This window comes from Pseudomonas sp. IT-P258, assembly GCF_949767825.1.
Classification (GTDB): Bacteria; Pseudomonadota; Gammaproteobacteria; order Pseudomonadales; family Pseudomonadaceae; genus Aquipseudomonas; species Aquipseudomonas monachiensis.
On record NZ_CATKPU010000017.1, the window covers coordinates 57,672 to 98,337 of the forward strand.

General features: G+C 62.3%; 30 protein-coding genes (1 of these 30 running past the window's edge). 14 read left to right on the plus strand and 16 right to left on the minus strand.

The features are described 5' to 3' along the window. From ACM6G4_RS06020 to ACM6G4_RS06030, 3 genes are all read right to left on the minus strand, one after another. Positions 1–191 carry the start of a 3-(methylthio)propionyl-CoA ligase gene (locus ACM6G4_RS06020; RefSeq protein WP_414913259.1) on the minus strand. The gene continues 1,459 nt to the left of window position 1, outside the view, so only the first 191 of its 1,650 coding nucleotides appear in the window; it begins with the start codon at positions 189–191; the stop codon falls past the left edge of the window. A 181-nt stretch (positions 192–372) separates the two neighbouring features. Further along, on the minus strand, positions 373–852 hold the full coding sequence (locus tag ACM6G4_RS06025) for a 2,4'-dihydroxyacetophenone dioxygenase family protein (protein ID WP_414913260.1): 480 nt from the start codon (positions 850–852) through the stop codon (positions 373–375). Between the two features lie 115 nt (positions 853–967). Then, the gene (locus ACM6G4_RS06030) at positions 968–1,840 is read right to left on the minus strand and encodes a TauD/TfdA dioxygenase family protein (RefSeq protein WP_201783877.1); all 873 of its coding nucleotides are present in this window, start codon (positions 1,838–1,840) and stop codon (positions 968–970) included. A gap of 787 nt (positions 1,841–2,627) precedes the next feature. Between ACM6G4_RS06030 and ACM6G4_RS06035 the strand changes: the two genes are divergently transcribed. The 5 genes from ACM6G4_RS06035 (at position 2,628) to ACM6G4_RS06055 (ending at position 8,660) form a co-directional block, all read left to right on the plus strand. Next, entirely contained in the window at positions 2,628–3,878 is a 1,251-nt protein-coding gene (locus tag ACM6G4_RS06035; protein WP_056722799.1) for an OprD family outer membrane porin, read from the plus strand. Positions 3,879–4,038: 160 nt separating this feature from the next. Further along, the gene (locus tag ACM6G4_RS06040) at positions 4,039–5,400 is read left to right on the plus strand and encodes a spinster family MFS transporter (RefSeq protein WP_056722797.1); all 1,362 of its coding nucleotides are present in this window, start codon (positions 4,039–4,041) and stop codon (positions 5,398–5,400) included. Positions 5,401–5,485: 85 nt separating this feature from the next. After that, entirely contained in the window at positions 5,486–6,460 is a 975-nt protein-coding gene (locus ACM6G4_RS06045) for an AraC family transcriptional regulator (protein ID WP_223541627.1), read from the plus strand. 95 nt (positions 6,461–6,555) lie between these two features. Further along, positions 6,556–7,662, plus strand: coding sequence for an NAD/NADP octopine/nopaline dehydrogenase family protein (locus ACM6G4_RS06050; RefSeq protein ID WP_414913261.1), 1,107 nt, complete (start codon positions 6,556–6,558; stop codon positions 7,660–7,662). Then, complete coding sequence (locus ACM6G4_RS06055; RefSeq protein ID WP_414913262.1) at positions 7,662–8,660, plus strand: 3-hydroxybutyryl-CoA dehydrogenase; 999 nt, start codon at positions 7,662–7,664, stop codon at positions 8,658–8,660. The genes ACM6G4_RS06050 and ACM6G4_RS06055 overlap by 1 nt, the downstream gene beginning before the upstream one ends. A gap of 55 nt (positions 8,661–8,715) precedes the next feature. On the opposite strand, the gene ACM6G4_RS06060 is transcribed toward ACM6G4_RS06055, so the two are convergent. Further along, complete coding sequence (locus tag ACM6G4_RS06060; protein WP_414913263.1) at positions 8,716–9,417, minus strand: EthD domain-containing protein; 702 nt, start codon at positions 9,415–9,417, stop codon at positions 8,716–8,718. 270 nt (positions 9,418–9,687) lie between these two features. On the opposite strand from ACM6G4_RS06060, the gene ACM6G4_RS06065 reads away from it, so the two are divergent. Both ACM6G4_RS06065 and ACM6G4_RS06070 read left to right on the plus strand, forming a co-directional pair. Continuing rightward, the gene (locus ACM6G4_RS06065) at positions 9,688–10,845 is read left to right on the plus strand and encodes an HD-GYP domain-containing protein (protein ID WP_414913264.1); all 1,158 of its coding nucleotides are present in this window, start codon (positions 9,688–9,690) and stop codon (positions 10,843–10,845) included. Between the two features lie 51 nt (positions 10,846–10,896). Next, entirely contained in the window at positions 10,897–15,306 is a 4,410-nt protein-coding gene (locus ACM6G4_RS06070; RefSeq protein ID WP_414913265.1) for a response regulator, read from the plus strand. A 4-nt stretch (positions 15,307–15,310) separates the two neighbouring features. On the opposite strand, the gene ACM6G4_RS06075 is transcribed toward ACM6G4_RS06070, so the two are convergent. Then, complete coding sequence (locus tag ACM6G4_RS06075; RefSeq protein ID WP_414913266.1) at positions 15,311–15,946, minus strand: response regulator transcription factor; 636 nt, start codon at positions 15,944–15,946, stop codon at positions 15,311–15,313. A 10-nt stretch (positions 15,947–15,956) separates the two neighbouring features. After that, the gene (locus ACM6G4_RS06080; protein WP_223541624.1) at positions 15,957–18,227 is read right to left on the minus strand and encodes a PAS domain S-box protein; all 2,271 of its coding nucleotides are present in this window, start codon (positions 18,225–18,227) and stop codon (positions 15,957–15,959) included. Positions 18,228–18,448: 221 nt separating this feature from the next. On the opposite strand from ACM6G4_RS06080, the gene ACM6G4_RS06085 reads away from it, so the two are divergent. The 3 genes from ACM6G4_RS06085 (at position 18,449) to ACM6G4_RS06095 (ending at position 23,003) form a co-directional block, all read left to right on the plus strand. After that, positions 18,449–20,071: an acyl-CoA synthetase gene (locus tag ACM6G4_RS06085; RefSeq protein ID WP_409079395.1), complete on the plus strand. Its 1,623-nt coding sequence runs from the start codon at positions 18,449–18,451 to the stop codon at positions 20,069–20,071. 117 nt (positions 20,072–20,188) lie between these two features. Continuing rightward, on the plus strand, positions 20,189–21,961 hold the full coding sequence (locus ACM6G4_RS06090; protein WP_414913267.1) for an acyl-CoA dehydrogenase C-terminal domain-containing protein: 1,773 nt from the start codon (positions 20,189–20,191) through the stop codon (positions 21,959–21,961). An 85-nt stretch (positions 21,962–22,046) separates the two neighbouring features. After that, positions 22,047–23,003 (plus strand): LysR family transcriptional regulator, encoded by a 957-nt coding sequence (locus ACM6G4_RS06095; RefSeq protein ID WP_156385727.1) that lies wholly within the window; start codon positions 22,047–22,049, stop codon positions 23,001–23,003. Here the strand turns inward: ACM6G4_RS06095 and ACM6G4_RS06100 are convergent. From ACM6G4_RS06100 to ACM6G4_RS06145, 10 genes are all read right to left on the minus strand, one after another. After that, a complete protein-coding gene (locus ACM6G4_RS06100; protein WP_056722775.1) occupies positions 22,985–23,662 on the minus strand; it encodes a TetR/AcrR family transcriptional regulator in 678 nt (225 codons plus the stop codon). The two genes, ACM6G4_RS06095 and ACM6G4_RS06100, sit on opposite strands and share 19 nt — an antisense overlap. Then, positions 23,659–25,287 (minus strand): methyl-accepting chemotaxis protein, encoded by a 1,629-nt coding sequence (locus ACM6G4_RS06105; protein WP_056722773.1) that lies wholly within the window; start codon positions 25,285–25,287, stop codon positions 23,659–23,661. Before ACM6G4_RS06105 ends, ACM6G4_RS06100 begins: the two co-directional genes overlap by 4 nt. A 66-nt stretch (positions 25,288–25,353) precedes the next feature. Further along, the gene (locus ACM6G4_RS06110) at positions 25,354–26,505 is read right to left on the minus strand and encodes an acyl-CoA dehydrogenase family protein (protein WP_223541622.1); all 1,152 of its coding nucleotides are present in this window, start codon (positions 26,503–26,505) and stop codon (positions 25,354–25,356) included. Positions 26,506–26,523: 18 nt separating this feature from the next. Next, positions 26,524–27,612, minus strand: coding sequence for an enoyl-CoA hydratase/isomerase family protein (locus ACM6G4_RS06115; protein WP_414913268.1), 1,089 nt, complete (start codon positions 27,610–27,612; stop codon positions 26,524–26,526). Between the two features lie 2 nt (positions 27,613–27,614). After that, positions 27,615–28,505 (minus strand): 3-hydroxyisobutyrate dehydrogenase, encoded by an 891-nt coding sequence (gene mmsB / locus ACM6G4_RS06120; RefSeq protein ID WP_223541620.1) that lies wholly within the window; start codon positions 28,503–28,505, stop codon positions 27,615–27,617. A gap of 88 nt (positions 28,506–28,593) precedes the next feature. After that, positions 28,594–30,102 (minus strand): CoA-acylating methylmalonate-semialdehyde dehydrogenase, encoded by a 1,509-nt coding sequence (locus ACM6G4_RS06125; RefSeq protein WP_414913269.1) that lies wholly within the window; start codon positions 30,100–30,102, stop codon positions 28,594–28,596. A 103-nt stretch (positions 30,103–30,205) separates the two neighbouring features. Beyond that, on the minus strand, positions 30,206–31,909 hold the full coding sequence (locus ACM6G4_RS06130; protein ID WP_414913270.1) for an AMP-binding protein: 1,704 nt from the start codon (positions 31,907–31,909) through the stop codon (positions 30,206–30,208). Positions 31,910–32,197: 288 nt separating this feature from the next. Continuing rightward, complete coding sequence (locus tag ACM6G4_RS06135) at positions 32,198–33,448, minus strand: OprD family porin (RefSeq protein WP_056722763.1); 1,251 nt, start codon at positions 33,446–33,448, stop codon at positions 32,198–32,200. Between the two features lie 173 nt (positions 33,449–33,621). Continuing rightward, positions 33,622–35,271 carry a cation acetate symporter gene (locus tag ACM6G4_RS06140; RefSeq protein WP_056722761.1) on the minus strand — a complete coding sequence of 550 codons (1,650 nt, stop codon included), beginning with the start codon at positions 35,269–35,271 and terminating at the stop codon, positions 33,622–33,624. Beyond that, positions 35,268–35,597: a DUF485 domain-containing protein gene (locus tag ACM6G4_RS06145; RefSeq protein WP_056722759.1), complete on the minus strand. Its 330-nt coding sequence runs from the start codon at positions 35,595–35,597 to the stop codon at positions 35,268–35,270. The genes ACM6G4_RS06140 and ACM6G4_RS06145 overlap by 4 nt, the downstream gene beginning before the upstream one ends. Positions 35,598–35,985: 388 nt before the next feature. On the opposite strand from ACM6G4_RS06145, the gene ACM6G4_RS06150 reads away from it, so the two are divergent. The 4 genes from ACM6G4_RS06150 to ACM6G4_RS06165 form a co-directional block, all read left to right on the plus strand. Further along, entirely contained in the window at positions 35,986–36,936 is a 951-nt protein-coding gene (locus tag ACM6G4_RS06150) for a LysR family transcriptional regulator (protein ID WP_201783876.1), read from the plus strand. A 399-nt stretch (positions 36,937–37,335) separates the two neighbouring features. Further along, entirely contained in the window at positions 37,336–38,673 is a 1,338-nt protein-coding gene (locus ACM6G4_RS06155) for an MFS transporter (protein ID WP_414913271.1), read from the plus strand. Positions 38,674–38,698: 25 nt separating this feature from the next. Then, on the plus strand, positions 38,699–39,961 hold the full coding sequence (locus tag ACM6G4_RS06160; RefSeq protein WP_414913272.1) for a gallate dioxygenase: 1,263 nt from the start codon (positions 38,699–38,701) through the stop codon (positions 39,959–39,961). A gap of 126 nt (positions 39,962–40,087) precedes the next feature. Next, positions 40,088–40,666: OprD family outer membrane porin (locus tag ACM6G4_RS06165; RefSeq protein ID WP_414913273.1), on the plus strand; the 579-nt coding region annotated here is incomplete at its 3' end.

Genomic DNA, 40,666 nt, shown 5'->3' on the forward strand with positions numbered 1-40,666 from the left:
GAAGGCTTGACGCCCAGGCGGGTCAGCGCGCTGGCCAGCTGGCGCGCGCGGCGGTGGCAGTCACGGAAGGTGTAGCGATGGATATCGCCCTCCACCCGACGGGATACGATCTGCGTATCGCCGTGATGGCGGTCGGCATGTTCAATGAGTGAGGAAATCAAAAGCTGCTTTTGCATCATCAGGCCTTTCATGGCATCGCTCCGTTCGCTTGTCTGTGATCGGGGAGCGAGCAGGCGGCCAGGCCCGGGTCAGATGTCGCGTCAAGACCGCGACCCGACACAGCCTGTTTCCCTCCCCTGAATGATTGCCAACCGGCAACTGGCCCGGTCGCCCCTTGAACCAGAGGCGCCGGGTTTTCCCGTGAAATCCGGGTCAGTTGAATGCCGTCAGGTCCTTCGGCGCGATGTCATGTTGCTCGCAATAAGCCAGATAGCGTTGCAACCCGGTCTTCCAGTTCTCCAGCGCGACGATGTTGTCGTTGCCGTCCAGGAACGCGAGATCGCCATTAACCTGAACCAGTGTGAGCACATACCCGTCTGTGCTTGCCGTGCTGACGACTTCCGGCGTGTGAGTCGATCCGGCCGTCTCATAGACGATGCTGCCAGGGCCGGCGATCCAGTCATGCTCCTTGTATTTCCATTGGCCTTCGAACGTGTAGACCATCACCGTACCCGTGTGGTGATGCTTGGGCAGTTGCATGTCGATCGGCGACTTCATCATGACGATCCATTCACCACGGATGGGATCAAGCTTGAAGTACTTGAGCAGGATGTTTTCGGCATAGGGCGTAAAGGGAATCCACGGCAGCGATTCGCCATCGATGACGGCAGTGTCGATGTGTTCGTAGAGCATAGGTATCTCCATTGTTTTTGTTTGAGGTCGAGCATTTGTGAGCGGCCAGGGCTGCCCGACTGACTCGGATGGTCGGTCGGGTGCCCTAAATTCTCCCGGAGGGAACCCGTTTGGATTAGGCGAGCGGGGTGCCCGCAAGGGTTGCGCGCAGCATCTTTCTGGGTGCATTGCCGTAGTCCGCCACCGCGTAGTGCTGGACTTGCAGGTTGTCCCACATGGCAATCGTGTTGGTTCGCCACTTCAGGCGTACCTGGTACTCCGGAATGGCAGCCTGGGACATCAGGTAGTTCATCAGGTGATGAGCCTCTGGCATGAAGTCCTGGCCGTAGCGGATATCCTCGAAGTTGAAGAAGTTCGAGAAGTGGGTCGTGAACGCGGAGTTGACGAACAAGACCTTTTCGCCGGTCTCCGGATGGGTCAGCACCACCGGGTGTTCAACGGCGGGGTTCTTCGCGGCCATCCCATGACGCTCTTCGCGTGGCAACTGGGCGCCGAAAGTCTGCTCGGCGCCATGCTTTGCATACAGACCGTCGATTCGTTGCTTGATGGCCTGCGGCAGTTTTTCGTAAGCCATCACCATGTTGGAAAACAAGGTATCGCCGCCGGCCTCCGGCCCCATCTCGCAGCGCAAAACCGCACCGCGGGGCGGCGCCGGCTTGTAGGTGACATCGGCATGCCAGAGGTTTTCGCGGCTGGCCTTTTCGACATAGCTCTTGGGTTTACCCGGATCGAGATTGCGATACAGCATCAGCAGCTTGTCCGCCTCCGGATGGCTCGGTGCCAGGGGGTGGGCTTCCAGTTCGCCGAATTGCGCGGCGAAGTGCTGTTGCTCCAGGGGGGTGATGTCCTGGTCGCGGAAGAACAGCACTTTGTGCTTCAACCACAGTGCCCTGATTTCTGCGATCAGTTCGGGGTCCTGGGCCGCGTCGGCCAGGTTGACGTTGCTGAGCTCGGCACCGATGGCGGGGGAGCAAATCTGCACCTTGATCGAATGCTGGCGCACTGACGAGCGGATAATGGCGGGTGCCGAGGCGGGAAGAGGTGAAGGAGCGTCTTGGGGTGCGGCGACTGTTGTCATTGTTGTCTCCAATCCGTGCTTGTCCGGGTGCGCTGTGCACATCCGGTATAGGTAGCGGGTCCCTGCCAGTGGGGCAGGGATGCAGGTCCAATAGTAGGTGTCCAGGGCGCAATGTCATGGGCATGGCGGGACAGTTTCTTCGCATATTGGGACGCTGGAGAGGAGGAGAACGAACAACGTTGCTCGCGGGCTGCAGTACCCGGCCGGTCTGCATCTGACTGCGCAATTGGAGAGTCGCTTGCGCAATCGGGGAGGTTGGCGGGCAGTGCAATCGCTAGTTTAGGGTCCATCCAGCAACAAGACCTCGCTAAAGGAAGGCTTATGCAATACAGGCTTGCCATCGCCCACTGTGGGCCCTGCGCTTTTGAGTCGACTAAGGGAAACCTTTAGCCGGGTTGAAGATTTCCCCCCAGAGGATGCTGTTCATCTCGATATCGGCGCGGCGCCTGCTGACTTACCTTGGTTAGACAAGAGGCGTGTCGTCGTGGCGGACTGTTCCATTGAGCCCGCCTGGCGTTTTACCCCCATAACAACAATAGGCCTGACAATGCTCGAACCCATCGTTCTCTATATCCCTGATGCAATCCGCCTTCCTGCGCAAGAAGGCTCGGTGTTCGGCTGCCGGCATTTTTAATTTTCAGTTCGAATCTGCTCCTATAAATACAGTGCCCAGCACATACAAGTGTGGAGAAGTTAGATGTATCAGGTAAAACAATCTTGCCGTGGGCTCGGTATTGCCGGCGTATTGGGAATGATCTGTTCACCATTGGCAGTCTATGCCGATGTTGTCGATGACAGTCACTTGAAAGTGGATACGCGCAACTTCTACTTGCACCGTAACTACACCAATAACAACGCGCCGGTTTCTGAAGTGCATAGTTGGTCTCAGGGTTTCGATGCGCAGTTTACGTCCGGTTATACCGACACGGCCCTGGCCATCGGCCTTGATGTGGATGCGCAGTACGCCGTGCGCCTGGATTCGTCGGGCAACGACGGTTCGCTGCCCTACAGCGTCCGTGACCAGCAGACGGCCGATGACTACAGTCGCGCCGGTGCAACCTTCAAGATGCGCTACAGCAAGACCGAGCTGAAGGTGGGTGACCTTCGCCCACAATTGCCGGTGGCGTACGATGACACCAGCCGGCAACTGGATACGATCTATCAAGGGGCTGTGGTCGAGTCCAGGGAAGTCGACGGGTTGACGATGACCGGTGGCCGGTTCTGGTCTGCCGTGACGCGGGAATCTTCCAACCACGAGAAACTGTACAAGTTTGGCTCCACCGATAATCTCGACAGTGACGGCCTGGATTTCGGCGGCGCAACTTACGACATTACCAAGAACCTGCAAGCCAGTTATTTCTACGGCGTGTTGCACGATATTTATCAGCAACACTATTTCGGCCTGATGCATATGGCTGACCTGGGTAATGGCTACAAACTTAAAACCGACTTGCGCTACTTCAATAACAATGAAGATGGCAATGCCTTGAACGGTGAGATCGACAACCGTTCCTACGGTGGTTTGTTCACTTTGCTCAAAGGCGCGCACATGTTTGGCCTCAGTTACCAGCGCATGCTCGGTGACAGCGTGTTCCCGACGATGAACGGTTATATCCCGCAACCTTACCTGGTGCACTGGTCGTCCCTGGGATTTGTCCGCCCGGATGAAAAGTCCTGGGGCGCGCGCTACAGCTATGACTTTGCCGGGATGGGCATGCCGGGGCTCAAGCTCTACACCCGCTACATCAAGGGTACCAACTGGGACCGAGGCAACAACCTGAGCGACAACCAGGAAAGCGAACGCTTCCTGGGTCTCAGCTACGTGGTCCAGAGCGGAGCGCTGCAAGGCTTGGGGCTGGACCTGCGCAACATCGACGTGAAACAGAAGTACGGCTACGACTACAACGAATTCCGTGTCGCCACGACCTACACCTGGAAGTTCTGGTAAGCCCGGTCCATCCGGGGTTTGACCCCATAACAATAAGAGGCGTGACCATGTTCGAACCCTTTGTCCTTTGCATCTGCCCCGCAACTTCCCAGTCGGTGTGCTGTGCACCGTCACCCGGCGCGCTGCGCGCATGAGCGGATTCCAAGAGGAGCAAACACTAGTGAATATCCAGGTCGATAACGCGGTCCTGCAGCAGCAGAAGAAGAAAACCTACATTTACGAGTGGTACGTGGTCGGCTTGTGCATGATCGCCTACATCTTTTCATTTGTGGATCGGCAGATCCTGGCGCTGATGATCGAGCCGATCAAAGCCGACCTGCAGATCAGCGACACCCAGTTCAGCTTGCTGCACGGGCTGGCCTTTTCGTTGTTCTATGCGTTCATGGGCATGCCCATCGCCTATCTGGCCGATCGCTTCTCCCGGCCGAAGATCATCGCCGTCGGCGTGGTGTTCTGGAGCCTGGCGACGGCTGCCTGCGGCCTGAGCAAGAACTTCCTGCACATGTTCCTCGCCCGCATTGGCGTTGGCGTCGGCGAAGCGGCCCTGTCGCCCTCGGCCTATTCGATGTTCAGCGACATGTTCCCCAAGGAGAAACTCGGCCGCGCCGTGGGCATCTACTCGATCGGCTCGTTCGTCGGTGGTGGCCTGGCCTTCCTGGTGGGCGGCTATGTGATCGCGATGCTCAAGGACATGAACACCATTGAGGTCGCCGTTCTCGGCGCGATGAAGGCCTGGCAGCTGGCGTTCTTCATTGTCGGGCTGCCCGGCATCGTGGTCGGCCTGTTGATCTGGCTCACCGTGCGCGATCCGGCGCGCAAAGGCCTGCAGGTCGATGCGCAGGGTCGGGCGAAGAAGGTCGCGATGAGCGATGGCTTGCGCTTCCTTGGCCGCCACCGTGCCACTTTCACCTGCCATTACCTGGGCTTTTCGTTCTACGCCATGGCCCTGTTCTGCTTGATGAGCTGGAGCCCGGCGCTGTACATCCGCAAGTTTGGCCTGTCGCCGATGGAGGCCGGCTACATGCTCGGCACCGTGCTGTTGGTGGCCAACACCGCCGGGGTACTGTTCGGTGGATGGCTCACCGATTATCTGGCGAAGAAAGGTCATCAGGACGCTGCCATGCGCACTGGCGTCATCGGTGCCCTCGGCATGGCGGTGCCGGCCGTGCTGTTCTCGCAAGTCGATCAACTTTGGCTGTCGGTGACCCTGTTGGTGCCGGCGATGTTCTTCGCTTCGTTCCCGATGCCGGCGTCCACGGCAGCGATGCAGATCCTCGCGCCGAACCAGGTACGTGCGCAGGTATCGGCGGTGTTCCTGCTGATCAGCAACCTGCTGGGGTTGGGCCTGGGCACCACGCTGGTGGCGCTGTTGACCGACCGCTACTTCGGATCGCCTGCGGCAGTCGGCTCGTCGATGTCGCTGGTGATCGCCGGCGCCTCGGCATTGACCGTACTTCTACTGTGGCGTGGTTGCCGTCATTTCCGCGAAAGCTATGCCCGTGAGCACCCGACCCGGGCCTGATTGGTCATAGTCCACGATCGGCGCCCCGGCCTCGCTCCTGTTAAAGGGAGCGGGGCCGAGGTGCTCCAGGTCAGGAGAACCCTTGATGTTGAATGACGTACACCTGCTTGAACGGCACAGCCTGCTCAGCTCGGCCGATTACCGCGAGATCAAGGACAAGGTCAGCCAATACCTGTGCCCCCACAGCTTCAACGTGCTGTGTGACGAGCCGATCCACACCCGGCTCAACGGCGTATTCTTCGGCGATTCGGCACTGCTCGACCTGCGCTATGGCGCGCCGGTGGAGATCACCATCGGCGACATTGCCGATCAGTACCTGTTTCGCATCACCTTGCAGGGGCATTGCGAAGTGGCCCACGGGCGGCGCAGCGCGGCGATGCAGTCGGGCTACCTGAGCGTTTCCTCGCCGTTCGCGCAAAGCCGCATCGTCACCGATGGCGAGTGCCGCAACCTGATCCTGCGCGTCGACCGTGATGCCCTGGAGACGCAACTGCAACGCCTGCTTGGCCGCAGCCTGCGACAGTCGGTGATCTTTGATGTCAGCGTCGACCACCTGGGCGTCGGGGTCGTCAGCCTCTATCACACCCTGGACTACATTTGCCGGCTGTACGGCAGCGGCGTTGACGGTTCGCGCCTGGCCAGCGGCCTGTCCGAATACCTGATGCAGTTGCTGCTCACTCAGCTGCCGCACAACTACTCGGCGGATCTGTTGATCGACTCGCGCGCGCCGCTGCCGCACCACGTGAAAAAGGCCCGTGACTACATCGAGGAACACCTCGACGAACCGATCAGCCTGACGACCCTGAGCGAACTGTGTGGCGTCTCGGTGCGCACCTTGCAGAACGGCTTCAACCAGTTCCTCCAGCAGGCGCCGGTCGAATACATCCGCGACCGGCGCCTGGCGGTGATCCACGAATCGCTCAAACAGGGCAGGGCCGGCGAGACCGTCACCGATATCCTGTTGCGCCATGGCATCAACAGCTTCGGGCATTTTTCCAGCGCCTATCGGCAGCGCTATGGTTGCCTGCCGTCGGACACCCTGCGGCGGCAGAAGCATTGAGACTCCTGCGCAATCCGTCATTCGGCTGCGCAATCGGATGAGTCCGTGGCGGTGCGGCTCGATAGGATCGAGTCTCTGACAAAAGGAGTATCTGCATGAATATTACTGTGCTGGGTGGTGGTCACGGCTGTTACGCCGCTGCTGTCGAAATGGCTGAAAAGGGCCACCAGACCCGCCTCTGGCGTCGAGACGGCGCCGCGCTCAAGGAACTGCTGGCCATCGGCAGCCTGACCATCAAGGACTACAAGGGCACTCGCAAATTGTCCGTCGGCCAGCAGGGCGACAAGCTCTCGTTCAGCGACGACCTGGCCGAAGCCCTGGCCGACGCACAATTGGTGATCATCCCGCTGCCGTCGACCTCCCACGAAGACCTGGCCAAACATGTTGCGCCGCACCTGCACGACGGTCAGGTGGTGTTCCTGCCGCCGGGCACCTTCGGCAGCTTCGTGTTCGCCAAGGCCATGGCCGATGCGGGCAACCGCAGCAAGGTCGCCTTCGCAGAAACCGGTACGCTGCCGTACCTGGTACGCAAACACGGCGCCAGCGACCTGGTGATCAGCGGCTATGCCACCCGCCTGCCGACCGGGGTATTGCCCAGCAACCTGTCCGAGCATGCTTTCGCGGTGCTGCGTGAAGCCTACCCGAGCGTCGAGCCGATTGAAGACGCCCTGAGCGGTGCGTTGATGAACGCAGGTCCCATCATCCACCCGCCGCTGATCATGATGAACGCAGGTCCACTGGAGCATTTCGAGGCCTGGGACATTCACAACGAAGGCACCCAACCGTCAATTCGCCGCGTGACCAACCAGCTCGATGCCGAGCGCATGGCCGTGCGCGAAGCACTGACCTACGGCGCGCCGCATTTCCCGCTGGCCGACCACTACAACACCACCGAAGGTGACGAGTGGATGTACGGTCGCGGTGCCCATGGCAAGCTGACCGACAGCGGCGACTGGCGCGAAGACATCGACCTGCAGAAGCATCGCTACATGCTCGAAGACACCCGCCTGGGCCTGTCCTTCCTGGTGTCCGTCGGTCGCTGGGCCGGTGTGCCGACTCCGGTTGCGCAAGGCCTGCTGAGCATTGCCTCGGTCGTCGCTGCGCGTGATCTCTACGCCGAAGGCCGCACCCTGGAAAACCTCGGTCTGGCCACGCTGAGTCGGGCGCAGATGACCGAGCTGCTGACCAAGGGCTACAACTGATGAACGCCGCGCTGCCCCAAGTCAGCGTGGTCGGTGCCGGGCGGATGGGCGAGGGCATTGCCCTGGCATTCATCCATGCGGGCCTGCCGGTGACCCTGATCGATATCAAGGATCGCGCCGAGGATGAGCGGCACGGCTATTTCGAGCGTGTGCGCAACAACATCCACAACGAATTGCAGATGCTGGTACGCCTTGGTGTGCTCGAAGGGCATCAGGCGGACATCGCGCTAGCCCGGTTGACGCTGCAATCCAGATCCCAAGCCGCAGAGGTTTTGCGCCAGTGCGACCTGGTGTTCGAAGCGGTGCCGGAAGTCATCGCAGTCAAGCAGGAGACCTTCGCCTGGGTCAGCGAGCATGTCCCGGCCTCGACCATCATCGCCTCGACCACTTCGACTTTCCTGGTCACCGAACTGAGCGAAATGGTCAGTGAGCCCCAGCGCTTCGTGAACGCGCACTGGCTAAATCCCGCGTACCTGATGCCGTTGGTGGAAGTCAGCCGCAGTGATGCGACCTGCCCGCAGGTGGTCCAGAGGCTGCTGCAACTGCTCAAGCGCATCGGCAAGGTGCCCGTGGTGTGCAACCCGGTGGCTGGCTACATCGTGCCGCGCATCCAGGCATTGGTCATGAACGAAGCGGCACGGATGGTGGAAGAGGGCGTGGCCAGTGCAGAGGATATCGACACGGCGGTACGCGTCGGCTTTGGTTTACGTTTCTCGGTGCTGGGCTTGCTTGAGTTCATCGACTGGGGCGGCGGCGACATCCTCTACTACGCCTCGCGCTACCTGAGTGGTGCGCTGTCACCGCGCTTCGAATCGCCGCAGGTCATCGCCGACAACATGCAAAACGGCCGCAATGGCTTGCGCGATGGCCAGGGTTTCTACGACTACCGCGACATGGACGTAGACGCCTACAAGCAGCAGCGCCTTGGCGACTTTGTTCGCAAGCTGGAGTTGTCGGGGCTGACGCCTGCGTTCGATGGCGCCTTGAAACAGGCCTGAGCATCAGGGCCTGGAGGCCGGGCCCTGACACGCTTCACGCTACGATTTCCCGGTCCTACAGGCAGTACTGGCTGGTGGGCAGCACGTCGATCTTGTCGAAATCGATGAAGTGGCTGCAACTGTCCATCATCGCCGCCAGGTTGCGCTGGAATTTCGCGTCGTCGCCCGCCGCATCGAAAAAGGCCATGGGATCGGTCATGGCCGCTGGCGGAAAACATTCCTCGACGATGGCGTCGATCCGTGGGGCGCCGTGGGTCAGTGCCGACACCACCAGGTTTTGCACGTACTGGAAGTTGGCTTGCGTGTCCACGGCCACGGCCGTGTGATGGTTGCGCCAGATGTCCAGCCAGGCCTCGGGGGTCAGCCGTGGAGGGCGGGTCAGCAGGGCCAGTTGGGCAAATCCGTGGGTACGCTCACCGGGCGTTGCCGGGAACCGGGTATTGGCGATGGCGACCGACTCGCAGACCAGGTAGGCGGCCATGCGCGCGGTTGCCGCGCTGATCAATTGGTCGAACGGGCGACGGGCCGGGCCGTTGGCACTGTCCAGCCACAGCGACAGGCTGCCATCGGGCAACGGTCGGTTGTTTTCCTGGCGCAGGCCGCTGGCCGGCTGGACATCGGCATCGGCCAGGTTCAATTGCACACCTCGGGCACCGAGTGCCTGCAATTGCCCGGCGACCTCGCTGCGCAGGCGATGGGCGAAGGTATCAGGACTGACTTGGGTATCACGCCACAGCAGATAGATGACTTTTTCCATAGCTATCAAGCTCCTCGTTGCGGTTGATGGATGGGGTCGCGGTCGTGCTGTCTGGCCCATCCGGATGACCGAAAATCCCTGGCGTCATAGTCAATCAAGGTCAGCCCCGGGTAATACCTCAAACAGACTATTGACTCACAATATGAGGGCAATGGCGGCGCCGCTCGACGCCGGGCAGCCATGGAAAACAGCAGCTAAGCTCTCTTGCGCCGGGGTGGCAGTGCAAGCGTTGCCCCGGGAGGTCCATTTCCGGCAAGGGAGCCACCCGCCATGAGCGCCGAACAGAGTCATTACAGCCCGCCGACCCTGCTGGTAGTCGATGACACCCCCGACAACCTGATGCTGATGACGGATCTGCTCAAGGATCGCTACCGGGTCAAGGCCGCCAATAGCGGTGAAAAGGCTTTGCGCGTACTGCAGGGCGACACCCTCCCGGACCTGATCCTGCTGGACGTGATGATGCCCGGGTTGTCCGGCCATGAAGTGGCCCGGCAGCTCAAGCGCGACCCGCGTACCCGCGACATTCCGATCATCTTCCTGACGGCCATGGCCGGCACCGAAGACGAGATCCATGGCCTGGAACTGGGGGCCGTCGACTACATCACCAAACCGATCAGGCCGGCGCTGGTCCTGGCGCGGGTGGATACCCAGCTCAAGCTCAAGGCGGCGGCAGACTTCCTGCGCGATCACAACGACTATCTGGAGAAGGAAGTGGCGCGCCGGACCCGAGAGGTGATTGCGATCCAGGATGTGGCCATCCAGGCCATGGCTTCACTGGCCGAGACTCGCGATAACGAAACCGGCAACCATATCCGGCGGACCCAGCATTACATCAAGGTGCTGGCGGAGCATCTACGCGGTCATTCGCGCTTCAGTCACTTTCTCACCGAGGCCACCATCGCGTTATTGTTCAAGTCGGCGCCGCTGCATGACATCGGCAAGATCGGCATCCCCGACCATATCCTCCTCAAGCCGGGACGCTATACCGAGGAAGAATTCGAGATCATGAAGACCCATACAACGCTGGGGCGTGACGCCATCCAGCATGCCGAGGATCAGCTCGGCATTCGCGCCGAATTCCTCAGCCTGGCCAAGGAGATTGCCTACAGTCACCAGGAAAAATGGGACGGCAGTGGCTATCCGCAAGGGCTGGCGGGTGACGACATCCCTATCAGCGCCCGGTTGATGGCGGTGGCGGACGTCTATGACGCGTTGATCAGCCGTCGGGTCTATAAAGCGGGGATGCCCCACGAGCAGGCCGTCGAGATTATTCGTCAGGGGCGCGGCACGCACTTCGACCCCGATATCTGCGATGCCTTCCTGGATTGCCTCGAACAGTTCCAGACCATTGCCGAGCGCTTCGCCGATACCGACCAGGACATGGCCGTCCAGCGGGCGGCCATGGAGCGTCTCGGCCAGACTCCGTGAACCGGCAACTGTGCCTTTGTCAGTAATTTCATCAGGTCCACGAGGATAGTCATGGCTGGTTTGCGTACCCTGCTTGAGCGCCTCGCGCTGCTTCACAAACTGATCCTGGGTTTTTCAGCGCTGCTGCTGTTGGTGCTGGTGCTCGGCGTGCAAAGCCTGCGCACCCAGCAATCGCTGAAGCAGGACATGCAGAACCTCTATCTGCAGGAACTGGTCGGCATGGAGCACTTGCAGGAAGCACGTGTGCAATTGCCCCATATGCTGCAAGCGCTGCAACGCGCGGTGGGCACCGACAGCGCACAGATTCGTGTCGAATCCCTGCAGCAACTGCAGGAAATCCGCGAAGGCCTGCAGCAGGCCGTGGCCCGCGCCAAAGTGACCTTAAAGCGTGCGGAGAATCTGGCGCGTCTCTCCGAGTTCGATCTGTTGCTGCAACAGTTGCAGCGTCTTGGCGACCAGGCCTTTGTATTGATCGACCAGGGCCAGCAGAACAAGGCGTTGGTGCTGCTCAATAGCAGTGAATTCCAGCAACTTGCCCAGCAGGCCGACGGCCTGTTGTATGCGATCGCCCAGGTCAAGGAAGCCTCGATTCGCGACACGGCCAAGGACATTGCCGAGTTTGCCGAACACAGCACCATGCTGACCTACGTCCTGTTGTTCGGCGGCTTGTCGCTGGCATTGCTGTTGTCCTGGGTCGTCAGCCAGTCGATTCGCAATCCGCTCAACCGGGTGCGGGTGGCGGTAGACCAATTGGCCGCCGGGCAGCTCGATCAACCGATTCCCCACACCGACCTTAACAACGAAACCGGCGATCTGGCGCGGGCCATCGCCAAATTGCAGACCGAGTCCCAACAACTTGAGCGTCAGCGCTGGATCAAGGCCCATACCGCTCAATTGCAGGTCGATCTGCAGCAGGCGGAAACCCCGGCCGAACTGGCGCAGGTGTTCCTGCAATGCATGGCCGGCCTGCACGGAATCTGCCAGGGGGTGCTGTACAGCGCGCAGGAGGATTCCGGCACGCTGCTGTTGATGGGGCGTTATGCCACCGATTCCGAGCGGCCACCCGAGGCGCAAGTCATGTTCGGTGATGGCCTGCTGGGGCAGTGCGCGGTGGATCGAGTGCCGCGTCAGTTTCAGTCGATGCCGGAGCAATACTGGCGTTTGCGCTCGCCCCTTGGCGAGGTCCCGGCCCGTTGCCTGCTACTGCAACCCATTGTCCGTGGCGATCGGTTGCTGGGGGTGCTCGAACTGGCCGGGCTGGAACCCTTGGGCGAGCGTGAACTATTGCTGCTGCAGGAAGCCACCCCACGTTTGGCCGCGGCCATGGCGATTCTGGAGCGTAATCAGGCGGTCAAGACCCTGTTGGCGGAGACCCGGCGCCAGGCCAATGAAATGGCCGAACAGGCACTGCAACTTGAGCAGCAGGCCCAGGCACTGGAAAGCCAGCAATCGGCGTTGCGCGCCACCGAGGCCTGGTATCGCGGGATTATCGAAGCGGCGCCGGACGGCATGTTGGTGGTGGATGCCGAAGGACAGATCCTGCGCACCAACCGCCAACTGGACCAGCTGTTCGGCTATAGCGCCGGCGAGTTGATTGGCGAAACCATCGATCGCCTGGTGCCGTTGGCCAGCAGAGGGCGCCACGAGGCGCTGCGCAAGGGCTTCATGGCCCACGGTACCACTCGCCAAATGGGGGCCAACCTGGACGATCTGCAAGGCGTGCGCAAAGACGGCAGTCTGTTCTCGGCGGAGATCAGCCTGTCGCGCTTGCCGAGCCTGGAAGGGGGCGGCGTCTGCGTGTGCGCGTCGGTGCGCGACGTGAGTGAACGGCGTCATCTGCAGGCGGCACTCAAGGCCAACGAGGCACAGTTGCGCGCGGTACTCGACAGCAGCCCGGTGGCCATGGTGATCAGGGACGTCGATGGTCGTCCGACCTACTGCAATCCGCAGTTCGACAGTTTGTTCGGGACTCGCCTGGCTGAACTCGAAGGTGCGGATCCGGCGCAGTTCTGGGTCGACCCGCAGGCACACCAGCGCTTTCTCGAAGCGGCAGCGCAAGGTGCCGTGCTGAATTTCGAGACCACCCTGCAGCGCGCCGGCGGCGAGCGCTTCGACGTACTGGTTTCGGCCGTCACGATGACGCTGGGGGAGCGGGGCATGGGGGCCAATTGGTACTTTGACATCACCGACCGCAAGACCGCCGAGGCCGAGGTGCAGCGCGCACGGGAGGCCGCCGAAGAGGCGACCCGGGCCAAGAGCAACTTCCTGGCCACCATGAGCCACGAGATCCGTACACCGATGAATGCCATCATCGGCATGAGCTACCTGGCATTGCGCACCGAGCTCAACCACCGCCAGCGCAACTACATCGAAAAAGTCCATCGCTCGGCGGAATACCTGTTGGTGATCATCAACGACATCCTCGACTTCTCCAGGATCGAGGCCGGCAAGATGCACCTGGAGCAGATTCCCTTCCACCTTGAGGCCGTGCTCGACGGCTTTGCCAGCATGATCGGCCTCAAAGCCGAGGACAAAGGCCTGGAGCTGCTGTTCAACACCGATGCCGAGCTGCCGACCGCCTTGATCGGCGATCCGCTGCGCCTTGGCCAGGTGCTGATCAACCTGGGCAACAATGCGACGAAGTTCACCGAGCAGGGCGAGATCGTGCTCGGCGTAGAGCAGCGGGGCTCGGCGGGAGAGCAGGCGCTGTTGCATTTCTGGGTACGTGACACCGGCATCGGTATGAACGCCGAACAATGCTCGCGCCTGTTTCAACCCTTCAGCCAGGCCGATAGCACCACCACCCGCAAGTACGGAGGCACAGGGTTGGGCCTGGCCATCTCCCGCCATCTGGTGGAATTGATGGGCGGGCGCATTTGGGTAGAGAGCGAGCCGGGCCTGGGTTCCACTTTCCATTTCGAGGTGAGCCTGGGGGTGCAGCGCGACAGCCATTTGCGGCGCATGGTGACCGCCGACGAATTGCTCGGCAGCCGTGTGCTGGTGGTCGATGACAACGCCAGCGCGCGCGAGATCCTCTCCAGCATGGCCCGCAGTTTTGGCGTGGAGGTGGATGTCGCGCAAAGTGGCCGGGCCGCACTGGCCATGCTGGTGGACGCCGAAGCGAAGGTGTTGCCCTATGATCTGGTGCTGATGGATTGGCGCATGCCTGGCATGGACGGCGTGGAAACGGTGCGCCAGATGCAGGCCGCCAAACTGGTGCAAACGCCAGCGGTGATCATGGTCACGGCGTTCGGGCGCGAGGAGGCCCGCGAAGAGGCTAGTCGACAGGGTATTCAATTGCCGGTGGTACTGACCAAACCGGTGACGCCGTCTACGTTGCTTGAGGCGCTGGGCAGGGTGCTCGGCAAGACTCCCCAGGCCGATACCCGGGCCAGTGAGCGATTGGGCCAGAGCACCGGCGCCATGGCCAGCCTGCATGGCGCGCGACTGCTGTTGGTCGAAGACAATGAGCTGAACCGCGAGCTGGCCTGTGAACTGCTGGAGGGTGCCGGGATCGAATTGCGCCTGGCCGTTCACGGCGCAGAAGCGCTCGACCAACTGGAGCGCGACGCAGACTTCGACGGTGTGCTGATGGACTGCCAGATGCCGGTGATGGACGGTTATACCGCGACCCGCAAGATACGTGAGCAGCCGCGCTGGGCGAATCTGCCGGTGATCGCCATGACTGCCGACGCCATGGCGGGGGACCGTGAGCGGGCGCTGGCCTGCGGCATGAACGACCACATCTCCAAACCCTTGAACGTCGACGACATGTTCGCCACGCTGGCCAGATGGATACATCCGCGAGCTGACCGTGGCACGATCCCGGCCGACGTTTCGCCGGTCACCACGGAGTCGGCGGCGAGCCTGCCAGCCAGCCTTCCCGGCATTGATTTGAAAGCGGGCCTGGGCACCTGCATGGGCAAGGTCGAGCTCTATCTGCGCCTGCTGCGCAAGTTTCGCGCCAGCCACCAGGCTTTTTGCGCCGAGTTCCTGGCTGCCCGAGGCCACGGCGATCCTTCGGCGACGGTCAGGCTGGCCCATACCCTGCGCGGGACGGCGGGCAATATTGGTGCCGTTGAAGTGGCGAATGCCGCCGCCGCACTGGAACTGGCCTGCCTGAACGATGGGGCGAGCGATGGGGCGGAGCAGGACCTGGCTGACCGGCTGGTGGAAGTCGAGCGTTGCCTGACAACCGTATTGGAAGGCTTATCGGTGCTCGGCGAGCCTACAACGTCAGCAGGCTCATCAAGCGCGCCAGCGGGTAGCGAATGGCATGCACAATTGGCCCACGTCCGGTCTCTGCTGGCCGAGAGCGACACCCAGGCGCTGACGGCCTTGCTCAAACTGCAGGGGCTGGCTTCAGACCCGATGATGACCGAGCAGTTGCTTCGGGTTGTGCGGCAAGCGGAGCGCTTCGATTTCGATCAGGCGCTGGAGCTGCTGGAAAACCTCTCCTGAGGAGTCAACGCAACTTCAGCGGGTCGACCATCCGCGCCGCGATGGCCATGCCCACCAGGTCCGGCAGTGTGTTGGCCTGCATGCGTTTCATGACGCGCGCGCGATACAGATCAATGGTTTTTGCGCTCACGCCCAGTTGCTCCGCGATTTCGCGGGTGGTGTAACCCTGCACCAGTGGTAACAGGATATCGCGCTCGCGCGGGGTCAAGGTCAGCAAGCGCGCCTGCAAGGCTTCGTGACCCTGGTTGCCCGAACGGTTGGCGGCACAGTTGCTGAGCGCCTGTTGCACGCTGTCCAGCAACAGCTGTTCGTTGTAGGGCTTCTCGATAAAGTCATGGGCGCCGGCCTTGAACGCACGCACCACGATCGGCACATCCGCGTGCCCGCTGACGAAGATGATCGGCAGGTCCAGTTGGCGCACACGCATTTCTTCCTGCACGTTCAACCCGCCCATACCGGGCATGCGCACGTCCAGCAGCACACAGGCATCGAGGCTTGCATCGCAGGCGTCGAGGAACGCGACACCACTGGTAAACGGCAAGGCCTTGAGCCCGACCGACTCCAATAACCAGACCGTTGAATCGAGCATGCCCTGGTCATCATCGACCACGTACACAACGTGCTCCGTTACACCTGCCATTACCTGATTCCTATTGTTGTTTTGTTGGGCCGGCAAGCGGCAAGCGGCAACCCATCAGCAGCCCGACAGGCTGGCGCCGGGCATTCAGTTCGCCACCGAAACCTTCGATGATGCTGCGGCTCATGGACAGACCGAGCCCCAGGCCATCGGCCTTGCTGGTGTAGAACGGGGTAAATATCTGCTCCAGCTCCGGCTCGCTGACGCCCGGCCCCTGGTCTCGCACACTGATTTCCACGCAGGCGTCACTGCCATGCTCCACGGCCATCACGATTACAGAGGGTTGCCCGGGGTGTTGCTCACGGTTGGCATCGATGGCATTGCGCAACAAATTGAGCAGCACCTGTTCCAGCAACACGCGGTCGGCATAAACGGGTGGCAGATTATCCGGCAGTCGATCCTCGATTGTCACTTGGCAATTACTCGCCTCCCAGGCACACAAGCGCACGGCTTCGCGGGCGACGTCGGTCAAGTTCAGCGCCTGCATGCGACGCTGTCCCTTGCGCAAAAAGGAGCGTAGCCGCCGGATCACTTCGGAGGCGTGGGTGGCGTGATGGGTAATGCGCTCCAGGCCCTGGGTCACTCTGGCAGCGGCCTGGGGATTGGAATCCAGTGTCTGTAGATAGCGCTGGCTTGCATTCGCATAATTGACCACGGCAGCCAGCGGCTGGTTGATTTCGTGGGCGATCCCCGAGGCCAGTTCACCGAGCGTGACCAACCGTGCGGTGTGTGCCAGTTCGTCCTGATGACGGCGCTGTTGCACTTCCCGCAATTCGCGCTCGGTCATGTCGCGCGCGACCAAAGAGTAATAACGCTCGCCGCCGGCGGAACGGTGCGCCAGCAGTACCAGCGACACTGGCACCGATGTACCGCCACCCGGTGGTTGCAACCGCGCATCGGTGCTCCAGACACCATCGCGCTCGGCGCGCCTCCAGCCATCGCGTTGCAGGCGCGCAAAGTCGCCGCTGGCGAACAACGCGGCCAGGGCCGGCATGGGTTGTTGCTCACCGATCCCGAGGATGCGTCGCGCGGCCGGATTGAGGTAAGTGACCAGGCCCTCGGGAGCGATGAACAACACCGGGTCGATGTTGGCCTCGACCACTTCGGCCAGGCGTCGCTTGTTTTCCTCGGCCTGCACCCGGGCCGTGATGTCCCGGGATATGCTGACGATTTCGACCACCGCCCCAGTGTAGGTTTCGCGGATCGCCCGGCTGGCGGTTTCGAACCACAGGTAATGGCCGTCACGATGGCGGATGCGATAGGTCATGGTGTGATAGCCATCCTGCTCCAGCGCATCGCGCGCGCGCTGCACCAGGCCGGCCAGGTCCTGGCCATGAAACAGGCCCTGGGCCATTTGCCCGCGCAACTCTTCGGGCCAGTAACCGAGCAGGGTCCAGGACGCCGGTGATGCATCGATAACGCGCCCTTCGGGGGTGTGACGGGATATCAGGTCGGTGGTGTTTTCGATGATCAGCCGGTACAGCCGTCGTGCGGTGGCCGCTTCACGCTCGGCCAGCACTTGCGCCGTGGCGTCGCGGCAACGGGCGAGCACTCGGTTGTCCTGGGGATCGGGAATGAACGTCCAGATCAGGATCTGCGTTTCGAACTGAGCCTCGACACCTTCGACGGCGCGTTGCTGGTCCAGGCAGGCACGCACCAGCACCCGATGATTGACCGGTAAAAAACCCAACACATCGGTCAGCGACTTCTCGGCGAGCAGCGCCATCAGTGCCGCGTTGAACTCCAGCGGTCGACCTTGCGCATCGAGCAACAGGCTCGGTTGCGGATCGTGGCCCAGCAGCGGCGAACCACGCAGCAGGCCGTTGACGCTGCTCAGCAGCGTCGTCAATAGATCCTGAACCCAGCCCAGCCAATCGAGACTCACACCCTCGCGCACTTCCACCAGCAACAAGCCCGGCTGCCCCGACTGCAAGGCCAGATCAAATACCTGGCCATGGCTGATCGCGGCCCGGCGCAAACGTCCGGACAACCAGCAATCGAGTTGACGGACTTGAGCCAGGTCCAGGCGGCCTGCCTCGACCAGATGCTCGAAGAGCAACTGGTCGCTGGCCAGCGCCGGGTCGCCAAGTCCCGGCGGTAAATGCTGGGCGGCGCCCTCATGGCTGTAGATTCGCGCATTGGGCTGCCAGCTCAGGTAAACCGCCCGCTGCACCTCAGGGCAATCCTGCAGCGCCCGACACAATGCATCGGCCCGGGCGGCCAGAGACACACCCTCGCGCTGCAGGCGCAACCAACTGTGCAATCGAACGGGCGTCTGGGTCATTGCGGGTCCACTTTCTCAGGGAAACCAAGCATATACCAGCCTTGGGGTGTTGACGGCATTGAATCGGAGCTTGATATAGTATATATACTATACGACATAGGTTTAACTTCCATACCGATGGCTGAATATTATATAAAGTCATCCGGACTTTGAAGGTGACCCCGGCGATTACGCTGCAAGGTCAACCATAGAGCTAACAATCAGCCATCGAGTACCCGCACATGTCTATCTATGACCAAGGCCTGGGCCCTTCGGCCGTCAACCACATTGCCTTGTCTCCGCTGAGTTTCATCGAGCGCACCGCCAGCACTTATCCCGATCACCTCGCCGTCATCCACGGTTCGATTCGCCGCACCTGGGCGCAGACCTACACCCGTTGCCGACGCCTGGCCTCGGCGCTGGCCGGTCGCGGTATCGGCAAGGACGATACGGTGGCGGTGATGTTGCCCAACATCCCCGAGATGCTCGAAGTGCATTTCGGTGTGCCGATGATCGGCGCCGTGCTCAACCCGCTCAACGTTCGTCTCGATGCCGAGGCGATCGCCTTCATGCTGCAGCATGGCGAAGCCAAGGTGTTGATCACCGACCGCGAGTTCCATGATGTGATCCAGGCGGCGCTTGGCATGCTCGATCACCCGCCTTTGGTGATCGACGTCAATGACCCGGAATACGGTGAAGGTCAGGCCGCGAGCGACCTGGACTACGAAGCGTTGTTGGCCGAAGGCGACCCGGCATTCGACTGGCAATGGCCGGGCGACGAGTGGCAGGCCATTTCGCTGAATTACACGTCAGGCACCACCGGCAACCCCAAGGGCGTGGTCTACCACCATCGCGGCGCTTATCTGAGCGCATTGGGCAACCAGATGACCTGGGCCATAGGCAACCATCCGGTGTACCTCTGGACCCTGCCGATGTTCCATTGCAATGGCTGGTGTTACCCATGGACCATCACCGCCCTGGCGGGTGTGCACGTTTTCCTGCGCCGGGTCGATCCACAGAAAATCCTCACGCTGATCCGCGAGCATCAGGTCACTCACCTGTGCGGTGCGCCGATCGTGCTCAATGCACTGGTGAACATGCCCGAATCAGCAAAGGCGGCCATCGATCATCCGGTCAATGCCCTGGTCGCGGGTGCTGCGCCACCGGCCAAAGTCATCGGTGCCGTCGAAGAGATGGGCATCAAGGTCACTCACGTGTTTGGCCTGACCGAAACCTATGGCCCGGTGACGGTCTGCGCCTGGCACGCCGAATGGGATGAGTTTTCCCTGGAGGAGAGGGCGCAGATCAAGTCGCGACAGGGTGTGCGCTACCCGACGCTGGAAGGCTTGATGGTCGGCGATTGCACGACGCTGGAGCCAACCCCGCGTGACGGCCAGACCATCGGTGAGATCTTCCTGCGCGGTAACACCGTCATGAAGGGCTACCTGAAGAACCCGAGCGCCACTGCCGAAGCGTTCGAAGGCGGCTGGTTCCACACCGGTGACCTGGCCGTCTGGCATCCCGACGGTTACGTCGAAATCAAGGACCGGCTCAAGGACATCATCATCTCGGGCGGCGAGAACATTTCCACCATCGAACTCGAAGGGGTGCTCTATCGCCACCCGGGTGTGCTGGAAGCAGCCGTGGTCGCCCGTCCCGATGAGAAATGGGGCGAAACGCCCTGCGCCTTCGTCACCTTGAAGGCTGATCACCAGGACGTTCGCGAGGCAGACATCATCAGTTTCTGCCGTGAGCACCTGGCCGGATTCAAGGTACCGCGCACAGTGGTCTTCACGCTCTTGCCGAAGACGTCCACCGGCAAGATCCAGAAGTACGTGTTGCGCGACCGGGCCAAGGCGCTCTAACCCGATCTGACATCGCATCCATCGAGCAGCAGGTGTTTACCTGCTGCTACGGGTTCGTGCACGCCGAATCCGGTTGTGCCTTGCCAATGAAACAACCGTCCCAACGAGGTTTACGTTATGCCCCAATTCAAAGCCCCGCTGCGCGACATGCGCTTTGTGCTGCACGAAGTGTTCGACGCTCCGGCCATGTGGGCGCGCCTGCCGGCCTTGGCCGAGAGCATCGACACCGATACGGCTGACGCCATAATCGAGGAGGCGGCCAAAGTCACCTCGCACCTGATTGCGCCCCTCAATCGCAGCGGCGACGAAGAAGGCGCGCAGTGGCATGAGGGCCGGGTCACCACCCCCATCGGTTTCAAACAGGCTTACGCGACCTACATCGAAGGCGGTTGGGTGGGGCTGTCCGGCAACCCCGGGTTCGGTGGCATGGGCATGCCGAAAATGCTGGCCGTGCAGTTCGAAGAGATGCTCTACGGCGCCAACTCAAGTTTTGCGCTGTATAGCGCATTGAGTTCCGGTGCCTGCCTGGCGCTGGACGCCCACGCCAGCGACGCCCTGAAAAACCTCTATCTGCCACCAATGTATGAAGGCCGCTGGGCTGGCTCCATGTGCCTGACCGAGGCCCATGCCGGTACCGACCTGGGGCTGATCCGCACCCGCGCCGAACCTGAGGCTGACGGCAGCTACAGGATCACCGGCAGCAAGATTTTCATCACCGGGGGCGATCAGGACCTGACCGAGAACATCGTGCATCTGGTATTGGCCAAACTGCCGAACGCGCCTGCTGGGCCGAAAGGCATTTCGCTGTTTATCGTGCCTAAAGTCCTGGTCAATGCCGACGGCTCCCTTGGCGCGGCCAACGCGGTGAGTTGCGGCTCGATCGAACACAAGATGGGCATCAAGGCCTCGGCCACCTGCGTGATGAACTTCGACGGCGCCAGTGGCTGGCTGGTCGGTGAAGAGAACAAAGGCCTGGCGGCGATGTTCACCATGATGAATTACGAACGCCTGTCGATTGGCATTCAGGGCATCGGCTGCGCCGAGGCCTCCTACCAGAGCGCCGTCGCCTATGCTCGCGACCGCATTCAGGGTCGGGCTCCCAGCGGTGCCTTGGCCCCGGACAAACCGGCCGACCCGATCATCGCTCACCCGGATGTGCGGCGCATGCTGCTGGGCATGAAAGCCATGACCGAAGGCGGTCGCGCGTTCGCCAGCTATGTCGGGCAACAACTGGATCTGTCGAAGTTTTCCGACGATGCCGGCGAGCGCGACAGCGCGCAGATCCTGGTTGCGCTGCTGACGCCAGTGGCCAAGGCGTTTTTTACCGACACCGGCCTGGAAAGCTGCATCAACGGCCAGCAGGTGTTCGGCGGCCATGGTTACATCCGCGAATGGGGCCAGGAACAATTGGTCCGTGATGTGCGCATTGCACAGATCTACGAAGGCACCAATGGCATCCAGGCATTGGACCTGCTCGCACGCAAAGTGCTCGCCAACGATGGCGTCGCGCTACGCCTGTTCGCCCGGGAAGTCCGCCACTTCGCCCTGCACCACGAAAGCGCCTATGGCAGCGAACTGTTGCAGGCCCTGGAGCGCCTGGAGGGCCTCAGCAACTGGTTGCTGGAGCGGGCCAAAGCCAACGCCAACGAAGTCGGCGCAGCCTCCGTGGAGTACCTGCACCTGTTCGGCTATGTCGCCTACGCCTACATGTGGTCGCGCATGGCCGCCGTGGCCCGCTCCAGACTCGACCGGGACCCGCCGTTCTACGCTGCCAAACTGGCCACCGCCGAGTTCTACTTCGCCCGCCTGCTGCCACGCACGCTGAGCCTGGAAGCCAGCATCCGTGCCGGCAGTGCGCCCCTGTACGGCCTTGCTGACGAACAGTTCTGACGATTGAGTGTTGCGCGGCGCCTTCCTACGCCCTGGCCCGCGCTTTTTATTCACTGGCCCTCTCAACGTACGGCAGGAAAGCCTGATGAATATGCAAGCCAGTACAACGCAAGGTCACTTGAACTGGGACGACATGCGCTTCTTTCTCGAGGTCGCCCGTGCCCGCACCGCCAGCGGTGCAGCCCGCCGCCTGGGGGTGGACTACACCACGGTAGCGCGACGCATCCGCGCCCTGGAGCAGAGCCTGGGTGCCATGCTGTTCGAGAAATCGCGAACCGCAGGCTTCGTGCTGACCGTGGAGGGGCAGCGTCTGGTCTGCCACGCCGAAACCCTGGAAAGTACGCTGCTGGTAGCCTGCGAGCAGGTTTTCGGCACCACAGGGGGGCTCGCCGGGCACCTGCGCATCGGCTGTACCGAAGCCTTCGGATCCTGTTTCGTCGCCGCGCAGATGAGCCACTTCCTCGAGCACTACCCGCATATCTCGGCGGATATTTTGCCGGTCCCGCACTTCGTCAACCTGTCACGGCGCGAGGCGGATATCGCCATCACCCTGGAACGGCCCGAGCGCGGTCCGTACGTGTGCTCGAGGTTGTGCGATTACCGCTTGCGTGTGTATGCGACGCCGGAGTACCTGGCCAGTCATCCGCCGATTGGCTGTCGCGAGGACCTGGCCGCTCACCCGTTCGTGACCTACGTCGATGACCTGGCCTTCAGCTTCAAGCTGCTCTACCTGAACGACTTGATGCTCGGCGCGCGCAGTCGCCTGCGCAGCACCAGCGTGGTCGCCCAGTACCATGCGGCACTGGAAGGGCGCGCGCTGGCGATCCTGCCTTGCTTCCTCGCCGGTCCCGACCCGCGCCTGTGCGAGGTGCTGCCGGGTGAAGTGGAGGTCACTCGACAGTTCTGGATGTACTACTGCGAGGACCTGCGCAACCTCAAGAGGATTACCCTGGTGGCCGACTACCTGCGCACCTGCGCGCAGCTCAATCGTGCGCTGCTGATGGGCGAGTCATACAAGATGGCCTACCTGCCGTCGCCGTGAACGACTGCCGCCAGGTCTGCGGTCTCGGTTGCCCGCAATGCTCCCTGCAGAGTACTCATCACCATCTCCAGCAGCAGTTTGCGGCGGGCTCCAATGCCGGTCTTGGGCTGCCCGACCCAGGCCGGCAATTGATTGAGCAGGGAAACGATGCCGCTTACGGTCGCGCGCCGGGTGGCGCCAGCCGGTTTACCGGTGAGTTGCTCCAGGGTCTCCACCAGATGCTCCTCGTAGCGCCGGCGCAGGGCCAGAATCGAGGCTTGCTGTTCGCCGCTCAAACAATGGAGGTCGTACTCGGCCAGGCGGAAATGCGCGGCCATCCGCTCGTGGAGCCGCAGGTGCGCCTCAAGCAGGCCGTGCAGTCGTACAGTGGGGGCGGATTTGCGCCGGGTCACCAGGCTCGCGCCGTCAAGCAACGCTTCGTAGAGCTCCTCGATCAGTTCCAACAGCAGTGCTTCTTTGCTGTCGATGTGGTTGTAAAGGGAGCCGGCGGTGATCCCCAGGCCAGTGGCCAGGTCGCGCATGCTGACTCGGCTGAAACCATGCCTGGCGAACAGTTCGACAGCCTTGTGACGCGTTTCCAGGTAACGCGTGTTGCGCTCTTCGTCGACCGGCAACGCAAAAAGGTTTTTGGAGGGCTGCATGTTGCTCATCCACCTCATACGCGAAACTGTCCCAATAGCCGATTGAGCTGACCCGCCAGTTGGCCCAGTTCCTGGCTCGCCTCGTTGGACCGGTCCGCTGCCTGGGCATTTTCGTGGGCCAGAGAGGCGGCGAGGGTCACGTTCTGGTTGATGTCTTCGACCACGTGCGACTGTTCCAGGGTGGCGCTGGCGATCGAGGCGTTCAATTCAGTGACATTGCGCAGTGCGCCGAGTACCTGGTGCAGGCTTTCTGCCGTTTGGTGGGCCTGTTCCACGGTTTGTCGAGCGGCCAGGCTGCTGGCATTGATGACATTCACCGCGGCTTCCGAGTTGCCGTGCAGGCGCTCGATCATGTCCTGGATTTGCGCGGTGGACTGCTGGGTGCGCTGGGCCAGCAGCCGCACTTCGTCTGCTACCACAGCGAAGCCGCGCCCCTGTTCGCCAGCGCGCGCTGCCTCGATGGCGGCGTTCAGCGCGAGCAGATTGGTCTGCTCGGCGATGGCGCGGATCACTTCCAGCACGCTGCCGATCTGAGTGCTTTCCCGGGCCAGGCTCTGGATCACCTCGACGGCCTGGCCGATGGTATCGGATAGCTGGTCGATCTGGAGCAGGCTGCTGTCGATGTTGTGCTGGCCCCGGCGTGCCTGTTCTTCGGCCTGGCGAACTTCGTTGGCCGCGTGCTCGGCGTTCCTGGCCACTTCCTGCACGGCGTAGGAGACCTCATGGATGGCGGCGGCCACCAGCTCCATCTGCTGCGATTGCTGCTGGCTGTGGTTCTGGCTATCGGCGGCGATTTCGCCGAGTGACTTCGAAGCCTGGTCGAGGCTGTCAGCGGACTGTATGGACTGGCCGATCACGCCACGCAGCTTGTTGGTGAAAACGTTGAAATGGCTGCTCAAGTCTGTCAGTTCATCGCGCCAGCGGTTATCCAGATTGCGGGTCAGGTCGGCCTCGCCGCTGGCGATGTTCTCCATGGCATCGACCACCCGCGCCAGTGGCGAGGCGATGCTGCGGGCAATCAGCAGGATCAGCGCACTGAGCAGCAGGGTGATCGTCACCAATATGACGAAGGCCTGGATCAGCTGGCGGCGGAACTCGACTTGCACGTCGTCGATGTAGATGCCCGAGCCGACAATCCAGCCCCAGGGCTTGAACAATTCGACGTAGGAAACTTTCTCCACCGGCGCGTCGGAACCCGGCTTGGGCCAGCGGTAGTGCACCAGGCCGGCGCCATCGCGGTTGGCGGTGGCGACCATTTCGTCGAACAGCGCCTTGCCGTCCGGATCGAGTGTACCGGCCATGCGCTTGCCCTCGAGTTTGGCATTGGGGTGCATGACCATTCGCGTGTCGAGGTCTTCGAGCCAGAAGTAATCCTCACGGTCGTAGCGCAAGTCGCGCATGACCGCGATGGCTTGTTGCTGGGCCTGTTCACGACTCAGACCCTGGCCTTCCAGGCCTTGGAAGTGGCGCAGGATGCTGCTGGCGGTCTCGACCACGTGGCGGGTTTTCAGCGCCTTGGCCGTATAAAGGTCGTCATGGCTCTGCTTGAGCATCAAGCCGGCGAGAATCATCAGCATCAGGATGGATGTCAGCAAGATCAGCCACAGACGGCTGCTAATGGAAATATTGCGCAAGCCGAACATGGGCAACTCCACAACGGGCAAGACAGGGAAATGCCGGACGCGGCAGTCGCGTCCGGCGGGAGGGAGTCAGAGCGCGTAGTGGCTCAGTTCGCGGGCGATCAGCAGGCGCTGGACCTCGCTGGAGCCTTCGTAGATCTGGGTGATGCGCGCGTCGCGGTAGTAACGCTCCACCGGGTAGTCCTCCAGGTAGCCGTAGCCGCCATGGATCTGCAGGGCGCTGGAGCACACGCGTTCGGCCATTTCCGAAGCGAATAGCTTGGCCTGGGAGGCCTCGGACAGGCACGGTTGCCCGGCGCTTTTCAGGCGCGCCGCATGCAGGATCAGCAGGCGGCTGGCGTTGAGTCGGGTGTGCATGTCGGCGAGCAGGTTGGACACGCTCTGGTGCTCGATGATCGGCTTGCCGAACTGGACGCGTTCGCGGGCATAGCCCAGGGCAGCCTCGAAGGCGGCGCGGGCGATACCCAGGGCCTGGGCGGCGATGCCGATGCGGCCGCCTTCAAGGTTCGACAGGGCGATGGCCAGGCCTTTGCCGCGTTCACCCAGCAGGTTGGCCTCGGGGATGGTGCAGTCGTTGAGGGTCACCGCGCAGGTATCGGAGGCCTTGATGCCCATCTTGTGTTCGCTGCGGTCGACCACGAACCCGGGGTTGTCAGTGGGTACCAGGAAGGCCGACAGCCCCTTTTTGCCCAGCTGCGCATCGGTGACGGCGAAGACAATGGCCAGACTGGCGCGCTTGCCGTTGCTGACGAATTGCTTGGCGCCGTTGAGTACCCATTGGCCGTCGCGCAGTTCGGCACGGGTACGCAGGTTGTGCGCTTCGGAGCCGGCCTGTGGCTCGGTCAGGCAGAAGCAGCCGATCGCTTGACCACTGACCAGCAGCGGCAGCCAGCTGTCCTGTTGCGCGGGGGTGCCGTATTTCAGCAGGGGGCCGCAGCCCACCGAATTGTGGATGCTCATCAGCGCGCCGAGGGCACCGTCGCCAGCCGAGATTTCCTCGACGGCCAGGGCGTAGGCCACATAGTCGGTGTAGCTGCCGCCCCAGGTGTCCGGCACGACCATGCCCAGCAGCCCCAGCTCGCCCATCTGCGCCACCACGGCGTCATCGATCCAGCCGGCCTTCTCCCAGGCCTGGGCATGTGGCGCGACTTCGCTGCGGGCGAAGTCGCGCGCCATGTCGCGGATCATGCGTTGTTCTTCGGTCAATTCGATATCGTGCATTGCAAAGTCTCCTGCCGATCAGGCGGTGCGTACGGGCTTGCCGGAGGCGCGTTCAAAGTCGTTGAAGAAGGCCTGCACCCTGGCAGGTACCAGCTCTGCCAGGGTTGGCGGGTTCCAGCGCGGGCACTTGTCCTTGTCGATGATCAGGGCGCGCACGCCCTCCATCAGGTCGCCCTTGTCGAACCACTGGTAGTCCAGGTGCAACTCCAGAGCGAAGCACTCGGCCAGGCTCAGGTAACGACCACGGCGCAACAACTCAAGCGTCGTGGCCATTGCCAGTGGCGAGCGGCTGTCGAGCAGTTTCACCGTCTGCTCGGCCCAGTCTTGCAGCTCGGGGCGTTGTTCACGCTGCAGCGCGGTACGAATGGCCGGGACATCGGGCAAGGCGAAATATTCGTCGATCGCCAGGCGACAGGCCTTGAGCTCGGACCCGGCAAGACGCTCTGTGGCCATGTCGGCAAGCAGGTCGTGCAAGTCTTCGTCGGGCGCAGCGGTCCAGTTCAGGTGGTCGAGACAGGCATCCAGTTCGGCCAGCCGTTCGCTGGGCAGGTAGTAGTCGGCAAGGTTCGCATAGAGAGCATCGGCGGCACGCACCTGGCAGCCGGTGATACCCAGGTAGGTTCCCAGTTCCCCCGGCAGGCGCGGCAGGAAATAGCTGCCACCGACATCGGGGAAAAAGCCGATGCCGACTTCCGGCATGCCCATCCGCGTGCGCTCAGTGATCACCCGCAGCGAGGCGGCCTGGGCCAGGCCCATGCCACCACCAAGGACGAAACCATCGAGCAGCGCCAGCACGGGCTTGGTGTAGCCATGCAGGTACTCGTCGAGGGCGTATTCCTCCTCGAGGAACAGCTCATGCTGGTTATCGCCGGCCTTGTAGCTGTCGTACAGCATGCGAATGTCACCACCGGCGCAGAAGGCCTTTTCACCGGCGCCGCGAATGGTCACGGCGACGATCTGCGGGTCCTGTTCCCAAGCCCACAGGTGCCGGCAGAGCAGGCGCACCATGGGTAGGTCCAGGGTGTTCAACGCGCTTGGCCGATTCAGTGTCAGGTGGCCGACGCGGTTGCGTACGCTGGCCAGCACCGGGGCTTGCTGCTGGCTCATGCTCAGGCTTCCCCGCGGAACAGGTTGATGATGGCGGAGAAGTCCAGGCCGCCGTTACCTTGCAGGCTGAAGGTCTGGTACAGCTGCTGGGCTACGGCACCGAGCGCCACCGGTTGACGCGCGTGCCTGGCCGCTTCGGTGGCCAGGCCCAGATCCTTGAGCATCAGGTCGCTGCCAAATCCGCCGCTGTAGCCGCGTGAGGCCGGCGCGTTTTCCAGTACACCCGGGAACGGGTTATTGACCTCCGAGCTCCAGCAGCGACCGCTGGAGGTATTGATGATCCCGGCCAGTACCTTGGCGTCCATCCCGAGGGATACACCCAGGGCCATGGCTTCGGCGACGCCGACCATGGAGATGCCGAGCAGCATGTTGTTGGCGATCTTGGCCACCTGGCCGTTGCCTGCCGCGCCGCAGTGCACGATGTTCTTGCCCATGGCCGAGAGGATTGGCAGGGCCTGGTCGAACACACTGTCCGGGCCGCCGACCATAAAGGTCAGGGTGCCTGCCGCCGCACCGCCGGTGCCGCCGGAAACCGGTGCGTCGAGCATCGGGTTGCCTTGGGCAAGGGCGTACTTGGCCACCTCGCGGGTGCTCAGCGGGTCGATGGTCGAACTGTCGATCAGCAACACGCCTGGACCGATATTGGCCAGCAGGCCGTCCTTGCCGCGATAGACCTGCTTCACGTGGTCGGCGGTCGGCAGCATGGTGATGATCACCTCAACCCCGGCCTTGGCCACGGCGGCGGGCGAGTCGGCGGCGCGGGCGCCGGCCTCCACCAGGGCGGCGACTGCCTGGGGGAAGGGATCGAAGACGGTCAGGCTGTGGCCAGCCTTGAGCAGGTTGCGGGCCATTGGGCCGCCCATGTTGCCGAGGCCGAGAAATCCGATATGCATGTTGGCTACCTTTTACGATAGGGGGGCAGTGGCGCAGGAAATCCTGCGCGCTTGTCGTCGGCCGACGCTGGGCGCCGGCCGGCCAAGGTCATTTCAGGGTGATGGTGGTGTTCACCGCGCCGCCGGTGTCGTCCTCGTCGAACCAGCGCTGGGTGATCGTCTTGGTCTGGGTGTAGAAGGTCACCACTTGCTTGCCATAGGGACCCAGGTCGCCCAGCTTGGAGGCGCGCGAACCGGAGAAGGAGAACAGCGGGACAGGCACCGGGATCGGCACGTTGATGCCGACCTGGCCGACGTCGATCTCTTCCTGGAAGTGACGCGCGGCAGCGCCGGAACGGGTGAACAGGGCAGTGCCGTTGCCGTTCGGGTTGGCATTGATGATCTCGATCGCCTCGTCCAGGTTGGCGGCGTGCATGACGCACAACACCGGGCCGAAGATCTCTTCGCGATACACCGACATTTGCGCGGTGACGCCGGAGAAAATGGTCGGGCCGACGAAGTTGCCGTCCTGGTAGCCCGGCACGCTCGGGTTGCGTCCGTCCAGTTCGAGCCTGGCGCCTTCTTCGACGCCGCTGGCGATCAGGCCGTTGACGCGGTCCAGGGCGGCGCAGGAAATCACCGGGCCGATGTCGGTGCCCGGCTCGGTGCCGCCATTGATCTTGAGGGTTTTGGTCCGCTCGATCAGGTCCGGCAGCCAGGTTTGCGCTTCACCCACGAGGATCACCACCGGCAGGGCCATGCAGCGCTGGCCGGCGGCGCCGAAGGAGGCGCCCAGCAGGTTGTTGAGAGTCTGCTGTTTGTTGGCATCGGGCAGGACGATGGCGTGGTTTTTCGCGCCCATCATGCACTGCGCGCGCTTGCCGTTCTGGGTGGCGCGGTTGTAGACGTGGGTGCCGACCTTGGTCGAGCCGACGAAGGACACGGCCTTGATGTCCGGGTGGTCGCAGATCAGGTTCACCGCGTCGACGCCGCCGTGGATGACGTTGAGCACGCCCTTGGGTACACCGGCCTCCAGCGCCAGTTCCACCAGGCGCATGGTCACCAGCGGGTCCTGCTCGGACGGCTTGAGGACGAAGGTGTTGCCGGTGGCAATGGCCATCGGGAACATCCACAACGGGATCATCGCCGGGAAGTTGAACGGGGTGATGCCGGCGCACACGCCCAGGGGTTGCAGCAGGGTGTAGGTGTCGACGCCGTTGGCCACGTTGTTGGCCAGTTCGCCCATCTGCAGGTTGCCGATGCTGGCGGCGTGCTCGACCACTTCGAGGCCGCGGAACACGTCACCTTCGGCATCCGGCAGGGTCTTGCCTTGCTCGGCGGTCAGCAGGGCGGCCAGTTCCTTGATGTTCTCGCGGATCAGTTGCTGGTACTTGAGGAAGACACGGGCACGGGCACCGATCGGGGTCCTGCGCCAGGTCTTGAAAGCTTGTTTGGCGCTGGCAACGGCGGCGTTCATTTCCTCTGCGGTGGCGAAGGGGACGCGGGCCAGGACTTCCTGGGTAGCCGGGTTGACCACGTCGCGCCACTGGGTGCTGCGCGATTCGACGAACTCGCCGTTGATCAGAAGCTTGACGCTGGGAATGATGGAAGAGGTCATTTACGGGTCCTGTCTGCTTTCTTTAGGTCGAATGAGGCCCCTCGGCGTGGTTGGCCGAGCGGTCGGGTTTAGGTCAGGAAGGGCCGGCGTGCCGGCCCGGGGTTCAGCCCTTGAGTTGCGGGAAGTCTTCTTCGAAGTATTCCCGCGGGCCACGTGCGTCGCTCTGGCGGCGCTGCATTTCCATTTGCCGCAGTTCCACCCGGCGGATCTTTCCGGAGATGGTCTTGGGCAGCTCGTTGACAAATTCGATGCGCCGTACCCGCTTGTAGGGCGCCAGGTGCTCGCGGGCGAACGCGAAGATGCTGCCGGCCAGTTCGTGGCTGCCCTGGGCTTCATGGGCCAGGATCAGATAGGCCTTGGGCACTGCCAGGCGCACCGGGTCGGGGCTTGGCACCACGGCCACTTCCATCACCGCCGGGTGCTCGATCAGCGCGCTTTCCAGCTCGAAGGGGCTGATGCGGTAGTCGGAAGCCTTGAACACGTCGTCGGCACGACCGACGAAGGTGATGTAGCCCTCTTCGTCGATCTGCGCGGTGTCGCCGGTGCGGTAGTAGCCGTCGCGCATCACTTCGGCGGTCTTTTCCGGGCTGTCCTCGTAGCACAGCATCAGGCCGAGCGGACGCACGTCCAGCGGCAGGGCCACCTCGCCTTCGTTGCCCGGCACGCCATCAGGGTCGAGCATGGTCACCCGGTAGCCTGGCAGCGGACGGCCCATGGACCCCGGCTTGAGCCGCTGGCCAGGCGTGTTGCCGACCAGGGCGGTGGTTTCCGACTGACCGAAGCCGTCGCGCAGCAACAGGCCCCAGGCATGCAGGATCTGCTCGATGATCTCCGGGTTGAGCGGCTCACCGGCGCCCACCAGTTCTCGCAGTTTCAAGCGCTCCTTGTAACTGGCCAGGTCTTCCTGGATCAGCATGCGCCACACGGTTGGCGGCGCGCACAGGCTGGTAACGCCGTAGCGTTCCAGCACGCCGAGCAGGGCGGGCGCGCTGAAGCGTGCGGTGTTGTGGATGAAGATGCAGGCACCGGCATTCCAGGGTGCGAAGAGGCAACTCCAGGCGTGCTTGGCCCAGCCCGGGGACGAAATGTTCAGGTGCAGGTCGCCCGGCTGCAGACCGATCCAGTACATGGTCGAGAGGTGGCCGACCGGGTAACTCTGGTGACTGTGCAGCACCATCTTCGGCTTGGAGGTGGTGCCGGAGGTGAAGTACAGCAGCATCGGGTCGGTGGCCAGCGTGCGGCCCTCGGTTTCGAACTGCTCGGAATGTTCGCTGGCGGCGCTGTGCGGGGTCCAGCCGGCGGGTGACGGACCGACGCAGATGCGGCCGCAGCCTTCACCCAGCCCGACGAACTTGTCGACATGGGCGCTACCGACCACCAGGTGGGAAACATGACCACGCTCGATGCGGTCGCGCAGGTCTTCGGGGGTCAGCAGGGCGGTGGCGGGAATGACCACGGCGCCGAGCTTGAAGGCGGCCAGCATGGTTTCCCACAGGGCGACGTCGTTACCGAGCATCAGCAGGATGCGTTCGCCGCGGCGCACGCCCAGGGCGCGCAGGTGATTGGCCACCTGGTTGGAGCGCGCGGCCAGTTGCTGGAAGCTGTAGCGTTGTTCACTGCCGTCCTCTTCGACGATCCACAGGGCATTGGCCTGGTTGCCCTCGGCCATGGCGTCAAAGTAATCCAGCGCCCAATTGAATTCGCTCAGCTGCGGCCAGCGGAAGTCACGCACGGCGGTGGCGTAGTCGGTACGGTGGGCCAGCAGGAAGTCGCGAGCGGCCAGGAAGGGTTGGCAGTTGTTGTTCATTGCAGTCTCCCGAGACGCGCGCGAGTACCTGAAAGTGGGGAGACAACGGCAAGCAAGAATGGCTTCACGGTGGGTGCCCTGTTTATTTTTATTGGGACTGACCTGGTTCATGACCAGGCGGTTGAATCGAGTATAGGCAGGCATAAATCAAATAAGAATGCTCAAAAAGTCCCGTGCGTTGTGCAAAAAAGCACAGGCTTGCGGCATCCCCGATGCGCCAGGAATGCACAAGGCGGGCGCTGCCCGCACCGTCAAACGATGCAAGCAGCGCCCGCCTTGTGCGGGGGCTTACCAGAGCGCCAGGGTATAGCTGAGGATCAGGCGGTTCTCGTTGAGATCGTTACCGAAGTGGGCGCTGCGCACCGTAGCGTTGCGCCACTTCAGACCAACGTTTTTCAGCGGGCCGCTCTGCACTACGTAGCCGACGTCGGTGTCGCGCTCCCATTCGCGGCCGTCGGGCTTGCCGGCGCCCAGATCGATGCTGTCGCCGGACAGGTAGCGGGTCATGAAGGTCAGGCCGGGAATGCCCAGCGCCGCGAAGTTGTAGTCGTAGCGCGCCTGCCAGGAACGCTCGTCCTTGTTGGCGAAATCGTTGATCTGCACGAAGTTGACCAGGAAGGCATCGCTGCCATTGACGTAGGCAAAGCCGGTGTCGCCGCTCATGCGTTGGTAGCCCAGACCCAAGGCATGGCCGCCGAGGGAATAGGTGAACATGGCGCCAAAGGCGTTGTTGTCGATGTTGCTGTTGCCGTCGTCGGTGGAGCGGGCGTAGCGCAGGTCGCTCTTGAGCGTCTGGCCTGCGCCCAGCGGCAGCACGTGGACCAGACTGAACTGGTGCTGGTGGTAGAAGTCGTCCAGGCCGCCATAGTTGTAGCCGGTGTTCAGCCGGTCGCTCCACTGGTAGGCAAGGCCGGCGAAATTGAAGGCGTCGCTGCGGGCCTGGCCACTGACAATGCCCTTGGCGCCGGTGGTGGTGATCGACATTTTTTCGTAGTTTGAGGAGTCGCGCTGGTTGACCCGATCCACGCGCCCGGCATCGACGCTCAGGCCTTTGATCTCCTGGACGTTCAACTGGCCACCGCGAAATGTTTGTGGCAGCAGGCGCGAGTCATTGGCCAGCAGTACCGGCAACTTCGGGGTCAGGGTGCCGAGCTTGAGTACGCTGTTGGACGCTTTGAACTTGGCCGTCAGGCCCAGTTCGCCATACTCGTCCTTGGCACGCTTGGGCGGCTCGTTATCGCGTTTGAGCAGGCCGGAGCCGGAGCGATCGGGACTGGAGTCGAGCTTGACGCCGAGCTGGCCAAGGGCATCGACACCGACGCCGATCATGCCGTCGGTATAACCGGATTCGTAGCGCAGCAGGAAACCCTGGGCCCATTCTTCTTGCTTGGACTGGGCGGCATTTGCCTGGCGGAAGTCGCGGTTGAAGTAGAAGTTGCGCGTTTCCAGCCTGGCCGTGCTGTCTGCGAAGAAGTCGGCGTGAGCCTGTGCGGCGAGACCGGTGCCGGCCAGGAACAGGGTGAGGGTGGTGGGTTTCATGGGTTGCCTTTTGTTGTTTTTGTTGTCGACGAGCCGCTCCCGCGCCGTTTGGAGTTGACGAGGGAAGGGCGCTTTTGGGGTGTCCTGCGCCGAGCGGCGCAGGTCGGGCGTAAAAAAGCGCGAAGCAAAGGAGCGGACTCGCGCTCGGGGTGTCAGCCCCGGAAAAAGCAGCGTCAGTGACTGCTGGCCATGGCAGCTCCAAGGCCGGTCTGGGCACGGACGAACTGGTCGGCATAGGCGGCGCGTTCGCGGTCGGCGCGTTCGCTGCGGTCCAGCCTGGAAGCGACCACTATGACCAGGAAGGCCAGTGGCATGGAGAACAGCGCTGGCTGGTCGTAAGGGAAGAGCGCCTGGGCATGCCCCAGTACACCGACCCACACCGACGGCGAACCGATCACCAGGGCCAGTGCGCTGATCAGGCCGGTCAGGCCGCCATAGAGGGCGCCGCGGGTGGTCAGGCCGCCCCAGTACATGGCCATGATCAGTACCGGGAAATTCGCCGAGGCGGCGATGCCGAACGTCAGGCCGACCAGGAAGGCGATGTTCTGGCCCTCGAACAGAATGCCGAGGGCAATCGCAACGATGCCCAGGCAGATGGTGGCGATGCGCGACACGCGCATTTCCTTCTTCTCGTCGGCGCAGCCCTTCTTCAATACCGACGCGTAAAGGTCATGGGAGATGGCCGAGGCACCGGCCAGGGCCAGGCCGGCCACCACGGCGAGAATGGTGGCGAAAGCCACGGCAGAGAGGAAACCGAGAAACAGGTTGCCGCCCACCGCCTTCGCCAGGTGCATGGCCACCATATTGCCGCCGCCAATCATGGCCCCGCCGATCTTGCCATCGACGTAGAACTGAGGATCCGTGCCGACGATGACGATGGCGGTATAGCCCAGGACGCAGACCACCAGGAAGAAGAAACCGATGAACACTGTGGCGAACAGTACGGATTTACGCGCCTCCTTGGCATTGGGCACAGTGAAGAAGCGCATCAGGATGTGCGGCAGGCCGGCAATGCCGAAGACCAGTCCAAGGGATAGGGACACCGCGTTGATCGGGTCGGCCAGCAAGGTGCCCGGGCCCATGATCTGCACGCCGCTGGCATGCGCGGCCACCGCCTGGGCGGCCAGGTTCTCGAAGCTGAAGTCGAAGCGACTCAGGGCCATCAGCACCAGGGTGGTGCCGCCCGCCAGGAGCAGGACCGCCTTGGTGATCTGTACCCATGTGGTGGCGAGCATGCCGCCGAAGATCACGTAGACCAGCATCAACAGTCCGACTACCACCACCGCCGTGCGGTAGTCGAGACCGAACAGCAGTTTGATCAGTTGACCGGCGCCGACCATTTGCACCACCAGATAGCAGCAGACCACGGTCAGCGATCCGAGGGCGGCGAAGCTGCGCACGCGGGTTTGATCGAGGCGGTAGGAGACGATGTCGGCGAAGGTGTAGCGCCCCAGGTTGCGCAAGCGCTCGGCCATCAGGAAGGTGACGATGGGCCAGCCGACGAAGAAGCCGATGATGTAGACGAAACCGTCGTAGCCCTTGGCGAATACCAGGCTCGACAGGCCCAGCAGAGTGGCCGCCGACATGTAGTCACCGGCGATGGCCAGGCCATTCTGGAAGCCGGTGATACCGCCACCGGCGCTATAGAAATCGGCGGCGGAACGGGTGCGTCGTGCCGCCCACCAGGTGATCAGCAGGGTGGCCAGGACGAAGACGAAAAACATGCCAATGGCGTGCAAGTTGAGTGGTTGCTTCTGCGCAATGATGGGCTCGGCATGGGCCAGTACAGGGCTGAGGGCGAGCAGGGCGGACAGGCGTTTCATGCGCGGGACTCCTGCAGGATCTGCGAACTGAGTACGTCGAAGCGGGTGTTGGCGCTGTGCACGTACCAGGCGGTGAGTAGCCAGGACAACAGGATGATCGTCACGCCGATTGGCATGCCGAGGCTGAGGTGACTGCCGTCGTACAGCGGCAGGTGCAGCCAGGCAGGGGCGAAAGCCACCACCATGATGAAGCTGTAGTAGATGGCCAGTACCGCGCCGCTCAGTGACCAGGCCAGCAGTGCACGCTGGCGCGCCAGGCGCTGGAACTTTGGGTTGGCCCTGACCAGTGCACAGGTCAGGACGTGGTTCGGATGGTCGGTCGTCATGGTGAGGCTCCGCATTTCTAGTTGTTTTTGTTGTTCGGCCTTTTGAGGGGCGTACGGGTACCCGGGCAGCGACCCGATGCGGGACGCCGCCTGAATGCTGATGTGCTGGAGTTATTGCCGCCCGGTTGACCTTGCGGTGCAGAGAGGGCGGTGCAGGAGGGCGGGCCCACGGCAGACGAGAATCGTGGCCGCGATTGCGCTGTTGCGCAGCTGCTTGTGTCCGGCGTGAAAGCCGGTTTTTATCCATGCGTTCATGCTGTCAGCCCTCGATATTTATTATTGGGGTGGGGGGCTTTCCTGGCCCGAAAACGACGCTGGCCAAGCTGGGTGAGATGCGAGTATATAAGTGCATATTTCCCATATGTATTGGCAGAAAAGCCCGATGGATATGCAAAAACGCACAACGCAGCCCCCACTGAACTGGGACGACTTGCGCTTCTTCCTCGAAGTTGCCCGTGCTCGCACCGCCAGCGGTGCGGCCCGCCGCCTGGGAGTGGACTACACCACGGTGTCACGGCGCATCCGCGCCCTGGAGCAGTGCCTGGGCGCCTTGCTGTTCGAGAAGTCGCGGACTTCCGGTTTTGTCCTGACCGTGGAGGGGCAGCGTCTGGTCGGCCACGCCGAATCCCTGGAAAGTACGCTGCTGGTAGCCTGCGAGCAGGTTTTCGGCACCACGGGGGGGCTCTCCGGGCATCTGCGCATCGGCTGTACCGAAGCCTTCGGGACCTGTTTCATCACTGCGCAGATGAGTCACTTCCTCGAGCACTATCCGAATATTTCGGTGGACATTTTGCCGGTCCCGCATTTCATCAACCTGTCACGGCGCGAGGCGGACATCGCCATCACCCTGGAACGCCCCGAGCGCGGTCCCTATGTGTGCTCGCGATTGTGCGACTACCGCCTGCGCCTGTATGCGACGCCGGAGTACCTGGCCAATCATCCGCCGATCGGCTGTCGCGAGGACCTGGCCGGCCACTCGTTCGTAACCTATGTCGAGGACCTGGCCTTCAGCTTCAAGCTGCTCTACCTGAACGACCTGATGCCCGGCGCCAACAGCCGCCTGCGCAGCACCAGCGTGGTCGCCCATTACCACGCAGCCCTGGAAGGGCGGGCGCTGGCCATCCTGCCTTGCTTCCTCGCCGGCCCCGATCCCCGCCTGTGCGAAGTGCTGCCGGGTGAAGTGGAGGTCACGCGGCAGTTCTGGATGTATTACAGCGAGGACCTGCGCAAGCTGAAGCGGGTCACCCTGGTGGCCGAGTACCTGCGCGCTTGCGCGGAACTGAATCGTCCGCTGCTGATGGGCGAGTCACGTGTGATGGGCTATCTACCGTCACCTTGAGGGGCGACGCATTTCACCTCTCGCCGAAGTTTCTCGAAATGGTGCCCAACTCCGTGTGTTGATGCACGCGCACGAATGGCCAGTCCGTGCCCCCTATACAGTTTCCGGCAGTGAACGCCTCCACCTTGAGGTTGTGAGGCAAGCGAGATTGCCAGTCGAGATGGCAGTTCGTGTGCATTCGGCAATGACCTAAGCCTTGAAGCCACGCCGTTTGGCCGCGCAATGACGCGCTGAAAATCACCAGATAAGAAAAACAGATACCCGCTTAAGGATTTCCCAGAGGCGGCGCAGACAGCTGCGGCTTTAAAGTCACGGCCAGCGTTCGGCTGTCGGGCAGTCTCTGGCCTGCACCGATCTTCAGGCCGTTCGGTATCTCTACAAAAACAAGAAGGTGAAAACATGAGTCACGAGACGGTCGACATCAAGGCGTGGATCGACAACCGACCGGTTGCCGGGTACCAGTGGCTCATCATGAGCCTGTGCTTCTTCATTGTTTTATTCGATGGGCTGGATGTGGCGGTCATGGGCTTTATCGCGCCTTCACTGATTCAGGAGTGGGGGCTGTCGAAAGCGGCGTTCGGCCCGGTCATGAGTGCCGGGATGGTCGGGCTGGCCATCGGTGCCCTGACCGCCGGCCCTTACGCTGACCGTGTGGGGCGCAAGAAAGTGCTGCTGTTGGCGGTGACAGGGTTCAGTGTATTGAGCCTGGCCTGTGCGTTTGCGCGTAACCCTTACGAGCTGGCGGCCCTGCGTCTGTTGACCGGTGTAGCCCTGGGTGCCGCGATGCCCAACACCACCACACTGCTGGCCGAATACCTGCCGGAGCGCAATCGCTCGCTGTTCATCACCATCATGTTTACCGGCTTCAACATGGGATCGGGGCTGGGCGGCTTATTGGCAGCCTGGTTGATTCCCCTGTATGGCTGGAAATCGGTGTTGCTGGCCGGCGGGATTCTGCCAATGGTGTTGTTGCCTTTCCTCTGGTTGTTTCTGCCTGAATCCGCACGTTTCCTGGCAGCGCGTAATGCACCTGCCGCGCAGATCGCCAAAGTACTGAACAAGCTTGGGGGCAAATTCACGGCCGCCACAAACTTCACCCTCGCCGAACCCCAGGCCCAGCACAAGGCGCCGGTGCGCATGCTGTTCACCGAGCGTTATCGGGCCGGAACCCTGGCGCTCTGGCTGACCTATTTCATGGGCCTGCTGGTGATTTACCTGACCATGGGCTGGATGCCGACCCTGTTGCGTGAAGGCGGTCTGTCCATCGAGCGGGCGGCCACCATCACCGGCCTGTTCCAGATCGGCGGTACGGTCGGGGCGATCGTGGTGGGCTGGATCATGGACCGACGCAATCCGAACGGCGTGATCGCTACCTCCTATGCGCTGGGTGGGGTGTTCATCCTGCTGCTGGGGGCCTTCAGCTTGGAGTCGAGCCTGCTGGCGCTTGGCGTGATCGCCGCCGGTTTCTGCATGAGCGGCGCACAGACGGGCCTCAACGCGTTTGCCCCGGGTTATTACCCGACGGATTTCCGTGCAACGGGGGTGAGCTGGATGCTCGGCATCGGTCGTTTCGGCGGTATCTTTGGCTCTCTCATCGGTGGTGCGGTGCTCAGTCTCGGGTTGGGCCTGCCGTTGCTGTTCGCCCTGTTGAGCGTGCCTGCCTTCATCGCCGCACTGGCGATCCTGGCCAACGGTCATGCACGGCGTCGGGTCAACCGGGCCCTGCTGGCGCAATAATCTTTTTCGAACACAGGAACTCGTCATGGCACGCATCATCGGTGGCCTCGCTGTATCCCATACACCTACCATCGGCTTCGCCGTCGATCACGATAAACAGAATGAAGCGGCGTGGGCGCCGATTTTCGAAGGCTTCGAACCGATCAAGGTGTGGTTGAAGGAGCAACAGCCGGATGTGCTGTTCTACATCTTCAACGACCATGTGACGTCGTTCTTCTTCGACCACTATGGTGCGTTCTCCCTGGGCGTCGATGAGCGTTACGAGGTCGCCGACGAAGGCGGCAATCCACGCTCGCTGCCCGCAGTGGGTGGGCACGCCGCGCTGTCGCGACACATTGGGCAAAGCCTGATGGCCGATGAGTTCGACATGAGTTTCTTCCGCGACAAGCCGCTGGACCACGGGTTTTTCTCGCCGATGTCGGCGCTGTTGCCCTGTGATCCGGCGTGGCCGGTGCAAATCGTGCCTCTGCAGGTGGGGGTGTTGCAGTTCCCGATCCCCAGTGCGTTGCGCTGCTATAAATTGGGCCAGGCCCTGCGTCGCGCGATTGAAAGCTATCCCGAAGACTTGAAGGTGGCCATTGTCGCCACCGGCGGTGTGTCCCATCAGGTGCACGGCGAGCGCTGCGGCTTCAACAACCCGCAATGGGATGAGCAGTTCATCGATCTGCTGGTCAATGACCCGCTGCGCCTGACCGAGCTGACCCACGCCGAGTACGCCACTCTTGGCGGGATGGAAGGCTCGGAGGTCATCACCTGGTTGATCATGCGCGGCGCGTTGTCGGCCACGGTGAAGAATCTGCATCAGGACTATTACCTGCCATCGATGACCGGTATCGCGACCCTGTTGCTGGAAAACCAGGATCGGCAGCTGCCTGCCGACGTCAACGCACGCCACTTGCAACATATGCAGCACCAGTTGGCCGGCATCGAAAAAATCGAGGGCACCTATCCGTTCACCCTGGAGCGCAGCGCCAAGGGTTATCGCCTGAACAAGTTCCTGCATCGCATGATCGAGCCGCAATGGCGCCAGCGGTTTCTCGAAGCGCCGCAAGCGTTGTTCGATGAAGGCGGCCTTAGCGAAGAGGAACGCGATCTGTTGCGCCGCCGTGACTGGCGCGGGCTGATCCAGTACGGCGCGATCTTCTTTGTGCTGGAGAAACTCGCGGCGGTACTCGGGATTCCGAACTTGCAGGTCTACGCCGCCATGCGTGGACAGAGCCTGGAGGAGTTCATGAAAACCCGGAACCAGCAGGTGCTCTACTCGGTGGCGGGCAAAGGCCCGCGCTGATCACCGGCGGTTAGTGCGGCGGCTCGTTCCGGGCCGCTATCCATTCTTTTTCTTCTTGATCCTGCTGTGCCCGGTGATTGCGGGCGCAGGGCATTCCTTTACCCAAAAAACCGGAAAACAATAACAATGAAAACCGCCGTTAATCATCGAATCGTCTGTTCGTTGGCAGCTATCTGCGCACTACCGCTGCAGGCGTCCGCTGCCGGCTTCATTGAAGATGCCAGCGCCAACCTGAACCTGCGCAACTTCTACATCAACCGCAACTTCACCAACCCGGCCTATCCGCAAAGCAAGGCCGAGGAGTGGACCCAGAACTTCATTCTCGACTTCCGCTCCGGCTTTACCCAAGGCCCGGTGGGCTTCGGGGTGGATGCGCTGGGGCTCTACTCGGTCAAGCTCGATGGCGGCAAGGGCACCGGCGGCACGCAGCTGTTGCCGATCCATGGCGATGGGCGTCCCGCCGATGATTTCGGTCGCCTGGCGGTGGCCGGGAAAATGAAAGCGAGCAAGACCGAACTGAAGGTCGGGGAGTGGATGCCGGTGCTGCCGATCCTGCGTTCCGACGACGGTCGTTCGTTGCCGCAGACCTTCCAGGGCGCTCAGGTGACCTCCACCGAAATCAGCGGCCTGACGCTCTACGGTGGCCAGTTCCGCCAGAACAGTCCGCGTAACGATGCGAGCATGGAAGACATGTTCATGAACGGC

Bases quoted from the DNA above. Each gene is read 5' to 3' on its own strand.
- ACM6G4_RS06025 (WP_414913260.1), bottom strand. From the start codon at position 852: ATGCTCTACGAACACATCGACACTGCCGTCATCGATGGCGAATCGCTG.
- ACM6G4_RS06035 (WP_056722799.1), top strand. From the start codon at position 2,628: ATGTATCAGGTAAAACAATCTTGCCGTGGGCTCGGTATTGCCGGCGTA.
- ACM6G4_RS06045 (WP_223541627.1), top strand. From the start codon at position 5,486: ATGTTGAATGACGTACACCTGCTTGAACGGCACAGCCTGCTCAGCTCG.
- ACM6G4_RS06050 (WP_414913261.1), top strand. From the start codon at position 6,556: ATGAATATTACTGTGCTGGGTGGTGGTCACGGCTGTTACGCCGCTGCT.
- ACM6G4_RS06055 (WP_414913262.1), top strand. From the start codon at position 7,662: ATGAACGCCGCGCTGCCCCAAGTCAGCGTGGTCGGTGCCGGGCGGATG.
- ACM6G4_RS06060 (WP_414913263.1), bottom strand. From the start codon at position 9,417: ATGGAAAAAGTCATCTATCTGCTGTGGCGTGATACCCAAGTCAGTCCT.
- ACM6G4_RS06065 (WP_414913264.1), top strand. From the start codon at position 9,688: ATGAGCGCCGAACAGAGTCATTACAGCCCGCCGACCCTGCTGGTAGTC.
- ACM6G4_RS06070 (WP_414913265.1), top strand. From the start codon at position 10,897: ATGGCTGGTTTGCGTACCCTGCTTGAGCGCCTCGCGCTGCTTCACAAA.
- ACM6G4_RS06075 (WP_414913266.1), bottom strand. From the start codon at position 15,946: ATGGCAGGTGTAACGGAGCACGTTGTGTACGTGGTCGATGATGACCAG.
- ACM6G4_RS06080 (WP_223541624.1), bottom strand. From the start codon at position 18,227: ATGACCCAGACGCCCGTTCGATTGCACAGTTGGTTGCGCCTGCAGCGC.
- ACM6G4_RS06085 (WP_409079395.1), top strand. From the start codon at position 18,449: ATGTCTATCTATGACCAAGGCCTGGGCCCTTCGGCCGTCAACCACATT.
- ACM6G4_RS06090 (WP_414913267.1), top strand. From the start codon at position 20,189: ATGCCCCAATTCAAAGCCCCGCTGCGCGACATGCGCTTTGTGCTGCAC.
- ACM6G4_RS06095 (WP_156385727.1), top strand. From the start codon at position 22,047: ATGAATATGCAAGCCAGTACAACGCAAGGTCACTTGAACTGGGACGAC.
- ACM6G4_RS06100 (WP_056722775.1), bottom strand. From the start codon at position 23,662: ATGAGGTGGATGAGCAACATGCAGCCCTCCAAAAACCTTTTTGCGTTG.
- ACM6G4_RS06105 (WP_056722773.1), bottom strand. From the start codon at position 25,287: ATGTTCGGCTTGCGCAATATTTCCATTAGCAGCCGTCTGTGGCTGATC.
- ACM6G4_RS06110 (WP_223541622.1), bottom strand. From the start codon at position 26,505: ATGCACGATATCGAATTGACCGAAGAACAACGCATGATCCGCGACATG.
- ACM6G4_RS06115 (WP_414913268.1), bottom strand. From the start codon at position 27,612: ATGAGCCAGCAGCAAGCCCCGGTGCTGGCCAGCGTACGCAACCGCGTC.
- mmsB (WP_223541620.1), bottom strand. From the start codon at position 28,505: ATGCATATCGGATTTCTCGGCCTCGGCAACATGGGCGGCCCAATGGCC.
- ACM6G4_RS06125 (WP_414913269.1), bottom strand. From the start codon at position 30,102: ATGACCTCTTCCATCATTCCCAGCGTCAAGCTTCTGATCAACGGCGAG.
- ACM6G4_RS06130 (WP_414913270.1), bottom strand. From the start codon at position 31,909: ATGAACAACAACTGCCAACCCTTCCTGGCCGCTCGCGACTTCCTGCTG.
- ACM6G4_RS06135 (WP_056722763.1), bottom strand. From the start codon at position 33,448: ATGAAACCCACCACCCTCACCCTGTTCCTGGCCGGCACCGGTCTCGCC.
- ACM6G4_RS06140 (WP_056722761.1), bottom strand. From the start codon at position 35,271: ATGAAACGCCTGTCCGCCCTGCTCGCCCTCAGCCCTGTACTGGCCCAT.
- ACM6G4_RS06145 (WP_056722759.1), bottom strand. From the start codon at position 35,597: ATGACGACCGACCATCCGAACCACGTCCTGACCTGTGCACTGGTCAGG.
- ACM6G4_RS06150 (WP_201783876.1), top strand. From the start codon at position 35,986: ATGCAAAAACGCACAACGCAGCCCCCACTGAACTGGGACGACTTGCGC.
- ACM6G4_RS06155 (WP_414913271.1), top strand. From the start codon at position 37,336: ATGAGTCACGAGACGGTCGACATCAAGGCGTGGATCGACAACCGACCG.
- ACM6G4_RS06160 (WP_414913272.1), top strand. From the start codon at position 38,699: ATGGCACGCATCATCGGTGGCCTCGCTGTATCCCATACACCTACCATC.